Origin of the sequence: Psychrilyobacter atlanticus DSM 19335 (assembly GCF_000426625.1) — a bacterium.
Taxonomy (GTDB): domain Bacteria; phylum Fusobacteriota; class Fusobacteriia; order Fusobacteriales; family Fusobacteriaceae; genus Psychrilyobacter; species Psychrilyobacter atlanticus.
This window is the reverse complement of sequence record NZ_KE384547.1, coordinates 2,247,160-2,304,830: the sequence shown is the minus strand read 5'-3', so window position 1 is coordinate 2,304,830 and position 57,671 is coordinate 2,247,160. Positions and strand designations below refer to the sequence as shown.

General features: G+C 33.2%; 59 protein-coding genes and 1 riboswitch (2 of these 60 only partly in view). Of the genes, 31 read left to right on the top strand and 28 right to left on the bottom strand.

What is annotated here, in order from left to right:
• The 8 genes from K337_RS18365 to K337_RS0111470 all read left to right on the top strand — a co-directional run.
• Nucleotides 1-204 carry the final stretch of a DNA-processing protein DprA gene (locus K337_RS18365; RefSeq protein WP_169712886.1) on the top strand. The gene continues 696 nt to the left of window position 1, outside the view, so only the last 204 of its 900 coding nucleotides appear in the window; the start codon falls outside the window, past its left edge; it ends in the stop codon at nt 202-204.
• Between the two features lie 187 nt (nt 205-391).
• Nucleotides 392-1,708: an electron transport complex subunit RsxC gene (gene rsxC / locus K337_RS0111500; RefSeq protein ID WP_028856744.1), complete on the top strand. Its 1,317-nt coding sequence runs from the start codon at nt 392-394 to the stop codon at nt 1,706-1,708.
• Nucleotides 1,709-1,811: 103 nt separating this feature from the next.
• Complete coding sequence (locus K337_RS0111495) at nt 1,812-2,741, top strand: RnfABCDGE type electron transport complex subunit D (RefSeq protein ID WP_028856743.1); 930 nt, start codon at nt 1,812-1,814, stop codon at nt 2,739-2,741.
• A complete protein-coding gene (locus tag K337_RS0111490) occupies nt 2,738-3,271 on the top strand; it encodes an RnfABCDGE type electron transport complex subunit G (protein WP_028856742.1) in 534 nt (177 codons plus the stop codon). The genes K337_RS0111495 and K337_RS0111490 overlap by 4 nt, the downstream gene beginning before the upstream one ends.
• The gene (locus K337_RS0111485; protein ID WP_028856741.1) at nt 3,271-3,876 is read left to right on the top strand and encodes an RnfABCDGE type electron transport complex subunit E; all 606 of its coding nucleotides are present in this window, start codon (nt 3,271-3,273) and stop codon (nt 3,874-3,876) included. Before K337_RS0111490 ends, K337_RS0111485 begins: the two co-directional genes overlap by 1 nt.
• A gap of 3 nt (nt 3,877-3,879) precedes the next feature.
• Entirely contained in the window at nt 3,880-4,464 is a 585-nt protein-coding gene (rsxA, locus tag K337_RS0111480) for an electron transport complex subunit RsxA (protein WP_028856740.1), read from the top strand.
• Between the two features lie 40 nt (nt 4,465-4,504).
• Complete coding sequence (locus K337_RS0111475; RefSeq protein WP_037029374.1) at nt 4,505-5,530, top strand: RnfABCDGE type electron transport complex subunit B; 1,026 nt, start codon at nt 4,505-4,507, stop codon at nt 5,528-5,530.
• A 182-nt stretch (nt 5,531-5,712) separates the two neighbouring features.
• Nucleotides 5,713-6,576, top strand: coding sequence for a DMT family transporter (locus tag K337_RS0111470; protein WP_028856738.1), 864 nt, complete (start codon nt 5,713-5,715; stop codon nt 6,574-6,576).
• Between the two features lie 65 nt (nt 6,577-6,641).
• On the opposite strand, the gene recQ is transcribed toward K337_RS0111470, so the two are convergent.
• Together recQ and K337_RS0111460 are read right to left on the bottom strand one after the other, a co-directional pair.
• Complete coding sequence (recQ, locus tag K337_RS0111465; protein ID WP_084140862.1) at nt 6,642-8,762, bottom strand: DNA helicase RecQ; 2,121 nt, start codon at nt 8,760-8,762, stop codon at nt 6,642-6,644.
• A 57-nt stretch (nt 8,763-8,819) separates the two neighbouring features.
• Entirely contained in the window at nt 8,820-9,365 is a 546-nt protein-coding gene (locus tag K337_RS0111460) for an NUDIX hydrolase (protein ID WP_028856736.1), read from the bottom strand.
• A gap of 265 nt (nt 9,366-9,630) precedes the next feature.
• On the opposite strand from K337_RS0111460, the gene K337_RS0111455 reads away from it, so the two are divergent.
• Nucleotides 9,631-9,972 (top strand): hypothetical protein, encoded by a 342-nt coding sequence (locus K337_RS0111455; RefSeq protein WP_028856735.1) that lies wholly within the window; start codon nt 9,631-9,633, stop codon nt 9,970-9,972.
• Between the two features lie 48 nt (nt 9,973-10,020).
• Here the strand turns inward: K337_RS0111455 and K337_RS0111450 are convergent, their stop codons facing one another.
• The 3 genes from K337_RS0111450 to K337_RS0111440 all read right to left on the bottom strand — a co-directional run bounded on the left by K337_RS0111450 (nt 10,021) and on the right by K337_RS0111440 (nt 12,466).
• Entirely contained in the window at nt 10,021-10,548 is a 528-nt protein-coding gene (locus K337_RS0111450; protein WP_037029371.1) for an NUDIX hydrolase, read from the bottom strand.
• 119 nt (nt 10,549-10,667) lie between these two features.
• On the bottom strand, nt 10,668-12,089 hold the full coding sequence (gene hydG, locus K337_RS0111445) for a [FeFe] hydrogenase H-cluster radical SAM maturase HydG (protein WP_028856733.1): 1,422 nt from the start codon (nt 12,087-12,089) through the stop codon (nt 10,668-10,670).
• Nucleotides 12,090-12,223: 134 nt separating this feature from the next.
• Entirely contained in the window at nt 12,224-12,466 is a 243-nt protein-coding gene (locus K337_RS0111440; protein WP_028856732.1) for a TM1266 family iron-only hydrogenase system putative regulator, read from the bottom strand.
• Nucleotides 12,467-12,699: 233 nt separating this feature from the next.
• On the opposite strand from K337_RS0111440, the gene K337_RS18360 reads away from it, so the two are divergent.
• Together K337_RS18360 and K337_RS0111430 are read left to right on the top strand one after the other, a co-directional pair.
• Nucleotides 12,700-14,316, top strand: a complete 1,617-nt coding sequence (locus K337_RS18360; protein WP_051251731.1) for a Na/Pi cotransporter family protein — start codon at nt 12,700-12,702, stop codon at nt 14,314-14,316.
• 160 nt (nt 14,317-14,476) lie between these two features.
• The gene (locus K337_RS0111430; RefSeq protein ID WP_028856731.1) at nt 14,477-15,055 is read left to right on the top strand and encodes a flavodoxin family protein; all 579 of its coding nucleotides are present in this window, start codon (nt 14,477-14,479) and stop codon (nt 15,053-15,055) included.
• 184 nt (nt 15,056-15,239) lie between these two features.
• Here K337_RS0111430 and sstT read toward each other — a convergent pair whose 3' ends face one another.
• The 6 genes from sstT to K337_RS0111400 all read right to left on the bottom strand — a co-directional run bounded on the left by sstT (nt 15,240) and on the right by K337_RS0111400 (nt 21,702).
• The gene (sstT, locus tag K337_RS0111425; protein WP_037029369.1) at nt 15,240-16,475 is read right to left on the bottom strand and encodes a serine/threonine transporter SstT; all 1,236 of its coding nucleotides are present in this window, start codon (nt 16,473-16,475) and stop codon (nt 15,240-15,242) included.
• A gap of 109 nt (nt 16,476-16,584) precedes the next feature.
• The gene (locus tag K337_RS0111420) at nt 16,585-17,349 is read right to left on the bottom strand and encodes a class I SAM-dependent methyltransferase (RefSeq protein ID WP_028856729.1); all 765 of its coding nucleotides are present in this window, start codon (nt 17,347-17,349) and stop codon (nt 16,585-16,587) included.
• A gap of 214 nt (nt 17,350-17,563) precedes the next feature.
• Nucleotides 17,564-18,805: a serine hydroxymethyltransferase gene (glyA, locus tag K337_RS0111415; RefSeq protein WP_028856728.1), complete on the bottom strand. Its 1,242-nt coding sequence runs from the start codon at nt 18,803-18,805 to the stop codon at nt 17,564-17,566.
• Between the two features lie 303 nt (nt 18,806-19,108).
• Nucleotides 19,109-20,308, bottom strand: a complete 1,200-nt coding sequence (locus tag K337_RS0111410; protein WP_028856727.1) for an oxygen-binding di-iron domain-containing protein — start codon at nt 20,306-20,308, stop codon at nt 19,109-19,111.
• A 158-nt stretch (nt 20,309-20,466) separates the two neighbouring features.
• Nucleotides 20,467-21,336: a D-alanine--D-alanine ligase gene (locus tag K337_RS0111405; protein WP_028856726.1), complete on the bottom strand. Its 870-nt coding sequence runs from the start codon at nt 21,334-21,336 to the stop codon at nt 20,467-20,469.
• Between the two features lie 18 nt (nt 21,337-21,354).
• Nucleotides 21,355-21,702 (bottom strand): hypothetical protein, encoded by a 348-nt coding sequence (locus K337_RS0111400; protein WP_028856725.1) that lies wholly within the window; start codon nt 21,700-21,702, stop codon nt 21,355-21,357.
• A 427-nt stretch (nt 21,703-22,129) separates the two neighbouring features.
• Here K337_RS0111400 and K337_RS20385 point away from each other — a divergent pair, with 427 nt between their 5' ends.
• Nucleotides 22,130-22,258, top strand: a complete 129-nt coding sequence (locus tag K337_RS20385) for a hypothetical protein (RefSeq protein ID WP_281168332.1) — start codon at nt 22,130-22,132, stop codon at nt 22,256-22,258.
• 146 nt (nt 22,259-22,404) lie between these two features.
• Entirely contained in the window at nt 22,405-22,860 is a 456-nt protein-coding gene (gene sixA / locus K337_RS0111390; protein WP_028856724.1) for a phosphohistidine phosphatase SixA, read from the top strand.
• Nucleotides 22,861-23,073: 213 nt separating this feature from the next.
• On the opposite strand, the gene K337_RS0111385 is transcribed toward sixA, so the two are convergent.
• Nucleotides 23,074-23,505: a MarR family winged helix-turn-helix transcriptional regulator gene (locus K337_RS0111385; RefSeq protein ID WP_028856723.1), complete on the bottom strand. Its 432-nt coding sequence runs from the start codon at nt 23,503-23,505 to the stop codon at nt 23,074-23,076.
• 284 nt (nt 23,506-23,789) lie between these two features.
• On the opposite strand from K337_RS0111385, the gene K337_RS0111380 reads away from it, so the two are divergent.
• Nucleotides 23,790-24,341, top strand: a complete 552-nt coding sequence (locus tag K337_RS0111380) for a ferritin family protein (RefSeq protein ID WP_028856722.1) — start codon at nt 23,790-23,792, stop codon at nt 24,339-24,341.
• Nucleotides 24,342-24,390: 49 nt separating this feature from the next.
• Complete coding sequence (locus K337_RS19615; RefSeq protein WP_084140861.1) at nt 24,391-24,552, top strand: rubredoxin; 162 nt, start codon at nt 24,391-24,393, stop codon at nt 24,550-24,552.
• Nucleotides 24,553-24,853: 301 nt separating this feature from the next.
• Here the strand turns inward: K337_RS19615 and K337_RS18355 are convergent, their stop codons facing one another.
• Genes K337_RS18355 through ruvC form a run of 4 tightly spaced genes read right to left on the bottom strand, consistent with a single transcriptional unit; the run spans nt 24,854 to nt 27,620 of the window.
• Nucleotides 24,854-25,348: a lytic transglycosylase domain-containing protein gene (locus K337_RS18355; RefSeq protein ID WP_037029366.1), complete on the bottom strand. Its 495-nt coding sequence runs from the start codon at nt 25,346-25,348 to the stop codon at nt 24,854-24,856.
• Between the two features lies 1 nt (nt 25,349).
• Nucleotides 25,350-25,808 carry a tRNA (cytidine(34)-2'-O)-methyltransferase gene (locus K337_RS0111365; RefSeq protein WP_028856721.1) on the bottom strand — a complete coding sequence of 153 codons (459 nt, stop codon included), beginning with the start codon at nt 25,806-25,808 and terminating at the stop codon, nt 25,350-25,352.
• A 4-nt stretch (nt 25,809-25,812) separates the two neighbouring features.
• On the bottom strand, nt 25,813-27,039 hold the full coding sequence (locus K337_RS0111360; protein ID WP_028856720.1) for a sensor histidine kinase: 1,227 nt from the start codon (nt 27,037-27,039) through the stop codon (nt 25,813-25,815).
• Nucleotides 27,040-27,044: 5 nt separating this feature from the next.
• On the bottom strand, nt 27,045-27,620 hold the full coding sequence (ruvC, locus tag K337_RS0111355; protein WP_028856719.1) for a crossover junction endodeoxyribonuclease RuvC: 576 nt from the start codon (nt 27,618-27,620) through the stop codon (nt 27,045-27,047).
• Between the two features lie 187 nt (nt 27,621-27,807).
• On the opposite strand from ruvC, the gene K337_RS0111350 reads away from it, so the two are divergent.
• Entirely contained in the window at nt 27,808-28,602 is a 795-nt protein-coding gene (locus K337_RS0111350) for a sigma-70 family RNA polymerase sigma factor (protein ID WP_028856718.1), read from the top strand.
• Nucleotides 28,603-28,613: 11 nt separating this feature from the next.
• Nucleotides 28,614-29,924 carry a PhoH family protein gene (locus K337_RS0111345; RefSeq protein WP_028856717.1) on the top strand — a complete coding sequence of 437 codons (1,311 nt, stop codon included), beginning with the start codon at nt 28,614-28,616 and terminating at the stop codon, nt 29,922-29,924.
• 70 nt (nt 29,925-29,994) lie between these two features.
• On the opposite strand, the gene dapF is transcribed toward K337_RS0111345, so the two are convergent.
• From dapF to K337_RS0111310, 7 genes are all read right to left on the bottom strand, one after another.
• A complete protein-coding gene (gene dapF / locus K337_RS0111340; protein WP_037029364.1) occupies nt 29,995-30,831 on the bottom strand; it encodes a diaminopimelate epimerase in 837 nt (278 codons plus the stop codon).
• 100 nt (nt 30,832-30,931) lie between these two features.
• Nucleotides 30,932-32,077, bottom strand: coding sequence for a pyridoxal phosphate-dependent aminotransferase (locus K337_RS0111335; protein ID WP_028856715.1), 1,146 nt, complete (start codon nt 32,075-32,077; stop codon nt 30,932-30,934).
• Between the two features lie 196 nt (nt 32,078-32,273).
• The gene (dapD, locus tag K337_RS0111330; RefSeq protein WP_028856714.1) at nt 32,274-32,987 is read right to left on the bottom strand and encodes a 2,3,4,5-tetrahydropyridine-2,6-dicarboxylate N-acetyltransferase; all 714 of its coding nucleotides are present in this window, start codon (nt 32,985-32,987) and stop codon (nt 32,274-32,276) included.
• 51 nt (nt 32,988-33,038) lie between these two features.
• Complete coding sequence (dapB, locus tag K337_RS0111325; protein ID WP_028856713.1) at nt 33,039-33,776, bottom strand: 4-hydroxy-tetrahydrodipicolinate reductase; 738 nt, start codon at nt 33,774-33,776, stop codon at nt 33,039-33,041.
• A gap of 14 nt (nt 33,777-33,790) precedes the next feature.
• On the bottom strand, nt 33,791-34,672 hold the full coding sequence (gene dapA, locus K337_RS0111320) for a 4-hydroxy-tetrahydrodipicolinate synthase (protein WP_028856712.1): 882 nt from the start codon (nt 34,670-34,672) through the stop codon (nt 33,791-33,793).
• A gap of 41 nt (nt 34,673-34,713) precedes the next feature.
• A complete protein-coding gene (locus K337_RS0111315; RefSeq protein ID WP_028856711.1) occupies nt 34,714-35,700 on the bottom strand; it encodes an aspartate-semialdehyde dehydrogenase in 987 nt (328 codons plus the stop codon).
• A 37-nt stretch (nt 35,701-35,737) separates the two neighbouring features.
• Complete coding sequence (locus K337_RS0111310) at nt 35,738-36,940, bottom strand: aspartate kinase (RefSeq protein ID WP_028856710.1); 1,203 nt, start codon at nt 36,938-36,940, stop codon at nt 35,738-35,740.
• 93 nt (nt 36,941-37,033) lie between these two features.
• Nucleotides 37,034-37,209, bottom strand: a riboswitch (Lysine riboswitch).
• A 199-nt stretch (nt 37,210-37,408) separates the two neighbouring features.
• On the opposite strand from K337_RS0111310, the gene K337_RS0111305 reads away from it, so the two are divergent.
• Entirely contained in the window at nt 37,409-38,551 is a 1,143-nt protein-coding gene (locus tag K337_RS0111305; RefSeq protein WP_028856709.1) for a M20 metallopeptidase family protein, read from the top strand.
• A gap of 117 nt (nt 38,552-38,668) precedes the next feature.
• Here the strand turns inward: K337_RS0111305 and K337_RS0111300 are convergent, their stop codons facing one another.
• Complete coding sequence (locus tag K337_RS0111300; RefSeq protein ID WP_028856708.1) at nt 38,669-40,288, bottom strand: ABC-F family ATP-binding cassette domain-containing protein; 1,620 nt, start codon at nt 40,286-40,288, stop codon at nt 38,669-38,671.
• 309 nt (nt 40,289-40,597) lie between these two features.
• Here K337_RS0111300 and K337_RS0111295 point away from each other — a divergent pair, with 309 nt between their 5' ends.
• The 4 genes from K337_RS0111295 (at nt 40,598) to K337_RS0111280 (ending at nt 44,849) form a co-directional block, all read left to right on the top strand.
• On the top strand, nt 40,598-41,674 hold the full coding sequence (locus K337_RS0111295; RefSeq protein ID WP_028856707.1) for a mannose-1-phosphate guanylyltransferase: 1,077 nt from the start codon (nt 40,598-40,600) through the stop codon (nt 41,672-41,674).
• A 353-nt stretch (nt 41,675-42,027) separates the two neighbouring features.
• Nucleotides 42,028-42,837 (top strand): AAC(3) family N-acetyltransferase, encoded by an 810-nt coding sequence (locus K337_RS0111290; protein ID WP_028856706.1) that lies wholly within the window; start codon nt 42,028-42,030, stop codon nt 42,835-42,837.
• A 109-nt stretch (nt 42,838-42,946) separates the two neighbouring features.
• Nucleotides 42,947-43,921: an MBL fold metallo-hydrolase gene (locus K337_RS0111285; RefSeq protein WP_028856705.1), complete on the top strand. Its 975-nt coding sequence runs from the start codon at nt 42,947-42,949 to the stop codon at nt 43,919-43,921.
• Nucleotides 43,922-44,255: 334 nt separating this feature from the next.
• Nucleotides 44,256-44,849, top strand: a complete 594-nt coding sequence (locus K337_RS0111280) for a 3'-5' exonuclease (RefSeq protein ID WP_028856704.1) — start codon at nt 44,256-44,258, stop codon at nt 44,847-44,849.
• 89 nt (nt 44,850-44,938) lie between these two features.
• Here K337_RS0111280 and K337_RS0111275 read toward each other — a convergent pair whose 3' ends face one another.
• Nucleotides 44,939-45,544 carry a hypothetical protein gene (locus K337_RS0111275; protein WP_028856703.1) on the bottom strand — a complete coding sequence of 202 codons (606 nt, stop codon included), beginning with the start codon at nt 45,542-45,544 and terminating at the stop codon, nt 44,939-44,941.
• A 198-nt stretch (nt 45,545-45,742) separates the two neighbouring features.
• Nucleotides 45,743-46,597 (bottom strand): beta-1,6-N-acetylglucosaminyltransferase, encoded by an 855-nt coding sequence (locus tag K337_RS0111270; protein WP_037029361.1) that lies wholly within the window; start codon nt 46,595-46,597, stop codon nt 45,743-45,745.
• A gap of 220 nt (nt 46,598-46,817) precedes the next feature.
• Here K337_RS0111270 and K337_RS0111265 point away from each other — a divergent pair, with 220 nt between their 5' ends.
• From K337_RS0111265 to K337_RS0111250, 4 genes are all read left to right on the top strand, one after another.
• Nucleotides 46,818-48,203, top strand: a complete 1,386-nt coding sequence (locus tag K337_RS0111265) for a lipopolysaccharide biosynthesis protein (RefSeq protein WP_028856701.1) — start codon at nt 46,818-46,820, stop codon at nt 48,201-48,203.
• Between the two features lie 89 nt (nt 48,204-48,292).
• Nucleotides 48,293-49,372: a glycosyltransferase gene (locus K337_RS0111260; RefSeq protein WP_028856700.1), complete on the top strand. Its 1,080-nt coding sequence runs from the start codon at nt 48,293-48,295 to the stop codon at nt 49,370-49,372.
• A 12-nt stretch (nt 49,373-49,384) separates the two neighbouring features.
• Entirely contained in the window at nt 49,385-50,404 is a 1,020-nt protein-coding gene (locus K337_RS18350) for a glycosyltransferase family 2 protein (RefSeq protein WP_051251730.1), read from the top strand.
• A gap of 34 nt (nt 50,405-50,438) precedes the next feature.
• Nucleotides 50,439-50,783: a winged helix-turn-helix transcriptional regulator gene (locus tag K337_RS0111250; protein WP_037029359.1), complete on the top strand. Its 345-nt coding sequence runs from the start codon at nt 50,439-50,441 to the stop codon at nt 50,781-50,783.
• Between the two features lie 269 nt (nt 50,784-51,052).
• On the opposite strand, the gene K337_RS0111245 is transcribed toward K337_RS0111250, so the two are convergent.
• On the bottom strand, nt 51,053-52,300 hold the full coding sequence (locus K337_RS0111245; RefSeq protein WP_028856698.1) for an NAD(P)-dependent oxidoreductase: 1,248 nt from the start codon (nt 52,298-52,300) through the stop codon (nt 51,053-51,055).
• A 95-nt stretch (nt 52,301-52,395) separates the two neighbouring features.
• Nucleotides 52,396-53,568 carry an iron-containing alcohol dehydrogenase gene (locus K337_RS0111240; RefSeq protein ID WP_028856697.1) on the bottom strand — a complete coding sequence of 391 codons (1,173 nt, stop codon included), beginning with the start codon at nt 53,566-53,568 and terminating at the stop codon, nt 52,396-52,398.
• A gap of 342 nt (nt 53,569-53,910) precedes the next feature.
• On the opposite strand from K337_RS0111240, the gene hslO reads away from it, so the two are divergent.
• From hslO to K337_RS0111215, 5 genes are all read left to right on the top strand, one after another.
• Nucleotides 53,911-54,789: an Hsp33 family molecular chaperone HslO gene (gene hslO, locus K337_RS0111235; protein WP_028856696.1), complete on the top strand. Its 879-nt coding sequence runs from the start codon at nt 53,911-53,913 to the stop codon at nt 54,787-54,789.
• A 184-nt stretch (nt 54,790-54,973) separates the two neighbouring features.
• On the top strand, nt 54,974-55,729 hold the full coding sequence (locus K337_RS0111230) for a TatD family hydrolase (RefSeq protein WP_028856695.1): 756 nt from the start codon (nt 54,974-54,976) through the stop codon (nt 55,727-55,729).
• 295 nt (nt 55,730-56,024) lie between these two features.
• Nucleotides 56,025-56,858: a putative RNA methyltransferase gene (locus K337_RS0111225; RefSeq protein WP_037029357.1), complete on the top strand. Its 834-nt coding sequence runs from the start codon at nt 56,025-56,027 to the stop codon at nt 56,856-56,858.
• 113 nt (nt 56,859-56,971) lie between these two features.
• On the top strand, nt 56,972-57,331 hold the full coding sequence (acpS, locus tag K337_RS0111220; protein WP_028856693.1) for a holo-ACP synthase: 360 nt from the start codon (nt 56,972-56,974) through the stop codon (nt 57,329-57,331).
• A gap of 25 nt (nt 57,332-57,356) precedes the next feature.
• A protein-coding gene (locus K337_RS0111215) for a hypothetical protein (RefSeq protein WP_028856692.1) crosses the window boundary here: on the top strand, nt 57,357-57,671 show its 5' portion. 117 nt of this gene lie beyond the right edge of the window; the window shows 315 of its 432 coding nt (coding positions 1-315); the start codon lies at nt 57,357-57,359; its stop codon lies off the right edge, out of view.

Sequence of the window (57,671 nt, the reverse complement as noted above, 5' to 3'; positions counted from 1 at the left end):
CATATAGAGGAACTGAAGGGGGTGGATGAAGTTTTAGGAAATAAAATATTGATTGAGGATAGAAAAGATAAGTTGGGAGTTTCTATAGGAGGAGACTTGAGGAAAAAAATATTGAAGATAAAACAGGCCAAAGAAATCTATGAAATTTTAAATGAAAAAAGTTCAAAAAAATGTATTATATTTCATAATAAAACCTTATTTTAGGGTGAAAAATCTGTATAGCTATAGTTAACATATTTATGGAGAAAAAACGTTATTTTGGGTCTCAAAGGAGAAAAGTAATTAATTCACAACACTAATTGTTGTATTAGTGAACGAATTGTGGTAAAATTAAGGGCAAATTTCGAAAAAAATAATTAAATATAAATTAACAAAAAGGAGTGTTTTGTAGATGAAACTGTTTACGTTCAAAGGCGGGGTTCACCCTTCTGAAAACAAGGTACAGACTGAAAATGAAGCTATTCAAACTTTTGACGCACCGAAGATGGTACATGTAGCATTATTGCAACATATTGGTGCACCACTAAATGCCTTGGTTAAACCTGGGGATAGAGTATTGAAAGGTCAAAAAATTGCCGATAGTGAAGCTTTTATGTCAGCACCGGTTCATTCATCAGTGAGTGGAGTAGTTAAGAAAATTGAATTTTTACCATTTCCACTAAGTGGAAAGGTAAATACTATCATTATTGAAAATGATGGAGAAGAAGAATTAGCAGAATTAACAACGATAAAAGATTGGAAAACAGCACCTAAAGAAGACCTACTTGCAATGATTAGAGAAAAAGGAATAGTTGGAGTAGGAGGAGCATGTTTCCCGACTCATATAAAACTTAACCCGCCAAAAGATGTGACTATCGACACTTTAGTGATGAATGGAGCAGAATGTGAGCCGTATCTAAATGCAGATAACAGACTTATGTTAGAAGATCCTAAATCAATTATTGAGGGAATAAAAATCATCATGCATGTCTTAGGAGTTAAGAATGCTAAGATTGGTATTGAAAACAATAAGCCAGAAGCTATAGCTTCTATGATAAAAGCTAGTGAAGGGGATAATGGTATAGAAGTCTGTCCTCTGAAAACTCAATACCCGCAAGGTGGAGAGAAGCAGCTTATCAAAGCTATCTTAGATAGAGAGGTTCCAAGTGGAAAATTACCTTCTGCTGTAGGAGTAGTAGTACAAAATACTGCAACGGCAGCTTTAGTATATGAAGGAATTGTTAAAGGAATGCCCCTTATTGAAAAAGTTGTAACTATCTCAGGAAAAGCAGTTAAAAAGCCTATGAACTTAAAAGTTAGAATAGGAACTATGTTTAGAGATATGTTAGATTATGCAGGTGTAGAGAGAGAAGAGGTAGACAAACTTGTTATGGGTGGACCTATGATGGGAATGGCTCAACATTCTGAAGACGTACCAGTAGTTAAAGGGACATCTGGTTTATTAGCTCTTACAACGGCAGAAACAAATCCTTGTAAGGCTAAAAACTGTATTCTTTGTGGGAAATGTATAGGAGCCTGTCCAATGGGATTAGAGCCTCTTATGTATGCTAAATTAGCTAAATTTAATCAATGGGAAGAGATGGGGAAATATAAATTAATGGATTGTATCTCATGTGGATCTTGTTCATATATTTGTCCGGCAAACAGACCGTTGACGGAAGCTATCAATATTGGAAAAGCTAAATTAAGAGCTATGCCAAGAAAATAATTCTTCCTTATTTATGGAATCTCATAATTATTTAAATTAATATAATAAAAATCGAGATGTAAAATATGAAGAGTAAATTTAATTGAAATTAGGAGGCAAAAAAGTGGCGAAATTGTTAAAGATGGGTCCTTCACCACATGTAAGAACTAGTGAAACAGTAGAAAAAGTAATGTACGACGTAATAATAGCACTATTACCAGCATTACTTATGGCAGTTTATGTATTTGGAATACAGGCACTGACTACTACTTTGATTGCAGTTGGAACATGTATGGCAACTGAAGGAATTATGCAAAAAATAATGGGTAAGGATATAGATATAAAAGATGGAAGTGCAATTATAACGGGTATATTATTTGCATTCGTTGTACCAGTAACTATGGCGTATTGGATAGTTATAGTTGGATCTGTAATTTCTATCCTATTAGGAAAGATGTTATTTGGTGGATTAGGACATAATATATTCAATCCTGCATTGGTTGGTAGAGCGTTTGTTCAAGCGTCTTGGCCTGTAGCTATAACAACATTTGTATTAGATGGTCAGGCAGGACCAACTATGTTAGATGCTATGAAAAGAGGATTAGACGGAACACTAGTTGCAGCAGGAAATCCATATGTGAATGCCTTATTAGGTAAAATGGGTGGAACGATTGGAGAAACTTCAGCATTGGCCCTTCTACTAGGGGGAGCTTACTTAATCTATAAAGGACAAGTAAACTGGAAAGTACCGGCTATTATAATAGGGACTGTAGGAGTCGGAGCATTTTTATTCGGCGGAGATCCAATAATGCATATGTTATCTGGAGGATTATTCTTAGGAGCATTCTTCATGGCAACAGATATGGTAACTTCTCCATATACTGAAAAAGGTCAAATGATATTTGCCTTTGGAATAGGAGCTTTGGTAACTTTAATCAGATTTAAAGGTGGATATCCTGAAGGTATGGCATACTCTATCTTAATAATGAATGGAGTTGTACCGCTTATCAATAAATACACTAAACCGAAGATGTTTGGAGGTGTAGCAAAATAATGAATAGATTAGTACATTATGGTGCTGTATTATTAGTAATAGCAGCGATTGCAGCTGGACTATTATCTAGTGTAAATACAATAACTGCACCACAAATAGAAAAGATAAACAAAGAGATAGTAAATGAAGCTAGAAAAGAAGTGATGCCATTGGCATCAGAATTTAAAGAATCAGAAGAGATAACAGCTGGAGAGGAAACATTTATTCCAGGTTATGATGCTACAGGAAATTTAGTAGGGTATGCAAGTACTGTAAAAACTAATGGATATTCTGGTGTGATAACTTTCGTATTAGGATTAGATACTAAGGGAACTATCACTGGTCTAAAGGTTACAGGGCAGTCAGAAACTCCTGGATTAGGAACAAATGTAGACAATGCTGATTGGCAGGCTCTTTGGATTGGTAGAGATGAATCTTATGAATTTGATAAAAGTATAGACGGTTTTGCAGGAGCTACAATATCTCCTATGGCTGTATTTACTGGAGTAAAAAAATCAACTAAAGCATTTGAAGCAGAGGTGAAAAACTAATGGCTAAGAATAATTATATAAAACTTTTAACAGATCCATTAATTAAAGGAAATCCGGTATTTGTATTATTACTTGGATTATGTCCTACACTAGGTGTAACTAACTCTGCTATAAATGGTATGGCAATGGGACTAGCAACACTAGTAGTTTTATCATGTTCAAATGTAATCATATCAGCTATAAAAAACTTGATACCAGCAAAGGTTAGAATACCAGCTTATATCATTGTAATAGCTACTTTAGTAACTATCGTACAGATGGTAATGCAAGGGTACCTTCCAGATCTATATGCAGTATTAGGGTTATTCTTACCTCTAATAGTTGTTAACTGTATAATCTTAGGAAGAGCTGAAAGTTTTGCTTCTAAAAATGGAATATTTCCTTCATTATTAGATGGTATTGGAAATGGATTAGGATTCACTTTAGCACTTACAGTATTAGGTGCTATCAGAGAAATTTTAGGAAATGGAAGTTTCTTCGGATTACAATTGACTCCTCCAACATTCCAACCGGCGTTAATATTCATATTAGCACCTGGAGCATTTATAACAATTGGTTTTATCATAGCGACACAAAATTTTATTAAGATGAAAAAGGAGGGATAATCGATGGATTTAGGAAATTTATTTGGAATCATATTTGGTTCTATATTTATAAATAACTTTGTATTTGCTAAATTTTTAGGGATATGTCCTTTCATGGGTGTTTCTAAAAAGGTAGAATCTTCAATAGGAATGGGGATGGCTGTTACTTTCGTAATGACATTAGCATCAGCAGTAACTTGGGTAGTACAAAACTATCTATTAGTTCCTTTTGGATTAGAATATTTACAGACAATAGCATTTATATTAATAATAGCTTCATTGGTACAATTTGTTGAGATGGCAGTACAAAAGACTTCACCTAACCTTTATAAGGCTTTAGGAGTATTTTTACCACTTATCACAACTAACTGTGCAGTACTAGGGGTAGCAATTTTAAACATTCAAGAGAAGTATAACTTTATTGAAACTGTTGTAAACGGTATGGCAGCAGCAATAGGATTTACTATGGCACTTATCTTACTTGCAGGAATAAGAGAAAGATTAGAGTATGCTGATGTACCAAAACCATTCCAAGGTGTAGCAATAGCCTTTGTCACAGCTGGATTATTAGCTATGGCATTTATGGGATTCTCTGGGATGAAAATATAATTTAAATAATTAATCTATGACATAGATTTGGAGGTTAGAAATGATATACGCTATATTAGTATTAGGAGGAATAGGTCTTACTATGGGACTATTCTTAGCCTTTGCTTCAAAGAAATTTGAGGTAGAGATAGATCCTAATGTTGAAAAAATAATGGATATATTACCTGGTGCCAATTGTGGTGCTTGTGGATTCCCTGGATGTGGAGGGTATGCAGAAGCAGTAGCATTAGAAGGTGCTAACCCTGCATTATGTGCTCCTGGTGGTTCACAGGTTGTAAATGATATAGCAGCTATTATGGGTGGAGAAGGTGCTGACCCGAGTGCTGTAAAGCAGGTGGCTAGAGTAAAATGTCAAGGAGATAACTCTAAGACAACTAAGATATATGATCTTAATACTGAGATGAAAACATGTGCTACATCTACCCTTTATTTTGGTGGAGATAAGTCATGCTGGCATGGCTGTTTAGGATATGGAGACTGTGTAAAAGTATGTCCTGCTGATGCAATAGAGATTAATGCAAGAGGAATTGCAGTTATAAATGAGGAAAAATGTATCTCATGTACTAAGTGTGTGAAGGAATGTCCTAAAAATATCATAGAGATGATGCCGGAAAATCAAAAAGTAACGGTACTATGTAACTCTAAAGATAAGGGCGCTCAAGCTAGAAAATCTTGTACTGTAGCATGTATCGCATGTGGAATGTGTGTGAAGGCATGTCCAGTAGAGGTAAAAGATGCTGACGGAAACATAACTAAGGCTATTACAGTAACTAATAACTTAGCTAAAATTGATAAAGATCTTTGTATCAACTGCGGACTTTGCTCAATGAAGTGTCCAACAAATGCAATAATAAATGAGATTAAAGAGGTTAAGAAAGCTGAAGTAATCGAAGAAAAATGTATTGGTTGTACAGCTTGTGCAAGAGTATGTCCGGTTGCTTGTATTGAAGGAGCAGTTAAAGAAAAGCATAAAGTTGACCAGGAAAAATGTATTGGCTGCGGGCTTTGTTTCGATAAGTGTAAATTCTCTGCAATTAAGATGAATGTAACTGAAATAAGAAAATAAACCTATAGTAATAATCTTAAATAGGGATAGATAAAAAAGCAGAATCATAGATTTATGGTTCTGCTTTTTTGATATCTATTTGTTATGTATTTATATATCAAATAATAAACAAATTTTGCTTCTATTCCGAGTTAAAAGGTGATACTATTAATGAATGTAAAAAGTTTAGAGGGGGGTTATAGATGAAAAAGGATCTTATTATACTACATATTGCGGTGTTACTTTTTGGGTTATCGGGACTTTTTGGTAAACTCATAGAGGCGCCTTCCCAGGTGATTGTAAGCGGCCGGGTTATATTTGCTACAATATTTCTTTATATTGTTCTTAAGTTTAAAAATGAAAAGGTAGAGATGACTTCTCCAACTTCAAAAAAAATTATAATTTTGCAGGGGTCATTATTATTCCTTCACTGGTTTTCATTTTTTCAGGCGATTAAGTTATCTAGTGTAGCACTGGGACTACTATCTTTTTCGAGTTTTCCTATTTTTACAACTTTTATGGAACCTTTATTTTTTAAGGAAAAATTAGAGCGGGGAAAAGTCATTACAGCTATCATAACTTTTATTGGAATTTCCATGGTAATACCATTAAATGGGATAGATGTTCAGATGTTAAGCGGAATAGGTATGGGTGTATTTTCTGGATTTTCATTTGCAGTACTGGCTATAATGAATAGAAAATTTTCAAGCTCAGTGTCGGGGATTAAACTTACATTTTATCAATGTCTGGGAGCATCATTTTGGTCGATACCTGTTTTATTGTTATGGAATAAAGTTCCATCGGGAAAGGATATATTTTTCATGCTGATATTAGGAGTAGTTTTTACAGGGGTAGCTCATACTCTTTTTGTTATATCACTGAAGAGGATTAGTGCAAGTACAGTGAGTGTTACTACTTGTTTAGAGCCTGTATATGCTATTGTATTTGCTGCCTTTATATTGGGAGAAATACCTACTCTGAAGATAGTATTAGGAAGTAGTATAATCATACTGGCAGCATTCATAGCTACTAAAACAACAGTTTTAAAGGATAAACCTGCTGTATAATTTTATAGAGTAAAAAAACTAGAGAATCAGCCATAGCTGATTCTCTAGTTTTTTTACTTAACTTATTATAACTCCTTCAGTACTACCTTGATCTCATAATATTCTATATCATTTGGTAATTCATCTTTGATTGGACGGAGCATAGTTCCGCCGACCTTGTCTATAGCAGCCAATATTGTCTTCTTTTTTTGGCTGTCTACGATCCTGGAGAGGTCAACTTCTAATCCTTCATCCATACATTTAAACAGGTGACTAAGGATAGTATCAAACTTACTTTTTCTTTCAGCTGCAATTTCTGCTACAGTTTTTCCATCTAAAAAGAATTGATAGGAGATTCTGTGGGTACTGTCTTTGGTGCTTGCCTTCTTAGGTTTAGTTTCTTTTTTTACAGTTTCCCTCACTTCTATTGGAGTGGTATCCCCCTTTATCTCTTTTATTACTTCTAAAAATTTAATTCCATATTTTTCATATTTTTTTTCTCCTACACCATTTATATCTAACAGACCTTCATAGTCAGTAGGAAGATATCTGGCCATCTCCTGGAGGGTTTTATCAGAAAATATAGTATATGGAGGTTTCCCTTCACCTCTTGCAATATCGGCTCGAAGTTTACGAAGGAGATCAAAGCTACCTTCCCATTCATAGGTAGTTTTTCTCTGGATTTTAGTTACTTTTCTGGTGAATTTTTCCTTACTCTTTATGAATTCAAAGGCTTTTTTAGTCAGTCTCAAAGTAGGAAATTCTGTTTTAGTAACATCTAAATACTCATCTCCTACTAGTAGGTCAACTAGAGCTCTAATGTCTTTTTGAGAATAATCTGAGAGCAATCCATAGGTAGAAGCTTTATCTAAATTCCAATTAAGGATACTCTTATTTTTAGAGCCACCCAAGACTCCTACAATCATATTTATTCCAAATCTCTGCTCAGTACGATAGACACAAGAAAGTATTTTTTGAACCTCAACTGTGATATCTTCTACCTCACCGTCATCTAAACAGTTACTGCAATTATTACAGTTGTCTATCCTGTCATCTCCGAAATATTCCAAAATATATGATCTAACACATTTGGAGGTATGGCAGTAGTTCACCATGGAGCTCAATTTTTCACGTTTGATATTCATAATCTCTTCAGAGGATTCAAACTGATTGTTATTTATAAAAAAAGTCTGAGTCTGGATATCTTTAGGGTTAAATATCAATATACAGTGAGAATCTAACCCGTCTCTTCCAGCTCTTCCAGCTTCTTGATAGTAACTTTCTAAATCCTTTGGCAGGTTACTATGGATAACAAAACGGACATTGGATTTATCGATTCCCATTCCAAAGGCGTTGGTCGCTACCATGAGGGTTAGTCTGTCATTTATGAAATCGTCTTGATTTTTCTGTCTCTCGTTATCAGACAGTCCGGCATGATATCTTCCTACTTTGTATCCACGTTCAGATAGTTCAGAATAGATAGAATCAACTTCCTTTCTTGTAGAGGCATATATAATTCCACCTTCATCGCTATGTTCCTTGAGATATTTTTTGATATAGGACAGGCTGTTAACACCTTTTATAGTAGTAAACTTCAGGTTTTTTCTGTCGAATCCATTTATGAATACATTGGGTTTGAATCTCAGATTTTTTATGATATCTTCCCTGACTTTAGGAGTAGCAGTAGCAGTAAATGCTGTAACTATAGGATCACCAGGCAGCTGCTTTATAAAATTAGGAACGTTGAGGTATGATCTTCTAAAATCATGTCCCCACTGGGAGATACAATGTGCCTCATCTATAGCTATTTGGGAGATTTTCTCCATTCTGATCCTGTCTATGAACTCTGAATTTTCAAATCTTTCAGGAGTAACATAGATGATCTTATGGGTTCCGTTTGAGATTTCCATATAGATGGTATGCATCTCTTTGGGAGTAAGGGTACTGTTGATATAGACAGAAGAAACCCCTAATGTGTTCAGTGCATCTACCTGATCCTGCATAAGGGAGATCAGAGGAGATACCACAAGGGTTATTCCATCAAATATCAGAGCAGGAATTTGGTAACAGATAGATTTACCTCCTCCAGTTGGCATAATTCCCAAGGTGTCCTGTCCCTCTAGGATATTTTTAATGATGGGTTCCTGCCCCTCTTTAAAGGTAGTATATCCAAAATATTTTTTTAAAATTTCATAAGCTTTATCCACTATTATCTCTCCTTTTCTTTGTGTGCTCAGTGTCCAAAATTATATTATCAGTTATGATTAATTGGATGCAACGTCACGTTGCTTTTCTACTAATTCTTTCGCCACTAATTCCAGCATAAATAACTCTCTGTCTATATAAAGACCAATATTTTCAGGCTTATTTTTGATAACTTCTTTATTGTGGGCAATAGCCTCGTAGATATTTACCCATCTGGCATCCATACCGTTATTGATCTCATAATCTTCTAAATTAGTTTCTCCTAATTCCTTGTGGATATCACAGATGAAAAAATGCGAAATCATATTGATATAGTCATAGTCTTTTTTATGAATAGGTTTTATCTCATCATAGACACCATATTCATCTAATATCTCTATGTTTTTAGCACCTGTCTCCTCATTGATCTCTCTTTTTACACCCTCAATCAGATCTTCACCTTCATCGACTCCTCCTCCAGGGAAGCTGTAGTCATCATACCTTTTTGTATATAGCAATAAGATATTTTCGCCGTCTAATATAATTCCTCTGGCAGCAATTCTTTTATATGTTTTTTTATCTTCTAAATTTATATTTTCTGAAATAAATTTTCTAAGTATTCTCATTTTTTACCTCCAATAATAGTTTTTTATAATATATATATTATATCATACTCATAGAATAATTCTGCTATTCTCATTCTACTTATAAAGAAGAAAAAATGCCTTTCTAAATATTAGTAAAAGTAATAAATGTTAAAGGTTTTATTGGTTAATCTATATGTTTAAGGAGTTTGTAATTAAAATTTTGTCATTTTTTAATTAAGTGGTATAAGTATAATGAAGATAGCTGATAGTTTATAAAAAAATCAGATTACAGGGGGAAGAAAAAATGGAAAAAAATAAAGAGAAGCAACTAGAATCCTATGTAGAGTATTTAAAAAGAAGTATTGTTCACTTATTCGATAAGGGATTCAAAATTTATGTAGAGAAAAAACCAAAAACAGATGAAGAGATAATGGTTCATTTAAAAGCCTATGCTGAAAGCAGAGAAGAAAAAATTATTCATTATAAAAAAGAAGAAAGACTTTTCATTGAAAGAGAAGGAATTACCTACGAGATAGAGGTGGATAGAACCAATATATCCGGGCATGCATTTTTAGGAGCAGGTGTAGCATGGGGAGCTAGCGCTACACCGTGGGTGATAATAGCCACAGAGGTGAAAAAAAGATAAGAAAAAAGCGTAGAAATTCTACGCTTTTTTTCTATGTTTAATACTAATCTAGAAACTGTTAATTTCTAGTTCTTCTGCTACAAGTTCTAATATAAATAATTCTCTCTCCAGGTATCTGCTCATATGCACTGGTTTTTCTTTCTGAACTTTTTTATTATGCGAGATAGCATCATGGATATTTACCCATACAGCTTTAATTCCCATCTCCTGCTCATAATCTTCCAATTGAGGTTTTCCTAGATTAGAATCAGCACTGCATATAAAAAAATAAGAGGACATATACATATAATCTATCTCTTTTCTCTTTAAAGGCGGAATAATTTCATGATAGATCCCATAGTCAGAAATTATCTTAATATTAGTGGCACCTGTCTCCTCTTTTATCTCCCGAATTAAACCTTCCCTGGGAGTTTCATCTTTTTCTAAACCTCCCCCGGGGCAGCTATAATCATCGTGCTTTTTTATGTATAAAAGTAAAATTTTATCGTCTTTTAAAATAATTCCCCGGGAAGACGGCCTTTTATAGACTCTTTTATCTTCAAGAATTGTACAGTCAATATCCTTTAATAGCTTCATAGAATCCCCCTCAAAATCTTATTACCTATTATAATAAATGTATCTATTTTTGATTGTACCATAAAAACTAAAAAACCCAACCTTTAAACAGGATGGGTTTTAAAAATTATATATACTTATTAATAATATAGATCTCTCTTACTATTTTTTATCTCCTCTAATTTTACCTTTAGAGAAGCTTTAGTTTCTTCAGTTAATCTAGATGTACCGACACTAGAATCGATTAGATCATACCCTACTTTTTTAGTCTCTTCACTGGCGTAATCTTCAAGGTATTCAGCCAAAGTCAGAATAGCATTAGGAGTACAGAAATTATGGATAAATCCAGGTTTTGAAAATTCCATAAAGTGTTCCCCCGTACGGCCGAGTCTGTAACAGGCTGTACAGAATGAAGGGGTGAATCCATTTTCCATAAGTTCCTTTAAGATATCATCCAGGTCTCTAGAATCACCTATTTTAAATTGTTCCTTATCTAGATCCTGATTGCATTTATTTTTCTTATTAGAATATCCCTGTAACTCTATTTGAGTACCGGCATCGATTTGAGATACACCAAGCTCCATACATTCCTTTCTCAGTTCAGCGTTTTCACGGGCTGTAAGGATAAGTCCTGTATAAGGAACTGCTAATCTTAAGATAGCTATGATTCTTTTTAATTCCATATCGTTAATTAGATATTTATCATCATGGTTGACTCCAGAAGCTTCATTTAATCTAGGAAACGATATTGTATGGGGTCCTACACCAAAATTATCTTCCAGGTGTTCCACATGCTGCATCAATCCTAAAACTTCGAATTTCCACTTATAGATACCAAATAATGCTCCAATACCTACATCGTCTATTCCTGCTTTCATAGCACGAGACAGACCAAATAATCTCCACTTAAAGTTAGATTTTTCTCCCTTTGGATGAACCATTGCATAAGACGGCTCATGATATGTTTCTTGGAATATTTGATATGTTCCAATCTCTGATTCCTTTATAATTTTAAAATCCTCAATAGTTTGAGGAGCTGCATTTATATTGACACGTCTGATCTCTCCATTACCTTTTTTTACCGAATAAGTTTTATTTACAGTATCTCTGATATATTCAGGAGAATAGTCAGGGTGAGTACCGTATACCTGGATAATTCTCTTGTGTCCTTCATCTACTAGAGCTTCGATTTCTTGTCCTAATTCATCCAGGGACAATGTTTTTCTTGTCATCTGCTGGTTATGAACATTGAATCCACAGTATGTACAAGAGTTAGTACATTTATTTCCTAGATATAGGGGAGCAAATAACACTACTCTATTTCCATAGACATCCTCTTTGATATGTTTTGCAAGTGCAAACATCTCATCGATCTTATCCTGATCTTCGGTATTTAAAAGAACAGTTGTTTCTTCTAAACTAAGTCTTTCACCTTTTTTTGCCTTTTCCATAACCCTGTAAAAATCTTCATCTGTAGGGTTAGTTAATAATAGAGATTCGATTAAATCAGAATTGATAAAACTTTCCTCTTTAACCTCCTCTTTCCATGCTAAGTTATTCATCTTATACCTCCAAAATTTAATAATTTGAAGATTAATATAAAAATCACATATTTTCAAAAGAAAAAAATGACCTTCAATCATCTCCCTTTTACTTAGAAATTTAATAAATCTCCTTGTAATTAGGATAAAGTAGGTTATTTCTTGGTAGCAGTCTTTACAGACACACCTTTAAGATTACCCATTTTACCTGATAGTGACCCTATTTTATCATTATCTGTTTCTAAAATCAACACAATAACAGAAATACCAGCTTCCCTGTAGGGAATTCCCATTCTAGAGATTATAATGTCTGAAAAATCCATTAATATACTATTTATACTGGCTATACTATCTCTGTTTTCAACAAATATCGACATAGTGGCTATTCTTTTATTCATAATTCACTCCTTTATGGCTTACAGCCAAATTGATAATTATTTAAATTATATCATATATTTTAATGAGTTTTGAGGAGAATTATGGGAGGGAAAGTAAAAAAAGAGTTTTTAATATTTTTTTGATAAATAGATATCATCAATTTAATAGTGGCTATTTTAGGATTCTTTTTTATATGTGATAAAGGAAAGGAAGAAAAGGAAATGTATAAGCAATATATAGAGGGGTGACATTTATGATAATCTTAAATATATTTATTCAGGTAGTGGGGGGACTGGGGATGTTTCTCTACGGTATGAAAATCATGTCTGATTCCATTCAGGAGTTAGCCGGATATAAACTGCGGGAAATGATTTCACGTATGACTTCTAATGTTTTTGGAGGAATACTCACAGGAGCTTTAATGACAATTATAGTTCAGTCTAGTTCCGTAACTACTGTTATGGTTGTGGGATTTTTAAATGCCGCCCTCATGACTCTTCAGCAGGCAGTAGGAGTGATACTGGGAGCAGGAATAGGGACTACCTTAACAGGGTGGATATTGGCTCTTGAGATAGATAAATATGGACTGTTAATAATAGGGGTAGGGACCCTCACTTTTTTGTTTATTCAATCTGTAAAAATAAAAAAAAGGGCTTTGGCAGCAGTAGGTATTGGAATGATTTTCTTTGGGTTGTATATTATGAAGTCAGGAGTTACACCTGTAAAGGATATGCCACAGTTTATATCTTTTTTTTATTTATTTTCAGCTGAAACATACCGTGGAGTTATTTTTTCGGCTCTTATGGGAGCATTTGTTACCTCCATATTGCAGTCTTCTGCGGCAACAATTGGAATCACTATGGCTCTTGCAACCCAAAAAGTCATAACACCAGAGACGGCAGTAGCTTTGGTTTTAGGACAAAATATAGGAACTACTATAACAGCTTATTTAGCTTCTCTGGGGGCAAAACTTCATGCAAGAAGAGCTGCCTATGCTCATATAATAATAAAGATAATAGGAGTATTTATTATTATTCCGTTATTTTATATATATACATCGATTATAGCAGAGATCGTTGATCCTAAAGAAAATGTAGCAAAGTATATTGCTCTTTCTCACACTATTTTTAATATAGGATTGGTTTTTATCTTTGTACCATTTATTAATATTTTTTTAAAGTTAGTTGAAAAAATTGGAAGGGAAAAAAAAGAGGTGGAAACAGAATATTCTTTAGAAAAACTTTATAATTTTCCAGGAATAATTCTTGAAAAAGAAAAAATGGAAATTATTCAAATGTCTAAACGCTTCAGGGATGACATGGCACTTTTTTTCTTAATACTTACCGATAAGGAGGAAAGTAAAAAAATAAAAAGATTATTTGATGGTGAGGAGTATCAAGACAGAAAGCAAGAGAGTATAAGAAAAGAACTAACTGAACTTTTAAATGCTACAAACTCCCACCAGATATTGAATGAGTCCAGGATGATCTTAGGAGTATCTGATGAATTAGAATCTATGGGAGATTATGGGGCTAGTCTAGCAAAAATATATATTAAAATGAAAAATACTGAAACAAAACTTTCTAAAGAAAGTTTACGAAAGATAAAGTGCTGCCATATGGATGTGATGAATTCTCTTGAAATTATAACTGAATTGATTGAAAACTCTAACACCTATGAACTTCAAAGGCTTAAAGAAAAATGTGATACTACTTCAGCATCTCTTTCTAACGTAAATCCATTAAAAAAAGAGGGTTATTCAAATCATATTCGTATGGAAATCTTAGCAAAATATAGAAGGATAAATAGACATATTTCCTACATTGTTGAAAAAATCTTGGAAAAATTAAAATTTGAGGGAATAAAATAATTAAAATTTAGAGATTTATTTTAAACAGTCTTATAGTTGACTTCCAGAAAAAGTAGAGGTATTCTAGATATGATAGAGATTATCTCAACTCATGACAGATTCTCTCTAAAAAAATTTAATTTCAGAATCAAAAAAAGATGATGAAAAACTGGGGGGAATCATGAGGGTATGTATTTTATTTGGAAGTTTAAGAAGCAGCAGTAACACCGGATTGTTGCTAGAACCTTTTGTAGATGAATTAAAGCAGCTTGGAGCAGATATTGATTATATAACACTTAAAGATAAACATATAGAGCCTTGTACAGCATGCTGGACATGTCAAAATATTTTTGAAGAGCCTGGCTGTCCAAAGGAGGATGATATGAATATAATATATGAAGCTGTTTTAAACTCCGACTGTATTATATTTGCAACACCTATCTATTCGTGGTATTGCACACCGCCTATGAAGGCAGTTATGGACAGACTGGTTTATGGTATGAATAAATACTATGGAGATTCCAAAGGTCCCTGCCTTTGGGAAGGGAAAAAGTGTGGATTGGTTACCACATGTGGCTATGAGATCGAAGATGGAGCAGGAGTTTTTGAGGAGGGACTGAGGAGATATTCCAGACATTCAAATTTAGAGTATATAGGAAAGTTAGCTGTTCGGGATATTGACGGGAAGAAATATTTTCAAAGTAAATCTACAGTGGAAGCTGCAAGAAAGTTTGCCGGAAAAGTTTTTAAATCACTTTAATCGGTAGTTTTATATATCATTTAATCTTAACAGAGAAAGGCTCTCAAAATTGGGAAACCTTTTCTAATTATTGAAGAAATTATAATTCTAAGATATTGTAAAAATATGTTTGAGAGTAATATTAATAATGATATTATAGCAAAAAAAAGCCCCCTCAGAATTTTCTGAGGGGGCTCATTAATTTTTACAGGTTAACTTCTTTGTTGATAACAATTTTCTTTCCTGCTTTTCTCCATTCAGCAAATTCAGCTACAGCTGTAAATAATGCGTCTGTTGAAGAGTTAAGACCAGTTTCTACTGAATCCTGGATTACTCCAATTACGAAACCTACTCCAACTACTTGCATTGCTACTTCATTTGGGATACCAAATAAACTACAAGCTAATGGGATAAGAAGTAATGATCCACCTGCTACACCAGATGCTCCACAAGCACTGACAGCTGATAAGATACTTAAGATAAGAGCAGTTCCGAAGTCTACTTGTATTCCTAATGTATGTACTGCTGCAAGAGTTAATACAGATATTGTGATAGCTGCTCCTGCCATGTTTATTGTAGCTCCTAAAGGTATAGATACTGAATACATGTCTTTATCTAATCCTAATTCCTCACATAATTCCATGTTTACCGGGATGTTAGCAGCCGAACTTCTAGTGAAGAAAGCTGTAAGTCCACTTTGCTTTAGACATCTGAATACTAATGGATAAGGGTTTTGTCTCATCATAACAAATGCGATAGTTGGATTAACTACTAATGCCATGAATGCCATAGATCCTAACAATAATCCTAATAATTTACCATAAGCTAATAGTGAACCTAATCCACTAGTTGCGATTGAGTTGAATACTAACCCCATGATACCGAATGGTGCTAAGTGAATAACCCATCTAACAACTTGAGATAGTGCGTTTGAGAAATCTGTGATCATTGTTTTAGTAGAAGCTGGTGCATGCTTTAATGCTACTCCTAATAATAATGCCCAAACTAAGATTCCGATATAGTTAGCATTTGATAATGCATTGATTGGATTGTCTACAACGTTCATTAATAATGTTTTTAATACTTCACTTACACCACTTGGAGGAGATACATTTTCTACTCCTTTTCCTAGAGCGATAGTTACTGGGAATATAAAACTTCCTACTACTGCAACTACACCGGCTAAGAATGTTCCGATAAGGTAAAGACTGATAACTGATTTCATATTTGTTTTTTGACCAGGTTTATGTTGTGATACTGCTGACATTACTAAGAAAAATACTAAGATAGGTGCTACTGCTTTTAGTGCTCCTACAAATAATGATCCTAATAATCCAACTGGTGCAGCTGCCACTGGTGCAGTGATCGATAAGATAATACCAACGATTAAACCGACAATTATCCTTTTTACTAAACTTAATTGATTCCATTTACTAAACATAATTACACCACCTTTAAAATTTGTTTGTTCATTTATACTAATCAGTTAATTGATCTCCTTTAATTTGTTTTTGGAGTGTTTAACTGATAGGATACTTTTTTTAGATCTTTTATCTTTTTTGGGCAACTATAAAGAAACGATGACAAATCAGATCTATATACCCCTGCTTCCTGATAAACTGATGTATATGAAATAATTGTTTATAGTATTTATCTACACTGAAATCCGGAACCTGCCAGGGGATTGCTTTTAGATAGTATGCTATTGCACCGATATCATAAAATCTTGTTTTTACTTTATCTTCCTTTAGTTTTTTCAATTCGAAACCACATGATCTCAGGCTTTTAGAGGCTTTATCTAAGCTCCAATCTTCATATTGATTTGAATCTGCTCCTAAGAGAAGGTTCAAATCAATGTCGTTTAACCCTCCGACCTGCTGGGTTATAAAATATCCTTCCGGTTTTAAAATTCTCATAACTTCAAGGGGGGAGAAAGATTCATGGCGGTTGATTATTAAATCAAACCTTTCTGAAGGGATAGGAAGTGCAGCATCTTCCTCTACAGGAAAAACAGTTATTCCCATAGGCTCCAGTCGTTTCCTGGCTTCTTCAATATTTGGTTCATACCCTTCTGTAGCACAGGTATCTTTAGGTAAAAAAGTTAATGAAGACAAGAATTCACCGCCACCAGTTCCCATATCTAAAAGAGAAGGTGCGCAACTGCAGTAGTCAATTATTTCATTATAATAATTCCAACTTAATGGGAACTCCTTCATCCGTCCATAACGTGTTAAATAATTAAAACTCCACCCTCTAAATTCTTTCTCGATATCTAAAAGATACCTTTCAAATTGTTCTTTTTCATCTATATTCATTTTATTCCTCCTATTCATAATCAATAATTATTTTTTCAAATATTCATTAGAATTATTGAGGAGGAGGCCTCTTAAGTTGTTACAACCCATCAAATCTATAGAACCTAAACATAGTATCACTCCTAATTTTTTATTACATAAGTATATTCTATTTATACTGCTATATTCCTTGAATTTTAAATAAAAAATTCTAAAACGTTATTACTAAAAGCTATTAATCTCTATAAAGGGGAAATTTTTTACAGAGTTCTGCAACCTCATTTTTTATGGCTTCTAATATTTTAGGAGAACCGCCGTTGTTTAAAGATTTTAGAATTAAGGCAGCGACTTCTTTCATCTCTCCTTCTTTCATACCTCTGGTTGTAAGGGCAGGAGTTCCTATCCTGATACCGCTGGTTACAAAGGGACTTTTAGTATCGTATGGAATACCATTTTTATTTACCGTGATATTAGCCTCTTCAAGGATCTTCTCAGCTTCTTTCCCAGTAAGATCTTTATTAGTAAGGTCTACCAAGATCATATGGTTATCGGTTCCTCCGCTGACAATTCTTAAACCTCCTTTTTTTAATTCCTCAGACAGAGTATGAGCATTTATTATTACCTGTTTCTGATACCCTTTGAATTCTACACCTAAGGCCTCGTTGAAAGCTGTCGCTTTTGCAGCAATTATGTGCATGAGAGGACCACCTTGAATCCCCGGAAAGATAACTTTGTTGACCTTTTTTATTATCTCCTCATCATTGGTAAGGATCATTCCTCCCCTGGGACCTCTCAAAGTTTTGTGGGTAGTAGTAGTAACAACATGAGCATGAGGCATAGGAGATGAATGTTCTCCTGTAGCCACAAGACCTGCAATATGTGCCATATCTACCATAAGATAAGCTCCTACCATGTCTGCAATTTCCCTGAACCTCTTAAAATCTATAGTACGGGAATATGCACTAGCTCCGGCTACGATTATACGAGGTTTTACCTCTAGAGCCATCTCTTCTACTTTTTTATAATCTATCATCTCTGTATCCCGGTCTACCCCATAAGAATAAACCTCATAGTCCTGCCCTGAAAAATTAACATTTTTACCGTGGGTTAAGTGTCCTCCGTGGTCTAATTTCATTCCCAGGATGATATCACCGGAGTTTATTAATCCTCTGTATACTGCCATATTTGCCTGAGAACCTGAATGAGGCTGGACATTTACATATTTTGCTTCGAATAGTTCTCCTGCTCTTTCTATGGCAAGTTCCTCTGCTACATCTACAAACTGGCAGCCCCCATAATATCTTTTTCGTGGATAACCTTCAGCATATTTGTTTGTCATGACACTTCCTGCGGCCTCCATTACAGCCTCTGAGACAAAATTTTCAGAAGCTATTAACTCCAAACCAAACTCCTGACGTTCTTCCTCTTTTTGGATTGCTTTCCAAAGTTTTTCATCGTTCATTTTTAATCCTTTCATTGTGTATCCTCCTTTTGGGTAAATAAAAAAAGCCCTAGACATATTCCATCTACGGCTTTAAATTCAATAAAATTAAAGTGGTATTGCAGATATAGATTTACATCAAAAATTCAAAAAGCATATGATATTTTTTATGGCATTTAGAATTTTGGGAGGATATAAATCTTTTAGTCATGGCCTTGTTCTCCTTTGAAATTTTTTATTTGCTAAAGAATACTCCATAAAAAAAAGTTTGTCAAGAAAAGATAAAACTCTCTACTCTTTCAAAGGAATTTCTAGAAAAAAACTAAGATTTTTTCTTTTTTAATCTGCTAAATTTGAAGCAAATTCCTGTCCGAATTTATAGCAGAGTTCCTTACTTTCATGGTTTAAATTCCAATTAACTTTTATTCCTTCATTGACTAATTTTAAAGAGGTGAAATTTAAATTTTCATTGATAATATCTAAGTTTTTTGCATTCCAGCCGTAACTTCCAAAGGCTGCGACATTTTTATCCTTAAAGTTCAGACCTTTTACAGCTTCTAATAAGGCAGCCATTGATGGCAGTATTCTGTTGTTGATAGTAGGTGATCCGAATAAGACAGCTTTAGATTTGAATATTTCTGTCAGGATCTCACTTTCAGTATGTTTGGCACTGTTGATCAATAAAATATTTGTAGAAGGGGAAATACTTCTAATCCCATCAGCTATAGATTCTGCCATCTTTTTAGTGGTTTCCCACATGGTATCATAGGTAATTAATATCTGATCCTCTTTATAGTTATCACACCACTTCATATATTTTTCTACGATTTGAAGGGGATCTTTTCTCCAAATTACACCGTGTGAAGTACAGATTTGATCAATTGTTAAGTTCAAGCTTAATATTTCATCAATTTTTCTTTTGATTAAAGGACTAAATGGTGTCAGGATGCAGGCATAATATTTTAATGCTTCATAGCTTAAGATATCCTGATCACACTCATCATTAAATAATCCGTTAGCTCCATAGTGCTGTCCGAAAGCATCATTACTAAAAAGTATATTATCTCCACTTAGATAAGATGCCATTGAATCCGGCCAGTGTAACATCTTCATCTCAACAAATGTTAATTTTTTCTCCCCTAAGTCCAAAATGTCCCCAGTCTTAACCGTTCTGAATTCAGCATCTATCTTGTGGTAGGCCTTTATAATCTCTACACCCTTATCTGTACAATAGATAGGTGTATTAGGAATCTCTTTCATCAGTGCACTTAAAGAACCACTGTGATCAGGTTCATTATGATTCATAACTATATAATCAATGGTACTTAAATCAATCTCTTCTTTCAACTGCTCGATCCATTGGGTGCTAAACTTTTCCATTACAGTATCTACTAAAACTATTTTTTCATCCCTTATTAGGTAGGAATTAAAAGAGGTTCCATGGGGGATATCTAATTCCTCCCCGTGAAACTTAGTAATATCTTGATCAACGACTCCAACCCACTTGACACTTTTACTGACATCAACAAATTTTTTCATATTATTTTCTCCTTTTATACAAAACGATAATATGTTTTTATATGTTCTTGAATTAGTATTTTTTCCTTTTTTTCTAATAAATTTCAGGATTAGTATTGAGGTGTTATAACACCTTTTTCAGCCACCTAATAGCTTAGTTGTATTGGAATAAAGTTTTTTTATTTAGTATCTGATTGGGATAATAACCCTTTTACCACATCGTCAAATGTATAGTTCTTAAGACTTGCAAGTTTAGGAAGAAGGCTTGTCTCGGTCATCCCAGGGCAAGTATTAACCTCTAAAAAATAGATTTTGTCATCTGATAAGATAAAGTCACTTCTAGAAGCTCCACTTAATTTAAGTTCATCATGGATAAGTTTGGCGTTTCTCATAGCATTTTTATAAACCTTTTCTGAGACCTTTGCAGGATACTCATAATCTGTCTTACCTTCAGTATATTTTGACTCATAGTCATATGTTCCGTCATGTGGAATTACTTTTAAAACTCCAAGAGCTTCTCCGTTTAAAACTCCTGCAGTCAGTTCCACACCCTTTATATACTCTTCTATTATGACACTTCTATCTGATAGCTTTTCCAAAGCCACTTCAGCATCTTCCATATTTTTACAGATATAAAGTCCTGTACTAGATCCTTCTTTTGATGGCTTTATTACTATAGGAAACTTATCTATATCTTCCTTGTTTATATAAGTCTTGGGGATTCTTATTCCTATGCCGCCTGCTATTTTTTTAGTTATAATTTTATCCATTGCAATTGCACTTGGAGCTGCTTTAGACCCTGTATATTTTTTTCCTAAAAGATCAAGTAATCCTTGAACTCTACCGTCTTCTCCACATCCACCATGCAGAGATAAAAATGCTATATCATATTCATTTTCAATAAATGATTTAACTAGATTTTTACTTGTTAAATCTACTCCATATGCATCATATCCCTGTCTCATTAAGCTTTTTAATACTGCACTTCCTGTTTTCAGCGATACTTCCCTCTCCGTTGATGTTCCACCCATAAAAACTGCAATTTTCATCCTTTCCTCCTATAATAATTATTTTTTATCCTCTTCTACAGATTCTTTATATCTGGTTGCTTTTACAAATAGATCGGAAGGGTTAACAGTTATTTCATGTTGTTGAATAACATAGCCATGATCAAACAAAATATCCCTCACCATTGCACCGATAAGTTGTTTAAACCTGGTTAATTTCACATGATTTTTTAATGGAAAATTATTTATAAGATCTTTTTGTAATCCAGTGACAGCAGGTTTTTTTAGATACGTAGCCGTTTCCATTTTAATTAAACTTTCTCTTGTTTGAAGAAAAGTCCAAATATCTTGGGATAATTGGCTATATTGTCCTATCAATAGATCGTTAAATTTCTTGTCTGTATACAAAGCTATTCCTCCTTGCTTTAAACCCTATCAGATTGAGAGGGTCTTAATTTTAAAGCGTCTTATATTTGTAATGTATTCTATTTTAGATATACTAAAATTTAACTTTTTCCCTTTAATATTGATAGATCTTTATAAATTTTTTAGAAGTTATTAGTTATTTTAAATATTCTTTTATCTTTTATACGATTAAAATTAGAGTATTAAAAAAATAGATGAATAATACTAAACTTGGGGACTATTCCTTCCATTTCTTCGTTATAATATTAAAAAAATTCCTTAAAAAATCAAAACGAAATAAAAAGGATTATTCTTTTTATTTTAGTAAAAAACAATTAAATATCTTGGATAATAAATATCTAAAAAAATTATAAAGTAGATGTTTTTAATTTTATTTATAACTATATTCTGGAAAAAGGGAGGAGAGACCATGACGGTTAGAGAAAGATTCAATGCAGCTTTTAAAAGGGAACCTACCGAAAAGGAGATAGAGATATTAAAGCGAGTAGATGATACATGGTATGGAGAACATATGGATTGGAATTCTTCCCTTTTGTAAATTATTTTTGTGATTATTATTTTGAGATGTATCGTGAAAACTGTTTTCTGAAACTCCCCAAGGAAGAATAATATAAATTTATCTGACAAAGTTAAATCTAAAAAGTACATTTGAAAAAATATCTGAACAAGGAGGTAAGTTAAAAAATGAGTATGTATTTTGTGCAACATGGTATAGCTCTGGCAAAAGATGTAGATCCAAATCGTCCACTGTCTGCAGAAGGACGAAGAGAAGTAGAATGTGTCGCAGCTTATCTAAAAAAGACAGGAGTTACTGCGAGTAGAATCTGTCATAGTGGTAAAACAAGAGCAATGGAAACGGCTCAGATCTTTTCAGACCAAATTGGCGATGGCAATATATACAAACTGTTAGGGATGGACCCTAAAGATAGTGTTAAAGTATTCGCTACCCTCTTGGAATCAAATCATACAATGTATGTCGGACACCTACCCCATATGGAAAAACTTGTTTCGTACTTGACGACTGGCAATGAAGATGCAGGTGTGGTTAAGTTTATAAATGGTGGTGTTGTCTGCATAGAAAGCGATGGTGAAAACTTCTATATCGGATGGTATTTAAAGCCTGCGATATGCAATGTCTAAATATTTATTTTAAAAATAAAAAAATTTAAACTTTTTTCGACTAAGCGACGTCTGATAGTTATAAGCAAATGAAAATAATAATTTTTTCATTTCTTTCTTTCCTTAAAATAAAATATAAAAATAAAAGATCTCCTGACTGTGTGACTATTACAGCTGGGAGGTCTTTTATTTTATAGAAAAATTTAGACCTAATAAGAGTATTGAATTATCAACTTACTTGTTAAGTTCTGCATTTTCAACTAATTTATTTAATACATTTTTAAAAATTCTCATATCTTCATCGGAAATATCTTTAGAAATTAAATCACTGAATTCTTTCCCAAAAGGTAATAATTTTTTTCTCAATTTTTCACCCAATTCTGTTAAGAATATATATGTGTTTCTTCTGTCTTTTAGATCTTTTTTACGCTGAACATACCCTTCCTTCTCCATCCTATCTATTAATCTTACTATTGTAGATCTTTTAATGTTCATTTTTTCGGCTAACTCACTTTGATTAATATGTTCAGATGTACCTAAAAAATATAAAGCTATCCACTGTACCCGGGTCATATCATATTCGTTTAATTTGGCATTAAAAACATCAGCGATTCTTTTTGAGGTGTTGTTTGTGATGAATCCAACACAATCATCTAGTTTAAACATATTCTTACCTCCTAATAAAGCATATTGTTTTATAGTTTAACATATAATAATATTATAGCATTTATAATTATTTTGCTTCAAGATTAAAAAACTAAACTTGTTAATTCCAAATTATTTTTTAAGTCTTATTTCCTTACCATACTCTATAAGTTAGAAATTCCCTTAAAAAAAATTATTATATATTAAAAAAATCCTTGACTTAAAGTTTAAAAACTGTTATTATAATTTTGTAATCAATACAAAGTTGAAATAAAAGTAAATCAAAATATAGGGAGTGAAGTGAAATGGCAAAAATGAGATGTACAGTATGTGGGGAAATATTAGATGCAAATGTTGAAGTCTGTCCAGTATGTAAGGCTGGAAAGGATAAATTCGTAGCTTATGATGAGAATGCAACTGAAGAGTGGGCAACTGAACATAAGTTAGGAGAAGGGCTAGCTTGTGGAGATGCAGAGATTATTGAAGGATTAAAAGCTAACTTTGCAGGAGAATGTACAGAAGTTGGTATGTACTTAGCAATGTCAAGAGTAGCAGACAGAGAGGGATATCCTGAAGTAGCAGAAGCATACAAGAGAATTGCATTTGAAGAGGCAGAACATGCAGCTAAATTTGCTGAGTTATTAGGAGAAGTAGTAACTAACTCAACAGAAGAAAACTTAAGATTAAGAGTAGCAGCAGAATATGGAGCTACATCTGGTAAATTTGAAATTGCAAAAAGAGCTAAAAAATTAGGATTAGATGCAATTCACGATACAGTACATGAGATGGCTAAAGATGAAGCTAGACATGGAAAAGCTTTCAAAGGTTTATTAGAAAGACATTTTGAAGGAAAATAATTAAGACTAAAAACTAAAAATTACTATAAAAATAAAGAGGTGGAATAATATGAAAAATTATGTTTGTGAAGTATGTGGGTATGTTTATGATCCAAAAGTTGGAGATGTAGATAACGGAATTGAAGCTGGAACTAAATTTGAAGATATCCCTGAAGATTGGGTTTGTCCTCCATGCAGCATGGGGAAAGATGTATTCGTAGAAGAAAACTAAAATTTCTAAACTCTCAAGAATTTCTTGAGAGTTTTTTTTAGCAATTTATACCTGCAAAGGGATATCTTAAGATTTCTAAAGATTATAAGAACTTAGAATGTGCTTGTTTGGATGCAACGTCACGTTGCTTTTTTATAAAAATTTAAACTTTTTTTATCTAAGTGACGTCTGATAAGTATAAGCAAATGAAAATAATAATTTTTTCGTTTCTTTCTTTCCTTAAAATAATAAAATAAAGACCTCCTAACTGTGTGACTATTACAGTTAGGAGGTCTTTTATTTTGTTGACTATATTTTAATCTTATCTAAAAAATAACCTTATTCGATAAAAAAAGTTCGTTATCTTATATTTCCTAAGGTAGTTTCTCGTTTCTTTAAATTTTTTCCATGATCCATCCTTTAACCTGGAAGGACCTGCATTGTAAGCTATTAAAACTTTTTCAATGTTTCCATCATACCTCTTCATAAGATAATGAAGGTAGAGGGTACCAATTTTAATATTATACACAGGATCTAATAACATCTTTTCAGAATAAGGAAGGTTATGGGTTTGTGCCATCCACTCTCCAGTAGGAGGCATGATCTGCATAAGACCAATAGCTCCCTTATGGGAAACTACACCTTCTCTGAAGTTACTTTCGATCTTAATAACTGAATAGATAATCTCTCTGTCCACCTCATATTTTTTAGATATTTTATCTATTTCGCCATAATAATTTAAGGGGAAAAATGAGGCAACTCCTATTATTCCTGTAAACATAAGAAAAATCAATATATAGATATAGATTCGTTTCATATTACTCTCCGAAGTTAAAATCAATCTGCCTTAAAGATTCATATAAAACAATAGCTGCTGAATTTGAAAGGTTCAGGGATCTTCCCATCTTAATCATAGGAATAGTGATACAAGTTTCTTTATTTTTTTCCAAGATCTCAACTGGAACTCCTCTAGATTCAGGGCCGAATACAATAAAGTCATTTTCTTTATATGAAACATCTGAATATTTTTGAGTAGTTTTAGTTGTAGCAAAATAAAATTTAGATTCAGGATAAGCTGCCATCAACTCATCTAAACTATCCCATTCATGCAGATCTATATGCTGCCAGTAATCTAAACCAGCTCTTTTGATTTGTTTTTCATCCAGTGAGAATCCAAGGGGTTTGATAAGGTGCAGCGATGTATTTGTAAGAACACAACTTCTCCCTATATTTCCCGTGTTGTATGGTATTTCTGGTTCCATTAAAACTATATTCATAAATTTACTCCTCTTTTAATATTATTTTTGTCCATTTTGAATAATCTGATTTTATAGAAAATTTAAAGCCTAATTTGGTAAAGACCTCTTTAGCTATAGTGAGACCTAAGCCAGTTCCATAAATTTTAGAGGAATAAAAAGGAATGGTAACCTCTTCTATCCTGTGTTTTTGTATGCCAATTCCATTATCCTTTATAGTTATCTTGTTTTTATTGTTCGCTGAAAGATTAATGTTGATAAAACGCTCATTTTTGCTGTAATCACAGTTTTCAATAGCATTTTTAAACAGGTGATAGAAGGCTGTAACGACTTTTTCCCTGTTAAATGTAATTTCAATATCATTTTCTATAATCATATAAGTTTTGATCTTAGATTTCTTTAAATGCAGGTTTAATTTTTGAAGAACTTCCCTGATAAGGTAGGAAAGGTAAAAAGTAGTTGATTTATTTTTAATATTTTCATCTTCACTGGAGTATTCACCGATATCTTCACAAAGTTTGATTACTTTATCGGATTCCTTGAGAATATAATCTAAATAAAGCTCAATTTTTTTAGGATCATTCAATTTTTTTTTAGCTAGAGATGCAAAACCAACGATAGATGAGATAGGTGTTCTCAGTTCATGGATGATGGAATTTGCAAATGAACCCACAGTTTTTAACCTGATGTCCTCAGCTTCAAAATCTTCTAATTCTCTAGAATGCATATAGAGTGAAAAATTATATTTAAACAATTCTAAAATATGCATCTCCTGTACATTGAGTTCATAGGGAGTCTTCGCTTGTCTATCTAAGATAAAACATCCATAGTATGTATTTTCATAATTTATAGGGATGATGGTAAAGTTTTTAAACCTGTTTAAAAGTCCATAATTTTCATGGGAATCCAGTTTAGTCAAATTTGTTTGTATCTCTATACTTTTCAACATTTGTTCTATGGGAGTACCATAAAAATTGATCTCTTTTTCAAGGTTAGTTGAGATAAACTCTACCTCATCTTTCTTTAATTTTTTTAGATCAAAATACGAGTTTAGATGTTTTAAATTTCTATTCCATCTGTCGTATTTAAAAAAGTACCCTTCTGAATAACCTAGATCTAATTTTTCAATTAAATTTAAGAGGATAAAAAATACAACTTTTTCAGTATTTTTTTCCTGATGAATTGTAGAAGCTATAGTTTCTAAAGAATTTAAATAGGAAACCATAGATGAGTTTTCCAAGTTTTTAAACATAAAAATCAATCCTTTTTGTTTAATAGATTTCGATACTCTGCTGCAGTTATTTTACCGTTTTTTATGCCAACTACCTTAGAAAGATTGGGTTTAGAAGCTAAAATATATCCGCTATTCAATGAATTTATATGAGTGATAGCAATAGCCAAAGCATCAGCAGCATCATCTGGCTGGGGAATTTCAGAAAGTCCTAAAATCCTCTGAACCATCAATTGAACTTGTTTTTTTTCAGCTCGGCCGTATCCTGTTATTCCCATCTTTATCTGTAGTGGAGTAAATGATACTTGTGGAATATTATTTTTTTCCCCGCAGAGGACTATGACACCTCTAGCCTGTCCAACAGAGATAACTGTTTTAGCATTTTTAAAATAAAAAAGATCCTCTACAGCCATATGGGTAGGAGAATATTTTTTTAAGATATTATCTAATTCGTCGTAGATAGCAGAAATCCTCTTTTCCATAGGAAGATCTTTGGAGGTGTATATACAGCCATAATCTACAACTTTATATTTACTTCCAATATAGTCTATGACTCCAAAACCGACAATTGCCGTTCCGGGATCTATTCCAATTACTCTCATTTTTACTCCTCGTATTTAAATAAAATTATAGAGCCAAAAAAATATTAAATGTCTCTGTTTTCATATTTATTTTTGTATATTAAATCTTATCATAAATTATAATAAAATTCTATAAATTATAAAAGGAAGTTTAAATAACAAATAGTATATTGTTGATACAGACAAAATACATAAAAAGGAGGTAAAAATGAATATTTCGAACTATTTAAAAGAAATAGGTCGCTATCCCCTCCTGACTAAAGATGAGGAAATTGAGATATCTAAGCACATATTAGAGGGGGATATAGATGCACAAGATCGGTTGATAACAGCTAATTTAAGATTAGTAGTGAGTATAGCTAAAAAATATACTAAGTTAGGAATTCCTATTCAAGATTTGATTCAAGAGGGAAATATAGGATTGATGAAAGCCGTTGAAAAATTTGACTATACCATGGGAAAAAAATTTTCTACCTATGCTACTTTTTGGATAAAACAAAGTATTTTGAGATATATATCCTCTAACAAGGGGGTTATCAGATATCCTGTATATATATATGACAATTTAGCTAAGATAAAAAAATATATGACAAAATATAAATCAAAATATGGATGTGAACCTAGTTTAGAAGATGTTGCAGCAAAAACAGAGTTGAAGGTAAAGGATATAAAAAGGTATCTGAAATTAAATGATGTGACTTTTAATTCCTTAGATGAATCCTATGGTGAAACCGGGGACCTTCACAGTATGATCGCAGATAAAAATGGTTATATAGAGGAGAATTTAATATTAGAAAGCGACAGGGAAAAATTATTAAAAACTTTGGATGTATTAGGAGCTAAGGAAAGAGAGATAATAATACATAGGTTTGGTTTGTTGAATAATGAAGTATTAACCTTGGACATATTGGGAAAAAGACTGCATCTAACCAGAGAAAGAATAAGACAGCTGCAGATTCGTGCCTTGAATAAACTAAAAATACATTTACAATATAATAATTAGGGGTGATTTCTATGAGAAAGATATATATACTGGACACAAACGTACTTATTCATGATCCTAAGGCTATGACGAACTTTGAAGACAATGATGTGGTTTTACCGATCTATGTGATAGAAGAGATAGATAAGTTAAAAAAAGAAAGTGGAAATAGAGGAGCCTCGGCTAGGGTAGCTGCCAGGTTTATAGATGATCTCCGTTCTAAGGGATGTTTAGCTAAAGGTGTAGAAATGGATAATGATATATTTTTTAGAGTAGAAACCAAAGGTGATACTACCGAGCTGCCAAACTCTTTAAAGAGGGATATAGTGGATAACCGGATCCTGGCAATAGCACTGTATATCAAGAATAAAGATAAGGATAAAAAAGTGGTGTTGGTCTCAAAAGATATCAATATGAGGATAAAAGCAGATGCCATGGAGATTCATGTAGAAGATTATAAGAGTGATAAGATGGATATAGAGGAACTTTATACCGGAAATATGACCATACAAGTAGAGGAAGAGTTCTTTAAAAAATATGAGAAATCCGGAAGGATTAAATATGTAGACATTATGCCGGAAGAACCTTCGGACAACTGTTTTGTGAGTTTAAAAAATAAGGAAAAAACTTTATTTGGTAGATATAACAAGAAGACAAAGAGGGTAGAAAGGATGACCTTTGGAGATGTCAGCGTTTGGGGAGTTCGAGGCAGAAATGAGGAGCAAAATTTTGCATTGGATCTTTTAATGGATGAGGATATCAAAGTGGTTACCTTAGTCGGAAAAGCAGGAACAGGGAAGACTTTATTAGCAGTAGCTTCAGGGTTGGAATTGGTTGTGGAAAGGAGTAAATATAAGAAATTATTTATAGCCAGACCGATAATTTCAATGGGAAAAGATTTGGGATATCTTCCAGGAAGTGAAAAAGAAAAGTTAAAACCATGGATGCAGCCTATTTTTGATAATATAGATTTCTTAGCAAGTAATAAGGAGGAAAAAGCTGGAGAAAAGGTAATAGCAGGATTAGAAGCTTTGGGATTATTAAAGATAGAAGCCCTGTCTTATATAAGGGGTAGAAGTATCCCGGCAGGATTTTTAATCATAGATGAGGCACAGAATTTAACACCTCATGAGATAAAAACTATAGTTACAAGGGCAGGAGAAAATACAAAGATAGTATTTACAGGTGATCCATATCAAATAGACAACCCGTATCTCGATACGGAAAGTAATGGACTTACTTATTTAGCTGAAAGATTTAGAGATGTCAGTATATCAGGACATATTATATTGAAAAAAGGTGAAAGATCAGAGTTAGCCGAATTGGCAGCTACATTACTATAGCCCCCCTTTTAACCTCCTATATTTGGTTTATAGGAGGTTTTTTTTGAGTTTTATAAATTATATTTTGACTTTAATTATATCTATACTTTCCTTTTGCTATTAATTCACTTGGACCAGTCATGTAGATCTCATCTTTTACTTCGATAGTCAGATCTCCTAAAGTCAGATGAACAATAACTTTAGAACTCAAGTATCCAAGTAGTTCACCTACAACTACACTGGCACAAGATCCTGTTCCACAGGCCAGGGTATGTCCCGCTCCCCGTTCCCAAGTATCCACAATAATTTCATCTACATCTAAAATTTGTACAAAATTAACATTGGTTTTTTCAGGGAAAAGTGGGTTGTTTTCAATAGCTTTTCCAACTCCTACCAAATCGACCTTTTCTAAATCATCTACAAAAATTACAGCATGGGGAACACCCATAAGAATTGCGGACACTTTATAAACTTCTCCATTAACAGCGATATCTTCGTTGATGAATTTTTCTTTAGAGGTATCCATAGGGATAAATTTAGGAGCTAAAAGTGGTTTTCCCATATCAACTTTTACATTGAAATTTTCATCTGGAGAGATATCCAGACTGAGTAATCCAGCCAGGGTCTCCACCTTGTAGGTAGTTCCATCTAAGATTTTATTGTTGTAGATATAGTTAGAAAAACATCTGATACCATTCCCACACATAGATACGATACTTCCATCAGAATTAATAAATATCATTTGGCACGACTCTTCTTTTTCAACCAAAACCATCATACCATCGGCACCAATTCCAGTGTGTCTGTCACAGACTTTAACAGCCAGATCAGAAAAACTTTCTTTCTTTATATTTTTTGCCATCAAATCTTTATAGTTAAAAATTATAAAATCATTTCCTAAACCATGGTATTTTTCAAATTTAATCATATCGTATTCTCCCTTGTTCTTGATTGTGTTGTTTTATATTTAAATTATAGTATGAGAAAACATAATATTCAACTAAAGAATATTCCATATCTAGTGTTTATTATAATTTATAGTTTTTGATATGATCTTCTATCTTATCCAAAGCTATTTTTAACGTTTCTACAGGTTTGGTGCAAGAAATTCTAAAATACCCTTCTACACCAAAGGCTATTCCAGGAACTACAGCCACATGTTTGTTTTCAAGCAGGTCTAAGGCAAAATCCAAAGATGAAGTTATATTGAAGTTATCTAAAGAACCAAAGATGTAAAATGATCCCTTAGGCTGAAGGGTTACTATCCCCATGGAGTTTAGTCGGTTATATACATATTCACATCTTTTTTTGTATTCCATTGTATAAGAGGACATGTCTGAACACTTAGAAAGTGCGATATATCCCCCATATTCTGAAACGATAGAAGGAGCTGTGATGGTATATTGATGGACCTTTATCAGCTGATCTCTCAGTTCTTTAGAGGTTAAAATGTATCCCAAACGCCACCCAGTCATAGAGTGAGATTTTGAAAATCCATTGATCAATATTACTTTGCCCTTAAGAAAATCATACTTTCCTACAGATATAAAATCGTCATTAAAAACAATTTCACTATATATCTCATCGGAGATAATATATATATCTTTATCCTTTAAAAAATCCATGATTTCATCTAAGTTTTTTTGAGATAAAATAACTCCCGATGGATTGTTGGGATAGTTTAAGATAAGAGCCTTGGTTTTAGGAGTAAGATGTTTTTTTAATGTTTCCACTGTGAGCTGTAATTCATCGGAAGTAGTATCGATAAATACTGATTTACCACCATTTAAATCTATATTTGGAAGATATCCAGGATAAAATGGCAAGGGAATCAAGACTTCATCCCCTTCATTTAAGAGGGCTCTCAAAGTAGTAGAGATAGCCTCTGTAGCACCTGCTGTGACGATAACTTCATCTGTATTGTAGGAGGAGCCATACTTAGTATTATAAAAATTTACTATTTCTTCTCTTATTTCGAGAGATCCTCCTAACATAGGGTATCCCATCCGATTATTCTTCATATATATAGTAGTTTCTTCGATTATTTTAGCAGGGATAGGCAGGTCAGGTTCCCCAACAGTAAGATTGATAACATCTTCATACTCCCTGCTCTTTATAGAGATTTGTCTGATAAGGGAGATCTCTTTATTTATTACTTTAGGATTTATGTTCATAGTGACCTCCGATTAATCTTTGGTATTATTTTATGATTAAAATTTTGCTATGGTGCACGCATTAAAAACCTTAGAGTTTGCCCGCCTTCGGCGGGCAAACAGCCATAATTTTTTTTTGAAATTACCCAAATACTTTATTTTAAAGAAAATAAAAATTAGATCTTAATATTATTGTAGATTTTGTAAGTGCTGAACATTATTTGATAACTCTCAGGTCTTCCATAATTTCAGTTTTACTGGCAGTTTTTTCATCTTTATCTTTGATTATTCTAGCAGGATTTCCAGCTACTACAACACCAGCAGGGACGTTCTTTGTAACGATTGCTCCAGCGGCTACAACGGCTCCTTTTCCGACTCTGATACCTTCTAAAATTACTGCATTAGCACCGACAACTACATCGTCTTCTATAACAACAGGATCAGCACTAGGTGGCTCGATTACTCCAGCTAGGACAGCACCGGCACCAATATGACAGTTATCTCCTACTGTGGCTCTTCCTCCCATTACTACATTTAGATCTATCATGGTACCGGCACCGATTTTGGAACCAATATTTATAACAACACCCATCATGATAACGGCATTATCTCCAATTTCTACCATATCTCTGATGACAGCTCCAGGTTCGATTCTAGCATGGATATTTCTGGTGTCTAACATTGGAATAGCTGAGTTTCTTCTATCACTTTCTACATGAGAATCACTGATTAAATTAGAGTTAGTAGTTAAAATTTCATTGACTTCACTCCATTCTCCAAAGATTGTTTTACTATTTTGGCATCCAAAAACTTTACAGTTTAGGAAATCTATTCCTTCTAATTCCCCATTGATATAGGCTTTTACAGGGGTAGATTTAGTAGAATTTTTAATATATTGAATTATTTCATGGGCATTATTTAATTTTGTCATAAGGTGTTCTCCTTTTAAAATATATTTTTTATAGTCTAGTCACGTTGCTTTTTAGTTGAAAATATCTTTCATTGTATAGAATCCCGGTTGTTGATTAGAAAGCCAAGCTGCTCCCTTGAGGGCTCCATTAACGAAGATCATCTTTGAGTGAGCCTCATGTTTTACCTCTATTATCTCGTCTTCACCGGCAAATATAATAGAATGTTCTCCTACGATACTTCCTCCACGAACTACATGTACACCGATCTCCTCCTTCTTTCTAGGAGAGATTCCCTCTCTACCATAGGTCAACTCCCTTTTAGAAGTTAGGGTATCATTTATTTTTTCTAGCAGTGATTGAGCTGTCCCACTGGGGGCATCAATTTTTTTTTTATGATGTTTTTCAATCAATTCAATATCCCAGTCTTCCAGAGATGAAACCAGAGTTTCCAATAATTCTGTAATCAGATTTATTCCAAGGGAAGTGTTCGTCGCCTTAAGTATAGGAACTGTTTGGGATGCTTTTTTTATATTTTCTAGTTCCTCTTCACTATGTCCTGTAGTAGCAATCAATGTAGGAACATTATTAGCCATAATCCATGGAAGAATTTTTATCGAATTACTGTAGTGGGAAAAATCTATGAGAACATCTGGAACAATAGAAAGGTCTTCTAAAGCTTCAACAATTCGGGATTCCTTTCCCAGAGAAAAATAATCGATTATCCCAACTAAATTTAAATTTTTACTGTTATCGATGGTATCTACTAGGAGTTTACCCATCTGTCCCCATCCGTATATGGCTATATTCAAAATGTTACCTCCTTTTAGATTAAATTTACTTTTTTCATTTCTATTTTTAAAAGTTCTTGAGCATTAGAACTAATCTCCCATAGGGGTTGTCTTAATCCTCCAACATTCATATTCATAAGGTTCATTGCAGATTTTACAGGTATTGGATTAGTTTCCAAAAATAAAGAATTAACAAATGAATTTAGAGAAAGTTGTAAATCTCTAGATCGAGCCACATCTCCCTCTAAATAAGACATAACAATATTATGAGTTTCAAGGGGCATGACGTTGGCTAATACTGATATAACTCCAACTCCTCCTAATGATAAAACAGGAACTATGATATCGTCATTACCTGAATAAATAGAAAAGTCCTTGTCACAGACTCTAGCTACTTCAGCTAAGTAGGAGATATCTCCACTGGCTTCTTTAAGTCCTACTATATTTTTATGGTTACTCAATTCAACTACTACATCAGTAGGAATATTCATTCCGGTTCTTCCTGGGACATTGTATAAAATAATAGGTATATTTACCTTGTCAGCTATAGTTGTATAGTGATTTATCAATCCTTGTCTGTTGGTTTTGTTGTAGTAAGGTGTAACGATGAGAAGACCATCGGCTCCAACTTTTTCACATTCAAGGCTTAATCTAACTCCGTGACGAGTATCGTTACTACCAGTTCCTGCTATAACAGGAACTCTAGCATTAGCCACCTCAACACTTCTTCTAACTAATTCTATATGTTCTTCATCTGGAAGGGTAGAGGCTTCACCGGTGGTTCCAGCGATTACCAAGGCATCGGTCTTGTTCTCTATATGCCATTCTATGAGCTCTTCTAATTTAGTATAATTGATACTCATATCTTCGTTAAACGGGGTGATAAGAGCTACTCCAGATCCTTTAAAAATTCCCATAAATCCTCCTATTTAAAATTGTAATAAAATATATATAAATATTATTGTTCTATCAATAATTCAGCAATTTGAACGGTATTTGTAGCAGCACCTTTTCTGATGTTATCGGCTACTATCCACAGGTTTACACCATTTTTTATACTATGATCTCTTCGAATTCTTCCTACAAATACCTCATCTGATCCACTGGCATTTATAGGCATTGGATAGATATTATTTTGTACATCATCCTGTAAGATAATTCCCTCTTTATTTTGAAGTACTTCTTTTAATTCTGCTAAACCAAATTCTTTTTCAAATTCTAAATTAACAGATACAGAATGTCCATTTTCTACAGGGACTCTTACACAGGTAGAAGTAATAGGAAGATCGGGTTTATTTAAAATTTTTCTCGTTTCGTCGATCATCTTCAACTCTTCCTTAGTATAGCCGCTCTCTGTGAACTCATCTATGTGAGGAAGGCAGTTAAAGGCTATAGGATATGGGTAATTAGAAGGGGCTTTTCCATCTATTCCATCTTTTAAATCTTTTATTCCGGCTACTCCAGATCCAGATACAGCCTGGTAGGTAGAGTAGATAACTCTTTTTATTCCATAGAGGTCATCTAATACCTTTAGAGGTACTACTACCTGGATGGTAGAACAATTAGGATTGGCAATGAGTTTATTTGTTGCTGCTGCTTCTGGGTTTACTTCAGGAACAACTAAAGGAATATTAGGATCCATCCTCCATGCACTGCTGTTATCTATAACTGTGATTCCATGAGAAACAGCTATAGGAGCCATTTCTTTACTGATACTTCCTCCGGCAGAGAATAGAGCGATATCTATTTCTTTAGTAAAAGATTCTGAGGTAAGTTCCTCAACTATATATTTTTTATTTCTAAAATTAATTTCTGTTCCACAAGATCTAGAAGAAGCTAAAAGATAAAGATTGTCTATGGGGAAATTTCTTTCTTCTAATACCTTAAGGAAGGTTCTTCCGACCATTCCGGTAGCTCCTACAATGGCGATGTTATATTTTTTCATGATCTCCTCCTAAATAAATTTTTTAATTATATGATTTTTACAGGTCAAATTCTTTAGCTAGCATCTGAATTGCTATAGTTTTGTGCTCCTTAGAAATAGTACATGAGATACTGATCTCAGAAGTAGTTATATGATAAAAAGGAATTTTATGAGCAGCCAGGGTATTAAACACTTTGGCTGCAACTCCTGAATAACTAACCATTCCGATCCCAACCAGGGAAAGCATTATTAAATCTGGTTTGATCTCTATGGAAATTTCCTGTGATTTTCCATTTAATTCATCGATAGCTTTTCTCAAAAGAGATTCTTCTCTTTTAAAACAACTGAAAGAAAGGTCTAAGGTACCGGAAGTGGTGATGTTTTGACTGATCATATCTATATTTAATTCGTATTTACCCAGAGTATTAAAAATATTTGCGACCAGGTTTTCCGAATAAGGAAGGTGCTGGATATTTACCATAAAGATATCTTCATTTAGGGTGATGCCGGTAATGGGTTTATCCTCCATAATTTCACTTTGATTTAATATCAAGGTACCATCATGATCTCTTAAACTTTCGCCTACATAGATGGGAACATTATATTTTTTCCCCAGTTCCACAGCTCTTGTTTCCATAACACCTGCTCCTAAATTTGCCATTTCCATCATCTCCTCGTAAGATATATTTTGTATTTTTTTAGCCTTTGGATATACTCTGGGATCTATACCATAAATTCCATCTACATCGGTATAGATCTCACATTGTGCTCCTAAACTGGCAGCCAGAGCTACTGCACTGGTATCCGATCCACCCCTGCCCAATGTAGTGATGTCTCCATCTTGGTTCATTCCCTGGAATCCTGCTACGATAACTATCTTCCCGGAATTTAGATGAGATCTAATTATCTTTGGATCTACACTCTTAATACGACTTTTGGTGTGGTGACCTACGGTAGTTATTCCTGCTTGGGGACCTGTAAGTGAGATAGAGTCTTTACCTAATTCGTTCAGTGCCATAGATAACAAAGCGACTGTCTGCTGTTCTCCTGTAGCCATGAGGGTATCCAATTCCCTTATATTTGGTGTTTTAGATATTTTTTTAGCCATCTCTATTAAGTTATTTGTGGTTTTACCCATGGCAGAAGCGACTACAACTATCTGCTCTCCTGCATCACTTAATTTTGAGATGTGGGAGGCAATCTTTTTAATTCTGTCTAAGTCAGCCAGTGAGCTTCCTCCGTATTTATGTACTATGATCATATCTTTCCTCCTAATAAAAAAACTCTCCAGTAGTGAGAACTACTGAAGAGCAAAATTACATCTAATCAAAAATGAGATAAAAGATAATCTATGACTTCAAATAGCACCCCATTACCTAATTATGATAATGACAGTTATATGGATCTTATCCATATCCCCAACATAGATTTTTGCGAAATCTATATTTCGGCAACTACACCTTTCAAAACAGATCTTAAAATGCCTTCTCCCTGTCTTTACTATTTGTATTTGCAACCTCTATTCTTATGATTTGAAGTAAGTATAGCATTAAACATAAAATAAAATAAAATATATATAATATATACGTTATATAATTTTGAAATATATTATTTTTTAACTTTTGTATTATATATGTTTCGTATATATAATATATATTTTTAAAAATTAAAAAAATAAGGTTTACTTTTACCTAAGATAATATGAGAAATTTCTTTTAAGGAGGCAGGGATGGAAAAAATAATAGAAAATATGAAAAAATATAGAAGAAATTTACATGAAATTCCGGAATTAGGGTATGTGGAAAAAAAGACTCAGGCTTATTTACTGGGAGAGATAAGAAAGATGGGATATGAGCCTGAAATAATTTGTGAAACAGGAATTTATATCTATCTGGATGGGGGTTCAGAGGAAACTTATGGGTTCAGGACAGATATGGATGCACTGACAATTGTAGAAGAAACAGGAGTTTCTTATACCTCTAAACACGAGGGAGTTATGCATGCCTGCGGACATGATGGTCATATGGCGACTCTGCTGGGGTTTATGGATTATTTAAAGGGGAAAAAATTGAAAAAAAATATCCTTCTAATATTTCAGCCTGCTGAAGAGGGACCGGGAGGAGCCAAGGACATCGTAAAAAGTGGAATCTTGGAAAAATATAATGTTATGGGGATCTTCGGGTTACATCTTTTTCCAAAGTTAGAAGAGGGAATAATCGGCTGCAGAGCAGGGGGATTCATGGCCAAAGCGGCAGAGATAAATATAATTATCAAAGGGAAAAGTGGTCATGGGGGCCAGCCCCAGTTGGGGATAGATTCCATCCAGGTAGCAGGGAAGATGTTCGAAGGGTTTAATCTTATTACCTCAAAATTTGTAGCTCCTTTTGATCCTAGTATAATTGCCATAGGTAAGATAGAGGGAGGAACTATAAGAAATATCATTCCGGAAGTTACCCGGATGGAGGGAACTATAAGGACTTTTTCTACAGAGACCTTTAATTTTATTGTAGATAAAATAAGGGGTATAGCCCGTGGAATGGAGCTCAGTTATGGAGTTGAAATAGAGATAGAGTTGGCTGAAGGATATCCTCCTGTTATAAATGATAAGAAATACTACGATGTTTTAGAAGATGTTGTCAGAGGAGATGAAAAACTGGGATTTGAGGAGATAGATCCTGAGATGTTAGCTGAGGATTTTGGGTTTTATCAGGAAGTAACAAGGGGACTTTTTTTCTTTGTAGGAACTAAAAATAAAGAACTTGGATATACTGCATCACTGCATAATTCCAAATTTAATTTTGATGAGAAAGTATTGGGAAATGGACTTAGGGTATATACAGGTATCTGCCGTAAATTAGGAGTATTTGAATAAAAAACAACGGGACACAATATCCAAAAAATTATAAAATTATAATTTTATTGGGGAATAAAAAAAGCTGAGGCCAGCCTCAGCTTTTTTATTTTATCTAGATGGAACGTCACGTTCCTTTTAGTTATACATCTCTGCAAGTCTAGCTTCTACACCTTCGTCTTTGATATATTCATCGAAGTCCATTAATTTATCGACAACTCCATTAGGAGTTATTTCAATAATTCTATTGGCTACAGTTTGAATAAACTCATGGTCATGAGCTGCAAATATGATAGTTCCGTTAAATTTAATTAACGCTTTATTTAATGATGTAATAGATTCAAGATCTAAATGGTCTGTAGGGTTATCGAATAAGTAAACGTTAGCTCCTGTCATCATTGTTTTAGATAACATACATCTTACTTTTTCTCCTCCAGAAAGAACACTAGGTTTCTTTTGAGAATCTTCTCCAGCAAATAACATTCTTCCTAAGAATCCTCTGATGAAACTTTCGTGAGGATCAGATGAATATGGTCTTAACCAGTCAATAAGGTCAGTTCCACTGTTAGCTGTGAAGTACTCAGAGTTATCTCTAGGCATATAACCTAAAGAAGTTGTTACTCCCCAAGTGATACTACCTGAATCAGGTTCTATCTCTCCAGCCATTATCTTGATAAGAGTTGTTTTAACTATATCATTTTTAGCTAAAAGTACTACTTTATCTCCAGTATTGATAGTGAATGAGATATTATCTAATACCTTTACTCCATCGATAGTTTTAGTTAAGTTTTCAACTTTTAACATGTTGTTTCCAGCATCTCTTTCAGCTTTGAATTCGATGAATGGATATTTTCTATTTGAAACTTGCATATCTTCAAATTTTAAGTTATCTAACATCTTTTTTCTTGCTGTTGCTTGATTTGACTTTGAAGCATTGGCACTGAATCTAGCGATGAAGGTTTGTAATTCTTCTCTTTTTTGCTCTAATTTTTTATTTTTATTTCTCATTAATTCTAATACAACTTGACTTGATTCGTACCAGAAATCATAGTTTCCTACGAACATCTTAACTTTACCAAAATCGATATCAGCAATATGAGTACATACTTTATTTAAGAAATGTCTATCATGTGATACAACGATAACAGTTGCGTTAAAGTTTGCTAAAAAGTTCTCTAACCAGTTGATAGCATGGATATCCAAACCATTTGTAGGTTCGTCTAATAAAAGAACATCTGGATCACCAAATAATGCTTGTGCTAAAAGGATTTTAACTCTCTCAGGCTCTGTAAGTTCGTTCATAACTTTATAGTGAATTGAAGGATCTACTCCTAATCCAGTAAGTAATTTTTCTGCATTAGTTTCAGCAGACCAACCGTCTAATTCTTCGATTCTATCAGTTAATTCTCCAGCTTTTGCATAATCTTCATCTGTTGCATCAGGTTTTGCATAAAGCTCTTCCTGTTCTTTTTTTATAGCGAATAATTCTTTATGACCCATCATTACTACATTTAAAACTACTTCATCTGCGTGAGCGAAATGGTCTTGTTGTAGGAAAGATAATCTTTCTCTAGGTCCTAAGATAACTTCACCTTCAGTGGCGTCGATTTCACCAGCCAAGATTTTTAAGAATGTAGATTTTCCAGCACCGTTAGCTCCGATAAGTCCGTAACAGTTACCAGGTGTAAATTTAATATTTACATCTTCAAATAATTTTTTTCCAGGGAACATAAGCCCTATACTACTAGTTGATATCATTTATTAACCTCCAAATTTTTATAAGTCTAATAGATAATTATGATTGTATATCTATATCCAATTATAAAAAATAATTTTTTTATTCGTAACATTATATCATATTTTTCAAGTATTTAGTATATACTATTAGTAGTAAGTATTGAAGCTCTACCAAGATAAAAAATAGGGATGAAAAAATAAAATGAATAGGAAAAATAAACTCAAAATAAGATCTGTAGATGAAAGGGAAATATTAAAAACTTATCTTCTCAATGGAAAAATCTAAGATTAAAAATGAGAATTAAATCGATAAAATAGGAGTGGTGGTGTATGTTAGCAGCATTTATAATGGCAGGAGGATCTGGGGAAAGATTTTGGCCCCTATCAACGAAGGAAAGACCCAAGCAATTGTTGAAATTAATAGATGAAGAAAGAAGTTTAATCAGGATGACAGTAGACCGTATACTGCCCATCATATCAGCAGATAAGATATTTATAGGTACCAATGCTATCCAGGCAGAGGCCATAAGAAAGGAGCTTCCTGACCTACCCTATGAAAATATAATTGTGGAACCGGCATTCAAGGATACTGCTGCTGCCATTGGATATGGAGCAGTTAAGATAAAGGAAAAATTAAAGGATGAAAACATTACCATGGTGGTGTTGGCTTCGGATCATATCATAAAAAATGAGGATAACTTCAGAAAGAGAATAGTAGGAGCCAGTGAGATAGCGATGGAAACTAATTCCATCATTACATTAGGGATAAAGCCTAATAAACCTGAAACAGGATATGGATATATAGAGGTAAAGGAAGCCTATATAGGGGAACCAAGTAGGGTAATAAGATTTTGGGAAAAACCAAATTTAGAGAGAGCAGAGGAGTATGTAGAAGCCGGGAACTACCTATGGAATAGTGGGATGTTTGTCATAGGACTCGATATGATCATGGGATCTTTTGAAAAATATATGCCGAAACATTTTAAAATTTTTAATAAGATCACTGCATTAAAAGATAAAAAAATAGATGCAGAAGCTGAAATAGAGGAACTTAAAACTTTATTTGAGAAATTTGAAAAGATCTCCATCGATTTCGGAATAATGGAAAAAGCTCAAAATATCCAGGTTATACCTGTAGATTTTGGTTGGAATGATGTGGGGAGTTACCCTGCACTAGATGAGGTATTGGAACACAATGAAAACGGGACTGTAAACAGAGCTAATGAACTCATTGAGATCGGAAGTAAGAACAATATAATTATAGGAACGAAAAAAATAGTAGCTACAATTGGGTTAGAAGATTTGGTGGTAGTAGAAACCGATGATGCCCTCTTAGTGTGTAAAAAAGAGAGAGCTCAGGATATAAAAAAGGTATTGAAGGAGATAGCAGAGAGAGAGAAGAAGTAGGCCTCTTCCCTCTTATGACCTTTTTTAAAGATCTTAATATATATCAAAGTTTTAAATTGATATTATAAAAATTATGTAAATGGAATATGAAAAAAAGTTTATAAAAATATTCGACGACTTACTAAAAAATATTGCTTCGATTCGATTTTTTATAATCTTTTAGATTATGAAATAATAATTTTTATATAATCTTGAACTTTGGTTACTTTTTTTCACATCTTAATTTTTTCTAGTTATAGAAATAAATTAAGTACTCGTGAATCGAGAAAGTAACAGAAAGAGTTATTTAAAATTAGTGTGAGTACATCGTGTAAAAAAGAAAGTTGACTAAATTAAAAAAAAGGAGACAGAGAATGAGTGAAAAAAATATAATAGATAAAACCAAGATGCCTGTTACAAAAAAATCTTTATTAGAAGATTTAAAAGGTTTAGGAATAGAAAAAGGTGATACATTATTAGTTCACTCTTCTCTCTCTAGTTTAGGATGGGTATGTGGTGGAGCACAAAGTGTAATAATGGCTCTCATAGATGCTGTAAGAGAAGAGGGAACATTAGTCATGCCAACTCACAGTGGAGATTGGAGTGATCCTATTGAATGGGGGAATCCACCTGTTCCTGAAGAATGGCATCAAATAATCTATGATAATATGCCGGCTTATGATCCTGGTATTACTCCTACAAGGGGGATGGGAGGAATACCGGAATTATTTAGAACTTTTCCTAATGTTATACGTTCAAGTCATCCCCAAGTATCATTTTGTGCTAGTGGGAAATTAAAGGAGAAAATTATAGAAAATCATCCATTGACTCCTCAATTTGGAATGGAATCACCATTAGGTACTTTATATAATTTAGAAAAAACGAAGGTTTTATTGATAGGAGTCGGTTATGATTCTTGTACTAGCTTTCATTTGGGAGAGACTCTCGTTGGAGATAAGGTACCAAAGAAAAAAAATGGAACAGCAATGATGGTAGAAAATAAAAGATCTTGGGAATGGTTTGATGATTATGAATATAATGCAGATGATTTTGCAGAACTCGGGAAAGAGTTTGAAGGTAAATATAAAATAACAAAAGAACTTGTAGGTAACGCAGAGAGTAGATTGTTTTCTTTAAGGGAAGCGGTGGATTTTTCTAAGGAGTGGCTGTTAAAGAACAGGTAAGGATTCTATTTTTCACTGGGTTCATTATTAGACCTCTTCTTTTTTATAGTTTTATCACAAATTATCACTAATAGTACGAATTTTATTGTTGAACTTACAGGAGGAAAAAATGGTAGAAGAAATTTATCAAAATATTTGGAAGATAGAGATACCTCTTCCTAAAAGTCCTTTAAAATTTTTAAATGCTTATGTTATTACAGGAGATGAAAGAAATCTTCTTATAGATACTGGGTTTAACCGCCAGGAATGCAGAAATGCTCTCTCTCAAGGGTTGGAGGAAATAGGGATCTCTATGGATAAAACTGATATCTTTATCACCCACCTTCACAGTGATCACTCTGGTTTAGTATCAGATTTTATAAAGAAAGGAAGAAGAGTTTACTGCAGTAAAAAAGACGCTTTGGATATAAATATTCTTCGGGATTTTAACAGCTGGAAAAATAAATTTACAGGTGCTGAAAAGTTAGGATTCCCAGAAAATTTAGATGAATATTTTGACAGACATCCCGGATTTAAATTTAATAATACTTATGATGTAGAGTTTACTTACGTAGAAGACGAAGAGATAATTCAAATAGGAGAATATGCACTCCAATGTGTATCTACTCCAGGACATACCCAGGGAATAATGTGTCTCTATGAAAAAAAACATAGGTTACTATTTTCCGGGGATCACATCTTAGAGAGGATAACTCCTAATATATCGGTATGGTCTATGGAAAATAATGCTCTTGGCGACTATATGAACAGCTTGGAAAAAATAAAAAAATTAAATGTAGATAAGGTTTTTCCCTCTCATAGAAAACTCTTTGATCATTGTCATAGAAGAATCGATGAATTGATGGATCATCACCATGAAAGACTTATAGAGGTAGAAGAAATTCTGTCTAAAAAAAGTTTACAATCACCCTATGAGGTCGCTTCTCAAATGAAATGGGATATTAAATTTACAAACTGGGATGACCTTCCCCATGTTCAAAGGTGGTTTGCTACTGGAGAAGCTATGGCTCACTTAGTTTATCTGTATAATCAGAAAAAGATATCGCTTTCTGACAATAAATATTATGAATTTTCTAATTGTTAATTTTTACTAGAATTAAAGGAGTGGAAATAAATTACTGAGCATTTAAAAAATAATGTAAATGGAATATGAAAAATCTCTTCTAAAAATATTCTGCGACTTTCCCGAAGATGTAGCAAACGATTAGATTTTTTAGTAGAGATTTGATTATGAAATATTTATTTTTTATAAGCTCTTGAACTTTGGTTACTTTTTTTCAAGAGAAAGTAACAGGAAGACTTATTTAAAATTAGTGTGAGTACATCGTGTAAAAAAAGAAAGAGAAAACTATGTTAAAAAAATTTATAAATAAAAGTATAAAAATGAAAGTTGATCAAATTGAAAAAGGAGAAAAAATATGAAAATACTATGGTACGATACGGAAACAACTGGATTAACAGAAAATAGTGCGATGTTTCAAATATCTGGAGTAATAGAGGTAGACGGCGAATTAAAGGAGGAGTTTGATATCTTTTGTCATCCCCATGAGGGAGCAGATATATCGGAGCAGGCCTTGGAAGTGACAGGGATGAGTCGTGAAGAATTAGACGGTTTTCAATCTCCTAAAAAAGCCTATGAGGAGTTAGTAGAAATTTTTTCAAAATATATAGATAAATTCGACAGAGAGGATAAATTTATCATTGCAGGGCAGAATGTAAAATTTGATATAGATGTACTGAATAGATTTTTTAAGAGAAACAATGATAATTATCTGGGAAGTTTTCTCAACTATAAACAGGTATTTGATACCCTCAGTGTATACACGGCATTGGAGATAGCAGATGTAGTACCTAAGTTAGAGAATCATAAACTGGAAACTATATGTAAAATTATGGGAGTAGAACTGAGTAATGCTCATAATAGTTTGGCTGACATAAAAGCCACTAAAGAAGTAGGAGATAAGCTACTGCAGGGACTTAGAAGGATAAAAAAACAGAAGATCAAACTTTAAAAATAGGAGTGATCATAGATGTATAAAAAAATCTATCCCTCAAGAAGGGATAGATAAAAAATGATTTATTTAATTGTGATTTAGATGGCCTAAGGCAGAGATATTAATTTTTCATAATCGATTGCACCTGCGTAATCTTTTAATTCTTTCTTTGTGATTTCTTGTCCTTCGACTAATACCAAAAATCTATTGGCAGCAATGATCTCAATTTTACCACTTTTGGTATCTGGGGTGAATTTAACAATAGCTTTTTGACGGTTAATCCTTTCAAGTCTGCCACCATTAGATGTAGTGAACATAGGGTTGGTAAACACCGTTGACATACTCTGAATGAGCTGAGAATCGGTGATAATCTGGACAGTGATGGAGCTGGATTTTTTATTGTATTGACGTTTAGTAGTGATAGCACCACCAAATAAAGATGCATTCATTGGTTGAGAATTTGTATTTGGAGTAGTCCAGCCACTTAAAGGTTTTGGAAGGAAAGGTTCTATTTTGCCTGCCACCTCTTGCTGAATTAGTTGCGAGGCATAGTTGAGACTTTCCACAGAATTTTTATATTCGCCGTCGTTATAATATTTAGATGCATCCTTCATAGACTCCTCAATATCGTTGGCATATGCAGGGACAGAAAATATCATTAATATGATGAATAACCCATTCATCTTTAGATTTTTAAAATTTAAATTAAACATACAGACCTCCTTTTTTTAAGATTAAATTGATTGATAACAACAGTTCTAGTATAACTATATTAGCAAAGCGACATTAATCGAATAAAAATAAATATTCATTATTAGTATATAAAGAATGATATAAAAATCCTTTTTTAATTAATAATAAATTTTATATCAATAAAAAAAAGTATAGAAAATATATAGAAAAAGATGAATTTAAATAAATTCATCTTTTATAATTTTATTAATGATATCCGAATCTATATCGATATCAAATTTTCTTGCAAAAAGTTTAGTAGAATTTTTTAATTTTGAATAATCATCCATGGTTAAAATTTTAGGATTGGGGTTTCCCTCTGACCAGTCTATATATACTGTATTTTCTCCTACAACCTTTTCTTTAAAGGGGGAGTTCATAAGTAATGTCTGAATAAAATGTTCATCGGAGCAGGTGGTAGACTTGAATCCTTCTATTAATTTATTGTCTACGCTGTTTAAGATATGTTCTACAGCGCGATTTGTTATGGTGAACCAAGAGGAACCCATATAGATATCCAGATTTTTAAAAAAAGATTTTTTTATATTTAATAAATTTTGCAATTTTATAGAGACACTGTTTAGTTTATTCAAAGGAAAGTTACGGATAGATTTACTCTCACTCCATGGGCTGTATCTTAGGAGTCTCCAGCTATAGTTTTTATAGTCAGGGGCGATATGGATAAATTCACGGTGGACATCTTGCGATAAAAACCTTATAATCTCTGAATGAGATTTGATAGGGAGGTCCTGTCCGCTTAGAAGAGTAACGTAGTCATAATTTTTATCTCTGACAGCTTCGAGTAAATTTAATGTGGCTTTTACCTGGGAAAAACCAGACCAGTTGACAGAAACTCTATCTGAAATAATAAAAATATTGTTTTGAGTTAAATAATGATCTTTTAATTGTTTATATAAATAATTATTTTTTAAGTCAATATGAAGATATACATCTGAATTTTTTGATAGAATATCTATTAAAAGACTTAGTTGTTTGAAGCCCTTATGGGCCTGGATAATGTATGCTAATTTCATAATAAAATCTCCTGAGGGTAAATTAGATAAATGTTAGTATAGTATATTATACTAATATTTTTTTTAAAATCAAAACTTTAAATAATGAGTTTTATCTGAGGTCTATACATTTAAAATAAAGAGAAAATTTGGTTCTTAATTAGAATTTTTATCATCGAGAAATATTGAGTAAATAATAAATTTTGGCATCATTGAGTGCTTTTTAAAAGGAGATAAATTTATGATAAAGAAATTTTTTACATTTGCAGCAGGAAATTGGCTGGGAATACTTTTCGGCATAATGACCACCCCTATCCTTACAAGGATACTGACACCAGAGGAATTCGGACAGGCGGCTATGTATTTACTGGTAATAAATACCATAGGTCCCATGCTGTTATTGGGGACTGTGGACACCTATAGTCGTTTTTTTTATGAGGAGACTGCGGAGCTTCGTGGGAACCTCCTCCATAACGCAATAAAATATCCATTGATCTTAACAGGAATAGTAGGAATAATCGGGTTGTTTTCCTATAGATGGATAGGGGAATTTTTATTCAAAGATCCTGATTTTTCTGTGGTTTTGGTTTTGGTACTTGCTCTATTTTTTCATCATCTCCAGTTGTTTACCGACTATGTATTGAGATTAAATGAATCTTATAAACTGTATTCAGTTTTTACTTTCTCCCGGAAGTTTTTTGAGTTTGTATTAGTGATTGTTCTATATTATCTTATGGGAAAAACCTATAAAATAGTTATATATTCTGGATTTTTATCTATAGTCCTTACAGTTTTACTGGGGATTGGGTTAAATTTGAAATCGTGGAAAAAAGGCCGTGGAACTCCGAGACACAGTCAGGCAGAAATTATGAAATATTCATTTCCGCTTCTTTTAAATAAAATGGTAATCTGGCTATTCTTTTCCTTTGATCAGATAGCTATAAAATTATGGAGTGACTATGGAGAGTTAGGAGTATATAGTGCGGCATTGAAATTAATGGCTATTCTGACGATACTTCAGGGGACCATCTCGTCCTTTATAGTACCGAGACAGTTAAAAAGATATGAAGAAAACCCAGAGGACCGATCGTATTTTACTAAAACCTCAATGGTAATAACAGGGGTAATGTTCGGCATAGCTGTATCCACTATGATATTCAGGGATTTGGCTCATATAGTACTGGGAGATAGTTATAGAAAAGCTATCTATGTGATACCTATATTGACTATGGCACCAGTATTAAACTGTATGTCTGAAGTCCTTTCTCAAGGAATAAATTTTGCTAAAAAACCTAAGTGGCACTTTATAGCAGGATTAGTTGCAAGTCTAGTAAATATAGGATTAAACTTTATCCTGGTTCCGAGGTACGGGGCTAAAGGAGCTGCCATAGCCACTGCCATAGCATGGATTGGTTTCTTTATAGTAAAGCTCAAGGTTTCTATGAAATATTATTATTATGAATATGACAGAAATAAGATCATTCTAGGTCTGGGATTTTTGTTGGTAATGGGGATCTACCTGGCGTTCAATGATGGGAATATAAAGAGTTATACAGCATTATTTGTGAGTCTGGGGATATTAGGAGTATATTACGGGAAAAAGGTTTTGGCTTTTAGGAAAAGTTAACTCTTCTTTATTTATAGCTTTAGAAAGGTCACGAATTACATGAATTAGTGTGAATAAAAACAGATATAAGGATTTAAAAGGGAGACGTTATGAAAAAGAAAAAGATCTTATTTTATTATTCCATATTTTTAAATGGAGGAATAGAGAGAGTTTTTGTAAATATATTAAATAACTTAGATTTAAAAAAGTATGAAGTGGTACTCTTGAATACCAACAACAGATCTACATTTCATCTGAAAGATGAGATTAGGAGGATAAATTTAGATAAAGAAAGAGCCCGGGAGGGTGTATTGGAATCGATACAGGTAATGAGGAGAGAGGATCCTGACATTATTATAGCCGGAGGATGTATAAATAATTTGACTATCCTATTGGCTAAAAAAATATTCAGGATGAAAGCTAAAGTCATATTTTCCCTCCACGCTATAGATAGAACTACAGTCAGAAAAAAAATAATTAAATGGTTTTATCCCATGGCAGATAAGGTTGTCGGAATAAATCGTGGAAGTATAGACTTGACTATGAAGATATCTGGGGTAAAATTAAGAGAGGATAAAATCGAGATTATAAATAATCCTGTAGTGGATGAAAATATGATAAAGATGTCAAAGGAAGAGGTGTCCCACAAGTGGCTGGATGGAAATCATAAAGTTTTTACCACGATAGGGAGGTTATCATGGGAGAAAACACAGGATGTTATGATACGTGCCTTGAATGAAATAAAAGACAAAAGTGTAAAGCTGTTGATAATAGGGGAGGGACCTGAGGAAGAAAAACATCGTGAACTGGTTAAAAATTTAAAATTAGAAGATCGTGTGGATTTTATAGGACATCAAATAAATCCATTTAAATATATATCTAGGTGTGACGGTTTCTTATTGTCTTCAAAAACTGAAGGATTTGGGATGGTATTGGTAGAGGCTATGGCCTGTAAGATCCCTGTGATATCAACAAGGTCTATGGCTAAACCTGAGGATGTAATCTTAGATGGAAAGACAGGATTACTGTGCGATGTAGGAGATCATAGAGAGATGGCCAGATTGATGAAACTCCTCCTAGACAATAAAGAGTTAAAGTCCGAGTTAATAAAGGGATCACATGAGACTGTAGAAAAATTTAGTGTAAAGGAGTCAGTGAAAAAATACGAAGGATTATTTGATGGGTTATAAAAGGGGGAGATTATGATGATGGTAACAGTATTAATGCCTGTATATAATGCAAGTGAATTTTTAAGGGAAACAATGGACAGTATTTTAGATCAAACTTATGAGGAGTTTGAGTTTTTGATAATAAATGACGGGTCTACAGATTCAAGTGTAAACATAATTGAATCCTATAAGGATGAAAGGATAAGGTTAGTTCATAATACAGAGAATATAGGACTAATAAAAACATTGAATAAAGGAATAGAAACAGCTAGTGGAAAATATATTGTCCGAATGGATGCTGATGATATAGCGGAAAAAAACAGGATAGAAACACAAGTAAACTTTATGGAAAATAATTCTGATGTTGCAGTAGCCGGATCCAATGGGGTGATGTTTTTATCCAATAAACCTATGATAAAAAAACCAACAGATTTTCCTACAAGATACAGTGAGATCAGATGTAAACTTCTCTTTGAAAGTCCAGTAATGCATCCAGCTGTAATAATTAGAAAGAGTGTGTTATTAGAAAATAATTATAGATACAGGGATGAATACAAGGCCACAGAAGATTATGGATTGTGGATGGAGATAGCCAAAGATCATAAGATTGTAAACATATCTCAAAAATTATTGAGATACAGAATAGTGTCCAGCAGTATAACCAACCAGGCACTGAAAAGAATGAATGACAGGATAAGGGTAATGAAAAAAATATATATTCTAGGACTGGATTATTTGGGAGTTGAATACAGTGAAGATGAGCTAGACATCCATGCAGAGATAGCCCTCTCTTCTACTTTAAAACACTTTCAATACACGAAAAGAAGTATTGAAAAATGGCTCAATAAATTAATAGATGCAAACAACTCTGTTGGAAGATTTAAGTCAGAAATTTTTAACAGAGAGATAGCGGAACAGTATTTTAGAGTCTGTGTATACAATGGAGCCTATGTAGATTATAAAAATAGTAAATTTGCCAACTATAATCCTAAGAGTTTCTTTACGTATATGAAGTTAAAGAGTGCTGTCAGGATAAAACAAATGGTAAGATAAAAAAATAAAGGTTAAAATTTAAAGGAGTTATAATATGCCAGAAGACAGACTGAATAAGATAAGTTGTAGTAACTATAAGTGTGAAATTGAGTTAACCCTTGAAATAATAAGTGGCAAATGGAAAGCACTGATTTTATGGAATTTGGGAAACTACGGGACCATAAGGTTCAATGAGTTTAAAAGACGTATTCCGGGGATAACTCAAAAGATGCTGACACAGCAGCTGAGAGATCTTGAAAATAATAAGTTAGTGAGCAGAAAGGTATACCCACAAGTTCCTCCCATGGTGGAATACTCATTGACAGAGTTAGGTGAAAGACTTATGCCAATCTTAGAAGAGATGGATAAGTGGGGGAAAGACTATATCGATTTAAGATAAAAAACAGATATCGGAGAAAAGAGATCGATGAATAGAACTTTTATTTATCGGATGAATTTTTTAAAAATTAAATTTAAACTTTTTTCTTCTTTTCTGCGACTAACTAGTATAAGCAAATGAAAATAATAATTTTTTCATTTCTTTCTTTCCTTAAATAAAATATAAAATGAAAGACCTCCTGACTGTACGACTATTACAGTTAGGAGGTCTTTTCTTTTTTGGATTATGCACACTATGAAAAAATTAAATAGAAGTGAACACTGTTAGTTCTATTTTTTTAAATTTAAAATATATTCTTCAATTGCTGCAGCTACTTTTTTAGTACTGACAACAGCTTCGACTACAGTCCTTGCTCCTGTAACTATATCTCCAGAAGCAAATATCCCATTCTTTGTAGTGTGTCCTGCTGCATCAATTAAAACAAGACCTGATTTATTTGTTTCGATATTTTCCTGAGTGTTTGAGACAATATTGTTTGCAGGGTTTTGACTTACAGCTATGATTATAGAGTCATATTGAAGGAAGGTTTGAGAATCATCAATATTTCTTAATTTTTCATTGTTATCTATATCTACGACAAGTTTTGTCTGGGTAACAATGATACCTTCATCGACTATTTCTTTGGGAGTTGTGTATAAACTGAATTGAACACCATCTTCTTCAGCTTCTCTAATCTCTGTCTTAGTTGCTTTCATATCTTTAATGCCTTTTCTATAAAGAACAGTTACTTTGTCAGCTCCTAATCTTTTGGCAGTTCTAGCCGCGTCCATGGCAACATTTCCAGCACCGATTACAGCTACTTTTTCCCCTAAATCAAATGATTCTGGAGATTTCAAATAATTAATAGCATAATGAACATGTCCAAAAGTTTCTCCTTTTATCCTTAGAGGTTTTGGATTCCAAACTCCTGTCCCAATAAAAACAGCACTATACCCATCCTCTAATAATTTTTCAACATTATTTACGGGACCGATAAGATCGTTATACCTTATCTTGACTCCTAATTCTACTAGTCTTTTCTCTATGGTATCTAATATATCTTTGGGTAACCTAAATTCAGGGATTCCATACCTCAAAACTCCCCCTAATTTGGAGTGCTTTTCAAATATGGTAACTTTATAACCTTTTTTTGCAAGGATAAAAGCTAGGGTAACTCCTGAAGGTCCAGATCCTATTACAGCTATTCTGTCATCTAGTTTAGTTTCTTGAGAAAATACATTTTCATTCAGGTATTTTGTAGAAATTTCTTTCTCTATGGAAGGAAAATCAACAGGTTCTCCTTTTATTCCTAGGATGCAGTTACCCATACAATTATCCTCGTGGGGACATACCATGGAACATATGAGGGAAAGCGGGTTATTTTCAAAAAGTATCTCTCCTGCTTTATCTAAGTCACCATTACGATATAGTTCTATTATTTGTGGGATAGCTGTGGATATAGGGCATCCACCGCTGCATCTTGCATTTTTACAAGTTAAACACCTGTCAGCTTCCCTGGTTGTTTTGTTATTTTTCATTTTGTTCCTCCTGAAAGTGTAGATCCTTAAAAAGTTTTATAAATTGAACAAAGAAAAAAGGCTAACTGAACAGTCAGCCTTTTCTATAAAAAATTTTAGAATGTTACTTTTTCACCGTAATAAACAGCTTTGAATAAGTTTTTCATCTCTTCTACAGATATCTCTCTTGGGTTTGTACCTGTACATGGATCCGCTACTGATGTTCTAGCGATCTCATCTAAGTTTGCTAAGAAGAACTCCTCTTCTATTCCAAATTCTTTTAATGAATGAGGCATATTCATTTGTTCTCTTAATTCTTTAACTAAGTTTACCAATGATTCTACTAATTCAGTTTCATTATTCCCTGCTAATCCTATTGTTTTAGCTGCATGGGCATATTGTGCTTTTCCAACTTTATCTTTTGCATTGAATTCAATAGCATAAGAAAGATAGATTGCATTAGCTAATCCATGGGCAATATTTAAAACTTTACCAGTTTTATGAGCCATTGAATGAACTATACCAAGGATAGCGTTTGAGAATGCCATTCCTGCTAAGTTTTGTGCAATATGCATATCTTTTCTAGACTGATCTTCTCCATTGTAAGAGTTGATTAAAGTATCTGCAATCATCTCAATAGATTTCATTGCAAGTGCATCTGTAAATGGGTTTCTTGCTTTTGAAACATAAGCTTCTAGTGCATGAGTTAATGCATCCATTCCTGTGTTAGCAACTAATCCCTTAGGCATTGTCTGTACTAAGTTAGTATCTACAATAGCCACATCTGGAGTGATGTTGTAGTCTGCGATTGGATATTTGATATTAGTTTCATTGTCTGTGATTACAGCAAATGATGTAACTTCTGTAGCTGTACCACTTGTTGTAGGAACTGCTATAAACTTAGCTTTGTTTCTTAATTCCGGTAAGTTAAATGGTTTTGCAGCTTCTTCAAATGTGAATGTCGGGTGCTCATAGAAGATCCACATAGCTTTTGCAGCATCTATCGGGGAACCTCCACCTATTCCTATAATTACATCTGGCTGAAATTTGTTCATAGCTTCTACACCTTTCATAACAGTAGCTACTGAAGGGTCATTTTCTACACCTACGAATAATTCACTCTCTATTCCAGCTGCTTTTAAATATTCAACAGCAGCAGGTACTGTCCCGTCATTAACTAATCTTTGTGATCCTATAACGATAAAGGCCTTAGTTCCTTTAATTGTGTTTAAGTGTGATAATGCGTCCTCTCCGAAATATAGGTCTCTTGGTATTGTAAATCTTTGCATGTTTGTTTCCTCCTGAAATTATTTAATATTTTTTACATGTGACTAGTATATATTAAAATTTTTAGAAAAAAAAGAAGGCACTTTTTGGTGGTGTAGTTACCAAAAGGTAGGAATTGGAAGATTAAAAGGCTTTGAGACAGACAAAAAAATTATTTATTTTTTAGGGGCATAACAGATCGTATAAAATATTAGGTCAAAAGATTTGTCAGATTGAAAAAAAGTGTATTATCTGATATAATTACCTTTAGAAAATTATAAAATAAAATAGAAAAATAAAGGATAAAAAATCATCTATGAAGAACAAAGTTTGATTTAATAGTGATTTAATAAAAGGAGATAAATATGGGGAAATTATTAAGAGGTTCAAGTAAAAATGCAAGATTTTTTATAGTTGATACAAAGGATATAGTGCAGGAAGCATTGGATATCCACAAATGCAGTCCTACAGCAATAAAGGCTTTTGGAAGATTTTTGACAGGAGCAGTTATGATGGGTGCGACTCTAAAGGGAGATGACTTATTAACTATAAGAACAAATACAGATGGTTTATTAAAACAGATGTTAGCTACTACTGATGCCAATGGAAATGTAAAGGGGTATTTGAGTGATCCAGAAGTTGACTTAGAGTTAAAAGAAGGAGAAGTTCCTAAAGTCGGAGACTTAGTAGGAAGAGGAGCATTAACTGTGATAAAAGATATGGGGTTGAAAGAGCCATATGTAGGGGTATCACAAATAACTAGTGGTGAGATCGGAGAAGATATCGCTTATTATTACTATACATCGGAACAAACACCATCTGTAGTAGTATTAGGAGTATCATTAGGTCCTGACATGAGGGTAAAAAATGCTGGTGGATATATGATTCAACTGTTACCAGATGCCAGCGATAACTTCATCACAAAGTTAGAAGCTAAGATAAAAGCTATGAGACCAATGACTGAATTATTAGCAGGTGGTATGAGCTTAAAGAGGATAGCAAAATTAATCTACGACGATATGGATTCACAGGATGAATTAGCACTGATTGAAGATTATAGTATCTATGAAGAAAATAAGGTCTCTTATAGATGTAATTGTAATAAAGATAAGTTTTACAAGGGATTAATTACTATAAAAAGAGAAGAATTAGAGGAAATATTCACAGAAAAACCTGAATTAGAGGTAGAGTGTCATTTCTGTAGAAAAAAATATTCATTCGTAAAAGAAGAATTATTAGGATAGAATTTAAGACTACTAAATTTAGTAGTCTTTTCTTTATATGATATAATAAATTAAAGTAAAAATAAAAGAATTTTGATATAAATATATATAATTAACTCGGTTTATTTTATATATTTAGAGGTGAATTTTTAATGATTAAAGAAATTAATCTGTATTCAAAAAAGCTTATAATTTGGAGGTAAATATGAAATTAGTAGATACACACTGTCATATAGACAGCGATAGATATGATGAGGATAGGGATAATATTTTAAAGGATATAGAAGAGAACTTAGAATTTGCGGTGAATATCGGCTACGATCTAGATTCTTCTAAAAGGTCGATAGATTTGGCAGACAAATACGATTTTATGTATGCTGTGGTGGGAGTTCACCCTACAGATATAAATGGATATAATGATGAATTAGAAGGGCAACTAGAGAAGTTAGCTGATCACCCCAAGGTGGTAGCAATAGGTGAGATAGGACTGGACTATCACTGGATGAAGGATGAAAAAGAGGATCAGAAAGCTGTATTTAGAAAACAGCTAGAGATGGCTAAAAGAGTAAATAAACCGGTAGTTATCCATACGAGAGAAGCTACCCATGATACTTTGGAAATTTTAAAGGAATATCCTGAAATAAAAGGGATAGTTCATTGCTATCCAGGTTCTTATGAGAGTGCAGTAGAACTTATGGATAATTATTATTTTGGAGTAGGAGGAGTGATTACCTTTAAAAATGCCAAAAAACTTGTAGAAGCAGTATCAAAGATACCTTTAGACAGGCTGCTAGTGGAAACAGATTCTCCATATCTGACTCCTACACCATTCAGAGGAAAGAGAAATCATCCTATGTATGTGGAACATATAGCCAAAAAGATAGCTGAGATAAAGGAAGTATCCTATGAAGAAGTAGTGAGAGTGACTACGGAAAATGCCAAGAAAATTTATGGGATCTAGACCTTCTATCTATACCTTATTTGCCCTAATGGGTACCCTTGCATGGCGACGATTATTAGAAATCTATTATAGACAAAAAGTGATTTTTAAATGTCGTTAGGAGAAGGGATGAGGTCTGATTCAAAAAGAAGTAGGAAAGGTTTAAGAATTTAACAAAATAGTTAAGAGGTAGATGCGAAGCATCTACCTCTTATATAAAAATAGGTGAGGTCTCACGATTATTAAAATGAATTCTAGTTTATAAAATTTATTTTAAATGTGAGAAGAAACCATTAAAGGAAGAGGTGCAATAGATATGAGTATATTAAAGTGTCCTGTATGTCAGGATGAATTAAATAGAATTGGGAAAAGTTATAAATGTAAAAATAATCATACCTTTGATATGGGAAAGCAGGGGTATGTGAATCTTCATATGTCTAACGAGAAGAGGAGTAAAAACCCTGGGGATGATAAGGAGATGATAGTCTCCAGAAAAAACTTTTTGGAGAAGGGATATTATAAAAAAATATCAGTAACTTTGAATGAAAGGATAAAAAAGGAGATAGGTAATAAAAGTGGTATAAATATCTTAGACATAGGTTGCGGGGAGGGATATTATACTAATCTTTTGAGAGACAGCCTAGATGAGGAAAATATTGATTCTCACATTGTAGGAATAGATATATCCAAAGAAGGAATTATCCATGCTGCAAGAGCCTATAAGGGGATTGAATGGATCGTGGCAAGTGGATCAAAACTTCCCATTGCAAGTGAATCATTGGATTATGTGATCTGTATGTTTAGTTATATAGATCCTGTAGAATATAAAAGAGTGTTAAAAAAAGGCGGGAAATTAATAACTGTCAGTACGGGAGAATACCATTTGGTAGAAATTAAAGAAGTAGTATATGACACGCTGAAGATGGAATATTATAGACCTACCCAGGATATTGTAGATGGATATAGTCATGAAGAGTTGATAAATGTAAGATATGAAACTGAATTAGAAGAAGGAAAAGATATAAAAAGTTTATTTGATATGACTCCCTATAGGTGGAAAAGTCCTAAGGATGGAGTGGAAAGACTATTAAATTTATCGGAATTAAAGATAACGGTAGATGTAAATATAGATGTTTTTGAAAAAAACTAAAATTTATTTTTTAATCAAAAAAGTTAAGAGATAGATTACTAAGTAATCTATCTCTTATATAATATGTTGGTTTTCCCTAAAGGGAAAACCATAAAGGGAAAGGGTGGATTGCCATGATTATAGGATTAGGAACGGATATAGTAGAAATTTCCAGGATAAAAAAAGCTATTGAAAGGACTTCTACTTTTTTAGAGAAGGTATATACGAAAAAAGAGATAGAATATATTTCACAGAAAAAAAATCCATATCCCAGTTATGCAGGCAGATTTGCAGCCAAGGAAGCTATCTCAAAGGCCTTTGGAACTGGTGTCAGGGAATTCGGACTGCTGGATATAGAGGTTTTAAATGATGATTTGGGAAAACCTGTAGTTTATCTATCGGATAAACTGGTCAAAAAATATAAAGGGAAATTAAATTTAAGCATCTCCCATTCTAAGGAATATGCAACGGCAACTGCTATTTTGGAAGGATAGTTAGAGAAAACTATAAGGGGGAAAATTGAAAGTTATAATTGTATATTTCATTTTAATAACGGCTGTATTTGCCACTAAATTGACAGATGGGAATTATTCGGTTGTAGAAAATGTGGTAAGGGGAAAAAAGTGGAGAACCAAGGTGGATTTGAGGGTAAAAAATAATCAAATTGACTGGGTAAATGTAGATATGGTAACTAAAGACGGGAAGTTAATTAGTCAAGATGAAAAAGATTTGAAGGTAGTTTTAAAAGATACAGGGGGAATAGATCCATATGCAGAACTCCAAAAAGAGTATATGAAAAAACTAAAAGAAGCTGGAAATTATAAGATGTCCAGG

Coding starts and splice junctions, on each gene's coding strand:
- rsxC (WP_028856744.1), top strand. CDS start 392: ATGAAACTGTTTACGTTCAAAGGCGGGGTTCACCCTTCTGAAAACAAG.
- K337_RS0111485 (WP_028856741.1), top strand. CDS start 3,271: ATGGCTAAGAATAATTATATAAAACTTTTAACAGATCCATTAATTAAA.
- rsxA (WP_028856740.1), top strand. CDS start 3,880: ATGGATTTAGGAAATTTATTTGGAATCATATTTGGTTCTATATTTATA.
- K337_RS0111475 (WP_037029374.1), top strand. CDS start 4,505: ATGATATACGCTATATTAGTATTAGGAGGAATAGGTCTTACTATGGGA.
- K337_RS0111470 (WP_028856738.1), top strand. CDS start 5,713: ATGAAAAAGGATCTTATTATACTACATATTGCGGTGTTACTTTTTGGG.
- K337_RS0111460 (WP_028856736.1), bottom strand. CDS start 9,365: ATGAGAATACTTAGAAAATTTATTTCAGAAAATATAAATTTAGAAGAT.
- K337_RS0111455 (WP_028856735.1), top strand. CDS start 9,631: ATGGAAAAAAATAAAGAGAAGCAACTAGAATCCTATGTAGAGTATTTA.
- K337_RS0111450 (WP_037029371.1), bottom strand. CDS start 10,548: ATGAAGCTATTAAAGGATATTGACTGTACAATTCTTGAAGATAAAAGA.
- hydG (WP_028856733.1), bottom strand. CDS start 12,089: ATGAATAACTTAGCATGGAAAGAGGAGGTTAAAGAGGAAAGTTTTATC.
- K337_RS0111440 (WP_028856732.1), bottom strand. CDS start 12,466: ATGAATAAAAGAATAGCCACTATGTCGATATTTGTTGAAAACAGAGAT.
- K337_RS18360 (WP_051251731.1), top strand. CDS start 12,700: ATGATAATCTTAAATATATTTATTCAGGTAGTGGGGGGACTGGGGATG.
- K337_RS0111430 (WP_028856731.1), top strand. CDS start 14,477: ATGAGGGTATGTATTTTATTTGGAAGTTTAAGAAGCAGCAGTAACACC.
- sstT (WP_037029369.1), bottom strand. CDS start 16,475: ATGTTTAGTAAATGGAATCAATTAAGTTTAGTAAAAAGGATAATTGTC.
- K337_RS0111420 (WP_028856729.1), bottom strand. CDS start 17,349: ATGAATATAGATGAAAAAGAACAATTTGAAAGGTATCTTTTAGATATC.
- glyA (WP_028856728.1), bottom strand. CDS start 18,805: ATGAAAGGATTAAAAATGAACGATGAAAAACTTTGGAAAGCAATCCAA.
- K337_RS0111410 (WP_028856727.1), bottom strand. CDS start 20,308: ATGAAAAAATTTGTTGATGTCAGTAAAAGTGTCAAGTGGGTTGGAGTC.
- K337_RS0111405 (WP_028856726.1), bottom strand. CDS start 21,336: ATGAAAATTGCAGTTTTTATGGGTGGAACATCAACGGAGAGGGAAGTA.
- K337_RS20385 (WP_281168332.1), top strand. CDS start 22,130: ATGACGGTTAGAGAAAGATTCAATGCAGCTTTTAAAAGGGAACCTACC.
- sixA (WP_028856724.1), top strand. CDS start 22,405: ATGAGTATGTATTTTGTGCAACATGGTATAGCTCTGGCAAAAGATGTA.
- K337_RS0111385 (WP_028856723.1), bottom strand. CDS start 23,505: ATGTTTAAACTAGATGATTGTGTTGGATTCATCACAAACAACACCTCA.
- K337_RS0111380 (WP_028856722.1), top strand. CDS start 23,790: ATGGCAAAAATGAGATGTACAGTATGTGGGGAAATATTAGATGCAAAT.
- K337_RS19615 (WP_084140861.1), top strand. CDS start 24,391: ATGAAAAATTATGTTTGTGAAGTATGTGGGTATGTTTATGATCCAAAA.
- K337_RS18355 (WP_037029366.1), bottom strand. CDS start 25,348: ATGAAACGAATCTATATCTATATATTGATTTTTCTTATGTTTACAGGA.
- K337_RS0111365 (WP_028856721.1), bottom strand. CDS start 25,808: ATGAATATAGTTTTAATGGAACCAGAAATACCATACAACACGGGAAAT.
- K337_RS0111360 (WP_028856720.1), bottom strand. CDS start 27,039: ATGTTTAAAAACTTGGAAAACTCATCTATGGTTTCCTATTTAAATTCT.
- ruvC (WP_028856719.1), bottom strand. CDS start 27,620: ATGAGAGTAATTGGAATAGATCCCGGAACGGCAATTGTCGGTTTTGGA.
- K337_RS0111350 (WP_028856718.1), top strand. CDS start 27,808: ATGAATATTTCGAACTATTTAAAAGAAATAGGTCGCTATCCCCTCCTG.
- K337_RS0111345 (WP_028856717.1), top strand. CDS start 28,614: ATGAGAAAGATATATATACTGGACACAAACGTACTTATTCATGATCCT.
- dapF (WP_037029364.1), bottom strand. CDS start 30,831: ATGATTAAATTTGAAAAATACCATGGTTTAGGAAATGATTTTATAATT.
- K337_RS0111335 (WP_028856715.1), bottom strand. CDS start 32,077: ATGAACATAAATCCTAAAGTAATAAATAAAGAGATCTCCCTTATCAGA.
- dapD (WP_028856714.1), bottom strand. CDS start 32,987: ATGACAAAATTAAATAATGCCCATGAAATAATTCAATATATTAAAAAT.
- dapA (WP_028856712.1), bottom strand. CDS start 34,672: ATGGGAATTTTTAAAGGATCTGGAGTAGCTCTTATCACCCCGTTTAAC.
- K337_RS0111315 (WP_028856711.1), bottom strand. CDS start 35,700: ATGAAAAAATATAACATCGCCATTGTAGGAGCTACCGGAATGGTCGGA.
- K337_RS0111310 (WP_028856710.1), bottom strand. CDS start 36,940: ATGATCATAGTACATAAATACGGAGGAAGCTCACTGGCTGACTTAGAC.
- K337_RS0111305 (WP_028856709.1), top strand. CDS start 37,409: ATGGAAAAAATAATAGAAAATATGAAAAAATATAGAAGAAATTTACAT.
- K337_RS0111300 (WP_028856708.1), bottom strand. CDS start 40,288: ATGATATCAACTAGTAGTATAGGGCTTATGTTCCCTGGAAAAAAATTA.
- K337_RS0111295 (WP_028856707.1), top strand. CDS start 40,598: ATGTTAGCAGCATTTATAATGGCAGGAGGATCTGGGGAAAGATTTTGG.
- K337_RS0111290 (WP_028856706.1), top strand. CDS start 42,028: ATGAGTGAAAAAAATATAATAGATAAAACCAAGATGCCTGTTACAAAA.
- K337_RS0111285 (WP_028856705.1), top strand. CDS start 42,947: ATGGTAGAAGAAATTTATCAAAATATTTGGAAGATAGAGATACCTCTT.
- K337_RS0111280 (WP_028856704.1), top strand. CDS start 44,256: ATGAAAATACTATGGTACGATACGGAAACAACTGGATTAACAGAAAAT.
- K337_RS0111275 (WP_028856703.1), bottom strand. CDS start 45,544: ATGTTTAATTTAAATTTTAAAAATCTAAAGATGAATGGGTTATTCATC.
- K337_RS0111270 (WP_037029361.1), bottom strand. CDS start 46,597: ATGAAATTAGCATACATTATCCAGGCCCATAAGGGCTTCAAACAACTA.
- K337_RS0111265 (WP_028856701.1), top strand. CDS start 46,818: ATGATAAAGAAATTTTTTACATTTGCAGCAGGAAATTGGCTGGGAATA.
- K337_RS0111260 (WP_028856700.1), top strand. CDS start 48,293: ATGAAAAAGAAAAAGATCTTATTTTATTATTCCATATTTTTAAATGGA.
- K337_RS18350 (WP_051251730.1), top strand. CDS start 49,385: ATGATGATGGTAACAGTATTAATGCCTGTATATAATGCAAGTGAATTT.
- K337_RS0111250 (WP_037029359.1), top strand. CDS start 50,439: ATGCCAGAAGACAGACTGAATAAGATAAGTTGTAGTAACTATAAGTGT.
- K337_RS0111245 (WP_028856698.1), bottom strand. CDS start 52,300: ATGAAAAATAACAAAACAACCAGGGAAGCTGACAGGTGTTTAACTTGT.
- K337_RS0111240 (WP_028856697.1), bottom strand. CDS start 53,568: ATGCAAAGATTTACAATACCAAGAGACCTATATTTCGGAGAGGACGCA.
- hslO (WP_028856696.1), top strand. CDS start 53,911: ATGGGGAAATTATTAAGAGGTTCAAGTAAAAATGCAAGATTTTTTATA.
- K337_RS0111230 (WP_028856695.1), top strand. CDS start 54,974: ATGAAATTAGTAGATACACACTGTCATATAGACAGCGATAGATATGAT.
- K337_RS0111225 (WP_037029357.1), top strand. CDS start 56,025: ATGAGTATATTAAAGTGTCCTGTATGTCAGGATGAATTAAATAGAATT.
- acpS (WP_028856693.1), top strand. CDS start 56,972: ATGATTATAGGATTAGGAACGGATATAGTAGAAATTTCCAGGATAAAA.